At 68.2% G+C, this 57,671-nt stretch carries 52 protein-coding genes and 2 tRNA genes (1 of these 54 running past the window's edge); 33 read left to right on the top strand and 21 right to left on the bottom strand.

The window, feature by feature from the left end; translation table 11 throughout:
• Window positions 1–848, top strand: partial view of an MATE family efflux transporter gene (locus AB0F38_RS29690; RefSeq protein ID WP_361899911.1) — the 3' portion only. Its footprint begins 490 nt before the window's first position; only the last 848 of its 1,338 coding nucleotides appear in the window; its start codon lies off the left edge, out of view; the stop codon is at window positions 846–848.
• 115 nt (window positions 849–963) lie between these two features.
• Here the strand turns inward: AB0F38_RS29690 and rplI are convergent, their stop codons facing one another.
• From rplI to rpsF, 4 genes are all read right to left on the bottom strand, one after another.
• A complete protein-coding gene (gene rplI, locus AB0F38_RS29685; RefSeq protein WP_056793144.1) occupies window positions 964–1,410 on the bottom strand; it encodes a 50S ribosomal protein L9 in 447 nt (148 codons plus the stop codon).
• Between the two features lie 18 nt (window positions 1,411–1,428).
• On the bottom strand, window positions 1,429–1,665 hold the full coding sequence (rpsR, locus tag AB0F38_RS29680) for a 30S ribosomal protein S18 (protein WP_003967857.1): 237 nt from the start codon (window positions 1,663–1,665) through the stop codon (window positions 1,429–1,431).
• Between the two features lie 43 nt (window positions 1,666–1,708).
• The gene (locus AB0F38_RS29675; RefSeq protein ID WP_361899908.1) at window positions 1,709–2,335 is read right to left on the bottom strand and encodes a single-stranded DNA-binding protein; all 627 of its coding nucleotides are present in this window, start codon (window positions 2,333–2,335) and stop codon (window positions 1,709–1,711) included.
• Between the two features lie 71 nt (window positions 2,336–2,406).
• A complete protein-coding gene (rpsF, locus tag AB0F38_RS29670) occupies window positions 2,407–2,697 on the bottom strand; it encodes a 30S ribosomal protein S6 (protein ID WP_031090355.1) in 291 nt (96 codons plus the stop codon).
• Window positions 2,698–2,982: 285 nt separating this feature from the next.
• Here rpsF and AB0F38_RS29665 point away from each other — a divergent pair, with 285 nt between their 5' ends.
• From AB0F38_RS29665 to AB0F38_RS29655, 3 genes are all read left to right on the top strand, one after another.
• The gene (locus AB0F38_RS29665; protein ID WP_361899905.1) at window positions 2,983–3,303 is read left to right on the top strand and encodes a hypothetical protein; all 321 of its coding nucleotides are present in this window, start codon (window positions 2,983–2,985) and stop codon (window positions 3,301–3,303) included.
• Between the two features lie 127 nt (window positions 3,304–3,430).
• A complete protein-coding gene (locus AB0F38_RS29660) occupies window positions 3,431–4,549 on the top strand; it encodes a peptidoglycan bridge formation glycyltransferase FemA/FemB family protein (protein WP_361899902.1) in 1,119 nt (372 codons plus the stop codon).
• A gap of 78 nt (window positions 4,550–4,627) precedes the next feature.
• Entirely contained in the window at window positions 4,628–5,659 is a 1,032-nt protein-coding gene (locus AB0F38_RS29655) for an alanine racemase (protein WP_361899899.1), read from the top strand.
• On the opposite strand, the gene AB0F38_RS29650 is transcribed toward AB0F38_RS29655, so the two are convergent.
• Both AB0F38_RS29650 and AB0F38_RS29645 read right to left on the bottom strand, forming a co-directional pair.
• On the bottom strand, window positions 5,656–7,173 hold the full coding sequence (locus AB0F38_RS29650) for a glycosyltransferase 87 family protein (RefSeq protein WP_361899896.1): 1,518 nt from the start codon (window positions 7,171–7,173) through the stop codon (window positions 5,656–5,658). The two genes, AB0F38_RS29655 and AB0F38_RS29650, sit on opposite strands and share 4 nt — an antisense overlap.
• A 145-nt stretch (window positions 7,174–7,318) precedes the next feature.
• A complete protein-coding gene (locus AB0F38_RS29645; protein WP_361899893.1) occupies window positions 7,319–9,991 on the bottom strand; it encodes a transglycosylase domain-containing protein in 2,673 nt (890 codons plus the stop codon).
• A gap of 387 nt (window positions 9,992–10,378) precedes the next feature.
• On the opposite strand from AB0F38_RS29645, the gene AB0F38_RS29640 reads away from it, so the two are divergent.
• The 3 genes from AB0F38_RS29640 to AB0F38_RS29630 all read left to right on the top strand — a co-directional run bounded on the left by AB0F38_RS29640 (window position 10,379) and on the right by AB0F38_RS29630 (window position 13,613).
• Window positions 10,379–11,059 carry a helix-turn-helix transcriptional regulator gene (locus AB0F38_RS29640; protein ID WP_361899890.1) on the top strand — a complete coding sequence of 227 codons (681 nt, stop codon included), beginning with the start codon at window positions 10,379–10,381 and terminating at the stop codon, window positions 11,057–11,059.
• A gap of 62 nt (window positions 11,060–11,121) precedes the next feature.
• On the top strand, window positions 11,122–12,204 hold the full coding sequence (locus AB0F38_RS29635; protein WP_361899887.1) for an inositol-3-phosphate synthase: 1,083 nt from the start codon (window positions 11,122–11,124) through the stop codon (window positions 12,202–12,204).
• A 119-nt stretch (window positions 12,205–12,323) separates the two neighbouring features.
• The gene (locus AB0F38_RS29630) at window positions 12,324–13,613 is read left to right on the top strand and encodes an MFS transporter (protein WP_361899884.1); all 1,290 of its coding nucleotides are present in this window, start codon (window positions 12,324–12,326) and stop codon (window positions 13,611–13,613) included.
• A 102-nt stretch (window positions 13,614–13,715) separates the two neighbouring features.
• Here AB0F38_RS29630 and AB0F38_RS29625 read toward each other — a convergent pair whose 3' ends face one another.
• Window positions 13,716–15,158 (bottom strand): CCA tRNA nucleotidyltransferase, encoded by a 1,443-nt coding sequence (locus AB0F38_RS29625; RefSeq protein WP_361899881.1) that lies wholly within the window; start codon window positions 15,156–15,158, stop codon window positions 13,716–13,718.
• A 180-nt stretch (window positions 15,159–15,338) separates the two neighbouring features.
• Here AB0F38_RS29625 and AB0F38_RS29620 point away from each other — a divergent pair, with 180 nt between their 5' ends.
• The 7 genes from AB0F38_RS29620 to trxA all read left to right on the top strand — a co-directional run bounded on the left by AB0F38_RS29620 (window position 15,339) and on the right by trxA (window position 24,801).
• Window positions 15,339–17,651, top strand: a complete 2,313-nt coding sequence (locus AB0F38_RS29620; RefSeq protein WP_361899878.1) for a DUF6049 family protein — start codon at window positions 15,339–15,341, stop codon at window positions 17,649–17,651.
• A gap of 49 nt (window positions 17,652–17,700) precedes the next feature.
• Window positions 17,701–19,860, top strand: coding sequence for a murein biosynthesis integral membrane protein MurJ (gene murJ, locus AB0F38_RS29615; protein ID WP_361899875.1), 2,160 nt, complete (start codon window positions 17,701–17,703; stop codon window positions 19,858–19,860).
• A 133-nt stretch (window positions 19,861–19,993) separates the two neighbouring features.
• Window positions 19,994–21,685, top strand: a complete 1,692-nt coding sequence (locus AB0F38_RS29610; protein WP_361899872.1) for a protein kinase family protein — start codon at window positions 19,994–19,996, stop codon at window positions 21,683–21,685.
• Window positions 21,686–21,710: 25 nt separating this feature from the next.
• A complete protein-coding gene (gene sigM / locus AB0F38_RS29605; RefSeq protein ID WP_361899869.1) occupies window positions 21,711–22,415 on the top strand; it encodes an RNA polymerase sigma factor SigM in 705 nt (234 codons plus the stop codon).
• Window positions 22,412–23,326, top strand: a complete 915-nt coding sequence (locus tag AB0F38_RS29600; protein ID WP_361899866.1) for a hypothetical protein — start codon at window positions 22,412–22,414, stop codon at window positions 23,324–23,326. The genes sigM and AB0F38_RS29600 overlap by 4 nt, the downstream gene beginning before the upstream one ends.
• A 126-nt stretch (window positions 23,327–23,452) precedes the next feature.
• The gene (gene trxB / locus AB0F38_RS29595; protein ID WP_361899863.1) at window positions 23,453–24,424 is read left to right on the top strand and encodes a thioredoxin-disulfide reductase; all 972 of its coding nucleotides are present in this window, start codon (window positions 23,453–23,455) and stop codon (window positions 24,422–24,424) included.
• Window positions 24,425–24,468: 44 nt separating this feature from the next.
• A complete protein-coding gene (trxA, locus tag AB0F38_RS29590) occupies window positions 24,469–24,801 on the top strand; it encodes a thioredoxin (RefSeq protein ID WP_361899860.1) in 333 nt (110 codons plus the stop codon).
• Between the two features lie 93 nt (window positions 24,802–24,894).
• Here trxA and AB0F38_RS29585 read toward each other — a convergent pair whose 3' ends face one another.
• From AB0F38_RS29585 to rpmH, 9 genes are all read right to left on the bottom strand, one after another.
• Window positions 24,895–25,512, bottom strand: coding sequence for a GNAT family N-acetyltransferase (locus AB0F38_RS29585; protein ID WP_361899857.1), 618 nt, complete (start codon window positions 25,510–25,512; stop codon window positions 24,895–24,897).
• A 306-nt stretch (window positions 25,513–25,818) separates the two neighbouring features.
• Window positions 25,819–26,910, bottom strand: a complete 1,092-nt coding sequence (locus AB0F38_RS29580) for a ParB/RepB/Spo0J family partition protein (RefSeq protein ID WP_361899854.1) — start codon at window positions 26,908–26,910, stop codon at window positions 25,819–25,821.
• Window positions 26,907–27,983 carry a ParA family protein gene (locus tag AB0F38_RS29575; RefSeq protein ID WP_361899920.1) on the bottom strand — a complete coding sequence of 359 codons (1,077 nt, stop codon included), beginning with the start codon at window positions 27,981–27,983 and terminating at the stop codon, window positions 26,907–26,909. Before AB0F38_RS29575 ends, AB0F38_RS29580 begins: the two co-directional genes overlap by 4 nt.
• 293 nt (window positions 27,984–28,276) lie before the next feature.
• Window positions 28,277–28,993, bottom strand: a complete 717-nt coding sequence (gene rsmG, locus AB0F38_RS29570; protein ID WP_361899852.1) for a 16S rRNA (guanine(527)-N(7))-methyltransferase RsmG — start codon at window positions 28,991–28,993, stop codon at window positions 28,277–28,279.
• Between the two features lie 109 nt (window positions 28,994–29,102).
• The gene (locus tag AB0F38_RS29565) at window positions 29,103–29,612 is read right to left on the bottom strand and encodes a R3H domain-containing nucleic acid-binding protein (protein WP_361899849.1); all 510 of its coding nucleotides are present in this window, start codon (window positions 29,610–29,612) and stop codon (window positions 29,103–29,105) included.
• 14 nt (window positions 29,613–29,626) lie between these two features.
• On the bottom strand, window positions 29,627–30,892 hold the full coding sequence (gene yidC / locus AB0F38_RS29560) for a membrane protein insertase YidC (protein WP_361899846.1): 1,266 nt from the start codon (window positions 30,890–30,892) through the stop codon (window positions 29,627–29,629).
• Window positions 30,893–30,895: 3 nt separating this feature from the next.
• Complete coding sequence (yidD, locus tag AB0F38_RS29555; RefSeq protein ID WP_361899842.1) at window positions 30,896–31,255, bottom strand: membrane protein insertion efficiency factor YidD; 360 nt, start codon at window positions 31,253–31,255, stop codon at window positions 30,896–30,898.
• Window positions 31,252–31,623 (bottom strand): ribonuclease P protein component, encoded by a 372-nt coding sequence (gene rnpA / locus AB0F38_RS29550; protein ID WP_361899839.1) that lies wholly within the window; start codon window positions 31,621–31,623, stop codon window positions 31,252–31,254. Before rnpA ends, yidD begins: the two co-directional genes overlap by 4 nt.
• Window positions 31,624–31,642: 19 nt before the next feature.
• Window positions 31,643–31,780, bottom strand: a complete 138-nt coding sequence (gene rpmH, locus AB0F38_RS29545) for a 50S ribosomal protein L34 (RefSeq protein ID WP_003967884.1) — start codon at window positions 31,778–31,780, stop codon at window positions 31,643–31,645.
• 380 nt (window positions 31,781–32,160) lie between these two features.
• Between rpmH and dnaA the strand changes: the two genes are divergently transcribed.
• From dnaA to AB0F38_RS29500, 9 genes are all read left to right on the top strand, one after another.
• A complete protein-coding gene (gene dnaA, locus AB0F38_RS29540) occupies window positions 32,161–33,939 on the top strand; it encodes a chromosomal replication initiator protein DnaA (protein WP_361899835.1) in 1,779 nt (592 codons plus the stop codon).
• A 984-nt stretch (window positions 33,940–34,923) separates the two neighbouring features.
• Complete coding sequence (dnaN, locus tag AB0F38_RS29535) at window positions 34,924–36,054, top strand: DNA polymerase III subunit beta (RefSeq protein ID WP_361899917.1); 1,131 nt, start codon at window positions 34,924–34,926, stop codon at window positions 36,052–36,054.
• Window positions 36,055–36,185: 131 nt separating this feature from the next.
• Window positions 36,186–37,064 (top strand): phosphogluconate dehydrogenase (NAD(+)-dependent, decarboxylating), encoded by an 879-nt coding sequence (gene gnd, locus AB0F38_RS29530; RefSeq protein WP_361899832.1) that lies wholly within the window; start codon window positions 36,186–36,188, stop codon window positions 37,062–37,064.
• A 35-nt stretch (window positions 37,065–37,099) separates the two neighbouring features.
• Window positions 37,100–38,230: a DNA replication/repair protein RecF gene (gene recF / locus AB0F38_RS29525; RefSeq protein WP_361899829.1), complete on the top strand. Its 1,131-nt coding sequence runs from the start codon at window positions 37,100–37,102 to the stop codon at window positions 38,228–38,230.
• 35 nt (window positions 38,231–38,265) lie between these two features.
• Window positions 38,266–38,796, top strand: coding sequence for a DciA family protein (locus AB0F38_RS29520; protein ID WP_361899914.1), 531 nt, complete (start codon window positions 38,266–38,268; stop codon window positions 38,794–38,796).
• Between the two features lie 403 nt (window positions 38,797–39,199).
• A complete protein-coding gene (gene gyrB, locus AB0F38_RS29515; RefSeq protein WP_361899826.1) occupies window positions 39,200–41,269 on the top strand; it encodes a DNA topoisomerase (ATP-hydrolyzing) subunit B in 2,070 nt (689 codons plus the stop codon).
• 46 nt (window positions 41,270–41,315) lie between these two features.
• The gene (gene gyrA / locus AB0F38_RS29510; protein WP_361899823.1) at window positions 41,316–43,943 is read left to right on the top strand and encodes a DNA gyrase subunit A; all 2,628 of its coding nucleotides are present in this window, start codon (window positions 41,316–41,318) and stop codon (window positions 43,941–43,943) included.
• 93 nt (window positions 43,944–44,036) lie between these two features.
• On the top strand, window positions 44,037–44,633 hold the full coding sequence (locus AB0F38_RS29505; protein ID WP_361899820.1) for a DUF3566 domain-containing protein: 597 nt from the start codon (window positions 44,037–44,039) through the stop codon (window positions 44,631–44,633).
• 70 nt (window positions 44,634–44,703) lie between these two features.
• Window positions 44,704–44,780 (top strand) — tRNA-Ile (locus AB0F38_RS29500).
• A 273-nt stretch (window positions 44,781–45,053) separates the two neighbouring features.
• Here the strand turns inward: AB0F38_RS29500 and AB0F38_RS29495 are convergent.
• The gene (locus tag AB0F38_RS29495; protein WP_361899817.1) at window positions 45,054–45,413 is read right to left on the bottom strand and encodes a DUF6344 domain-containing protein; all 360 of its coding nucleotides are present in this window, start codon (window positions 45,411–45,413) and stop codon (window positions 45,054–45,056) included.
• Between the two features lie 281 nt (window positions 45,414–45,694).
• Between AB0F38_RS29495 and AB0F38_RS29490 the strand changes: the two genes are divergently transcribed.
• Both AB0F38_RS29490 and AB0F38_RS29485 read left to right on the top strand, forming a co-directional pair.
• Window positions 45,695–45,829 (top strand): DLW-39 family protein, encoded by a 135-nt coding sequence (locus AB0F38_RS29490; protein WP_003958712.1) that lies wholly within the window; start codon window positions 45,695–45,697, stop codon window positions 45,827–45,829.
• Window positions 45,830–46,511: 682 nt separating this feature from the next.
• The gene (locus AB0F38_RS29485) at window positions 46,512–47,846 is read left to right on the top strand and encodes a hypothetical protein (RefSeq protein ID WP_361899814.1); all 1,335 of its coding nucleotides are present in this window, start codon (window positions 46,512–46,514) and stop codon (window positions 47,844–47,846) included.
• A 22-nt stretch (window positions 47,847–47,868) separates the two neighbouring features.
• On the opposite strand, the gene AB0F38_RS29480 is transcribed toward AB0F38_RS29485, so the two are convergent.
• Together AB0F38_RS29480 and AB0F38_RS29475 are read right to left on the bottom strand one after the other, a co-directional pair.
• Complete coding sequence (locus tag AB0F38_RS29480) at window positions 47,869–49,185, bottom strand: serine/threonine-protein kinase (RefSeq protein WP_361899812.1); 1,317 nt, start codon at window positions 49,183–49,185, stop codon at window positions 47,869–47,871.
• Window positions 49,186–49,288: 103 nt separating this feature from the next.
• Window positions 49,289–49,837, bottom strand: coding sequence for a DNA-binding protein (locus AB0F38_RS29475; protein WP_361899809.1), 549 nt, complete (start codon window positions 49,835–49,837; stop codon window positions 49,289–49,291).
• 172 nt (window positions 49,838–50,009) lie between these two features.
• On the opposite strand from AB0F38_RS29475, the gene AB0F38_RS29470 reads away from it, so the two are divergent.
• Window positions 50,010–50,082, top strand: a tRNA-Ala gene (locus AB0F38_RS29470).
• A gap of 205 nt (window positions 50,083–50,287) precedes the next feature.
• Here AB0F38_RS29470 and AB0F38_RS29465 read toward each other — a convergent pair.
• Window positions 50,288–51,013 carry a DUF5324 family protein gene (locus AB0F38_RS29465; protein ID WP_361899806.1) on the bottom strand — a complete coding sequence of 242 codons (726 nt, stop codon included), beginning with the start codon at window positions 51,011–51,013 and terminating at the stop codon, window positions 50,288–50,290.
• Window positions 51,014–51,362: 349 nt separating this feature from the next.
• Between AB0F38_RS29465 and AB0F38_RS29460 the strand changes: the two genes are divergently transcribed.
• Window positions 51,363–51,890 carry a peptidylprolyl isomerase gene (locus AB0F38_RS29460; RefSeq protein WP_361899803.1) on the top strand — a complete coding sequence of 176 codons (528 nt, stop codon included), beginning with the start codon at window positions 51,363–51,365 and terminating at the stop codon, window positions 51,888–51,890.
• A 177-nt stretch (window positions 51,891–52,067) separates the two neighbouring features.
• Window positions 52,068–52,973 (top strand): rhomboid family intramembrane serine protease, encoded by a 906-nt coding sequence (locus tag AB0F38_RS29455; RefSeq protein WP_361899800.1) that lies wholly within the window; start codon window positions 52,068–52,070, stop codon window positions 52,971–52,973.
• A 254-nt stretch (window positions 52,974–53,227) separates the two neighbouring features.
• On the opposite strand, the gene crgA is transcribed toward AB0F38_RS29455, so the two are convergent.
• Window positions 53,228–53,482, bottom strand: a complete 255-nt coding sequence (crgA, locus tag AB0F38_RS29450; RefSeq protein WP_056793179.1) for a cell division protein CrgA — start codon at window positions 53,480–53,482, stop codon at window positions 53,228–53,230.
• A gap of 136 nt (window positions 53,483–53,618) precedes the next feature.
• On the opposite strand from crgA, the gene AB0F38_RS29445 reads away from it, so the two are divergent.
• The 5 genes from AB0F38_RS29445 to AB0F38_RS29425 all read left to right on the top strand — a co-directional run bounded on the left by AB0F38_RS29445 (window position 53,619) and on the right by AB0F38_RS29425 (window position 57,461).
• Window positions 53,619–54,386, top strand: coding sequence for a DUF881 domain-containing protein (locus AB0F38_RS29445; protein WP_361899796.1), 768 nt, complete (start codon window positions 53,619–53,621; stop codon window positions 54,384–54,386).
• Between the two features lie 162 nt (window positions 54,387–54,548).
• The gene (locus AB0F38_RS29440) at window positions 54,549–54,737 is read left to right on the top strand and encodes a hypothetical protein (RefSeq protein WP_361899793.1); all 189 of its coding nucleotides are present in this window, start codon (window positions 54,549–54,551) and stop codon (window positions 54,735–54,737) included.
• Window positions 54,734–55,372: an aminodeoxychorismate/anthranilate synthase component II gene (locus AB0F38_RS29435; RefSeq protein WP_361899790.1), complete on the top strand. Its 639-nt coding sequence runs from the start codon at window positions 54,734–54,736 to the stop codon at window positions 55,370–55,372. The genes AB0F38_RS29440 and AB0F38_RS29435 overlap by 4 nt, the downstream gene beginning before the upstream one ends.
• Complete coding sequence (locus AB0F38_RS29430; RefSeq protein WP_361899786.1) at window positions 55,369–56,706, top strand: class E sortase; 1,338 nt, start codon at window positions 55,369–55,371, stop codon at window positions 56,704–56,706. Before AB0F38_RS29435 ends, AB0F38_RS29430 begins: the two co-directional genes overlap by 4 nt.
• Window positions 56,707–56,732: 26 nt before the next feature.
• Window positions 56,733–57,461, top strand: coding sequence for a class E sortase (locus tag AB0F38_RS29425; protein ID WP_361899784.1), 729 nt, complete (start codon window positions 56,733–56,735; stop codon window positions 57,459–57,461).
• The last annotated feature ends 210 nt before the right edge of the window (window positions 57,462–57,671 follow it).

Here is a 57,671-nt window from a genome sequence, read left to right as displayed (position 1 = left end):
ACACCCGGACACCCCTCTACGTCGCCGTCGGCGGATTCACCGCCAACGGCGCTCTCAACATCGGGCTCGTGTACGGAGCCGGCCTGGGCATCGCCGGATCCGCCTGGGGAACAGTGATCGCCCAGGCCGGCATGGCGCTCGCCTACCTGATCGTCGTCGTGCGCGGTGCCCGCAGACACGGGGCGTCGCTGCGTCCCGACAGCGCAGGCATCAGAGCCAGTGCCCAGGCAGGCGTCCCCCTGCTGGTCCGTACGCTCTCGCTGCGTTCGGTCCTGATGATCGCCACCGCGGTCGCCGCCAGGCTCGGCGACACCGACATCGCCGCACACCAGATCCTCCTGTCCCTCTGGAGCCTCACGGCCTTCGCTCTCGATGCCATCGCGATCGCGGGACAGGCCATCATCGGCCGCTATTTGGGGGCGAATGACATCAAGGGCGCCCGCGAGGCCTGCCGCCGGATGGTCCAGTGGGGCATCGCCTCCGGAGTGGTACTCGGCGTACTGATCGTGCTGACACGACCACTGTTCATCCCACTGTTCACCGGTGATCCGTCCGTGCAGGACACGATGCTGCCGGCCCTGCTCGTCGTGGCGCTCTCCCAGCCGATCGCCGGCGTGGTCTTCGTGCTCGACGGCGTACTCATGGGCGCGGGCGACGGACGCTACCTGGCCTGGGCCATGCTCGTGACCCTGGCCGTGTTCGCCCCCGTCGCTCTCCTCGTCCCCACTCTCGGAGGAGGCCTTACCGCTCTGTGGTGGGCGATGACGCTCATGATGGCGGTCCGGCTGGTGACGCTCTGGCTGCGTACCCGCTCGGGCCGGTGGATCGTCACGGGCGCCACTCGCTGAACGAACCGCCGACACCGACACCTGACGGTTTCACGTGAAACCGTCAGGTCGTGGAACGACGAAGGGCCGCACCGTGACGGTGCGGCCCTTCATCCGGCTCTGGTGAGCTCCGCCCTTAGGCGGCAACGACCTCGATACCGAGCTTCGCGGCAACCTCGGGGTGCAGGCGCACGGAAACCTGGTAGCCGCCGAGCGTCTTGATCGGCGTACCGAGCTCGACGCGTCGCTTGTCGACGTCCGGACCACCGGCGGCCTTGATCGCCGAAGCGATGTCGGCAGGGGTGACGGAGCCGAAGAGACGGCCGGCGTCGCCGGAGCGAACAGCCAGACGAACCTTCACGGCCTCGAGCTTGGCCTTGATCTCGTTGGCCTGCTCGATCGTCGCGATCTCGTGGATCTTGCGGGCGCGGCGGATCTGCGCCACGTCCTTCTCGCCACCCTTGGTCCAGCGGATGGCGAAGCCACGCGGAACCAGGTAGTTACGGGCGTACCCGTCCTTGACGTCCACGACGTCACCGGCAGCACCGAGGCCAGTGACCTCGTGGGTGAGGATGATCTTCATGATTCGGTCACCCTTCCCTTATCGCGCGGTGGACGTGTAGGGCAGCAGCGCCATCTCACGGCTGTTCTTGACTGCCGTGGCGACGTCACGCTGGTGCTGCGTGCAGTTGCCGGTGACGCGGCGGGCACGGATCTTGCCGCGGTCGGAAATGAACTTCCGCAGCATGTTCGTGTCCTTGTAGTCCACGTACTGGGTCTTGTCCTTGCAGAATGCGCAGACCTTCTTCTTAGGCTTGCGCACAGGCGGCTTCGCCATGGTGTTTCTCCTGTGTGATCAAGAAGTGGGGGTACGAGCTGCCCTAGAAGGGAGGCTCGTCCGAGTAGCCGCCGCCGGAACCGCCCGAGCCACCGGAGCCACCGGAGCTTCCGCCCCAGCCACCCCCGCCGCCCTGCTGGCCCCCGCCCTGCTGACCGCCCGCAGGCGCGCCGGTGGCCCACGGGTCGTCGGCGGGAGCACCGCCGCCGCCCTGCTGACCGCCGCTACCGGGACCGCCGCCCCAGTTGCCGCCGCCCTGCTGGCCACCGCCGTATCCACCCTGGCCACCGCCCTGGCCACCGCGACCTGTGGTCTTGGTGACCTTGGCCGTGGCGCTCTTGAGACTGGGGCCGACTTCCTCGACGTCCAGCTCGTAGACCGTGCGCTTGACGCCCTCACGGTCCTCGTAGGACCGCTGCTTCAGCCGGCCCTGCACGACGACGCGCATGCCTCGCTGGAGCGACTCCGCGACGTTCTCCGCCGCCTGACGCCAGACCGAACAGGTGAGGAACAGGCCTTCGCCATCCTTCCACTCGTTGGTCTGCCGGTCGAAGATGCGGGGGGTGGACGCGACACGGAACTTCGCGACCGCCGCACCGGACGGGGTGAAGCGCAGCTCGGGGTCGTCGACGAGATTGCCGACGACCGTGATGACGGTCTCGCCTGCCATGGGTGAACCTCTCGGCGGGGATTGCTTCTGGCTGCTTGCTACTCGAACCCGATGACCGCTGAGCTAGATGCTCAGTGGATCTCGGGGCGGAGGACCTTGGTCCGGAGGACCGACTCGTTCAGGTTCATCTGTCGGTCGAGCTCCTTGACGACCGCAGGCTCGGCCTGCAGGTCGATGACCGAGTAGATGCCCTCAGGCTTCTTCTTGATCTCGTAAGAGAGACGACGACGGCCCCAGGTGTCGACCTTCTCGACCTTTCCGTTGCCCTCACGGACGACGGAGAGGAAGTTCTCGATCAACGGGGAGACTGCTCGCTCCTCGAGATCGGGGTCGAGGATGACCATCACCTCGTAGTGACGCATGTGGAACCCACCTCCTTTGGACTCAGCGGCCACGGTCGTTCCGTGGCAGGAGGGTCGTGATGCGTAGGCATCAGTGTCTCCGAGTAAAACAGCCGCCACTGACAACGCCCGCCTTCGATGATCGAGGGGGGCCGCAGTGCTGGCTCAGGGCAGACACCGGTGCAGACCGTACAGACTACCCGCAGACAGGCTTCCGGTTGAAATCCGGTGCCGGGGAGACGCAATCTGTACACATCGGATGTGAGCGGCGTTACAGTGCGCCGCCTCCCGGCCAGGAGGTTCTCCATGGCACAGACAATGCGCCCCCGCCCCCGTCCCGCAGTCTCCCTCTTCGCCACGGACGGCAGGCCCCATCCGCTCCAGGACGCGCTGGTGGCCGTGACCCTGGTGCTCGGGGCCCTGGCCTTCGTCACGGCGATGTTCCACCACCTGCACCTGATCAGCTCCTGGGCCGGGCTGGTCGGGATCCTGACGGGCGCCTACGGGCAGTACGTGTCGGTCACCACCCGTGAGCGCTTCCCCCTCATCCTGGGGCTGGGCGCGTCCGCGATCGGTTTCTTCCTGGGCATGGCCCACGGCGGCCTCTTCGGCGGCGTGATCAGCTGAGGCGCCCCGCGGAAACCTGACCGGGTCGCCCAGGGCCCAGACGGGGCGCTCCTCGGTCACAGTAGGCTTCGGCGCGAGAGCCGGAGCCCCTGACCGATGGGGACACACCTGCCGAGGAGCGCCCCGCATGAGCCTGACCCTGAGGACCATCAGCCGAGAGCAGCATCTGGCTTACATCCAGAACCTGCCCTCGGCCAGTCACTGCCAGGTCCCGGCGTGGGCTGATGTGAAGACCGAATGGCGTTCGGAGAACCTGGGATGGTTCGACAGGAACGGCGAAATGGTCGGCGCCGGTCTGGTGCTGTACCGCCAGCTGCCCAAGATCAAGCGCTACCTCGCCTATCTCCCCGAGGGCCCGGTCATCAACTGGTACGCCCCGAATCTCGACGACTGGCTCCAGCCGATGCTCGCGCACCTGAAGCAGCAGGGTGCCTTCTCGGTGAAGATGGGCCCGCCCGTGGTCATCCGCCGCTGGGACTCGGCGGCCATCAAGTCGGGTATCCAGGACCCCGACGTGAAGCGGCTGCGCGACGTCGAGGCCACCCACATCGAGCCGCGCGCCTTCGAGGTGGCGGACCGGCTCCGGAAGATGGGCTGGCAGCAGGGCGAGGACGGCGGCGCCGGATTCGGTGACGTACAGCCGCGTTACGTCTTCCAGGTCCCGCTGGCCAACCGCTCGCTGGAGGACGTGCTCAAGGGCTTCAACCAGCTCTGGCGGCGCAACATCAAGAAGGCCGACAAGGCCGGCGTCGAGGTGGTCCAGGGCGGCTACGAGGACCTGGCCGAATGGCAGCGGCTCTACGAGATCACCGCGGTGCGCGACCACTTCCGGCCTCGTCCGCTCTCGTACTTCCAGCGCATGTGGACGGTTCTCAACTCCGAGGACCCCAACCGCATGCGGCTGTACTTCGCCCGGCACAACGGCGTGAACCTCTCCGCGGCCACGATGCTGGTGGTCGGCGGACACGTCTGGTACTCCTACGGCGCATCCGACAACATCGGGCGCGAGGTCCGGCCGTCGAACGCGATGCAGTGGCGCATGCTGCGCGACTCCTACGCGATGGGTGCGACCGTCTACGACCTGCGCGGCATCAGCGATTCGCTGGACGAGACCGATCACCTCTTCGGCCTGATCCAGTTCAAGGTCGGCACCGGCGGCGAGGCCGTCGAGTACGTGGGCGAGTGGGACTTCCCCCTCAACAAACTGCTGCACAAGGCGCTCGATATGTACATGTCGCGCCGCTGAACACCGGCTGGTCCACGTCGACCGGCTCCGCACCCCCTCCGATTCCACCGCAGCCACCAGAAAGGTTCCGGGCCGGCCATGGCGCTCTCCCTCTACGTCGACACCGCGCGCTGGCGGGCGCACCAGAAGTCCGTGATCGACCAGTTCCCCGGTCTCGTGCCCGTCTGCAAGGGCAACGGGTACGGCTTCGGCCACGAGCGGCTGGCCGATGAGGCGATCCGTTTCGGGTCCGACACGCTGGCGGTCGGGACCACGTACGAGGCCGCCCGCATCAAGGACTGGTTCAGCGGCGACCTGCTCGTCCTCACCCCCTTCCGCCGGGGCGAGGAGCCGGTGCCGCTGCCCGACCGCGTCATCCGTTCCGTCTCCTCCGTGGACGGTGTGCACGCCCTGGTGGGCGCGCGGGTCGTCATCGAGTGCATGAGCTCGATGAAGCGCCACGGGGTGAAGGAGGAGGAGCTGGGGCAGCTGCACGCGGCCATCGAGGACGTGCGCCTCGAAGGCTTCGCCCTGCACCTGCCCCTGGACCGCACGGACGGCTCGGACGCGGTCGAGGAGGTCATCGCCTGGATGGACCGTCTGCGCGCGGCCCGGCTGCCCCTGCACACGATGTTCGTCAGCCATCTCCGGGCCGAGGAACTGGCGCGGCTGCAGCAGCAGTTCCCGCAGACCCGCTTTCGCGCACGCATCGGCACGCGGCTCTGGCTCGGTGACCACGAGGCCACCGAGTACCGCGGCGCCGTGCTCGACGTGACGCCGGTCGTCAAGGGGGACCGGTTCGGCTACCGCCAGCAGAAGGCCGCCTCCGACGGCTGGCTGGTGGTGGTCGCCGGTGGTACGTCCCACGGTGTCGGACTGGAGGCTCCGAAGGCCCTGCACGGTGTGATGCCGCGCGCCAAGGGGGTCGCACGCGCGGGGCTGGCCACGGTCAACCGCAATCTCTCGCCGTTCGTCTGGTCGGGAAAGCAGCGCTGGTTCGCCGAGCCGCCGCACATGCAGGTGTCGATCCTGTTCGTGCCGTCGGACGCGCAGGAGCCGAAGGTCGGCGACGAGCTGGTGGCCCATCTGCGCCACACGACCACCCAGTTCGACCGCCTCGTGGATCGCTAGGCCCCGGACACTTCTCGGTCGGAGTGCGCCCCGCCCGCCGTGCCCCACTCCACCCGCGGTCCTCGGACCGCGGGTGCCGTGTTCCCGGTGTGATGCGCCTGCCCGATCACGACGGTGTCCGGCGCCCCGTCGAGCACGCCGCCCGACGGGTCGTCCGACCCGTCTCGGCGTACAGGGTCACGGTCCGGCAGCAGGATGTCCCTGACGACCACGGCGCACAGGTACAGCGTTCCGAGCAGGTGCAGGGCGATCGCGACCTGATAGCCCTCCTGCGGCAGCCCCTGGTGCTTGTCACCGCTCGTCGTGTACGCGAGGTACTGCCAGATCCCCAGGAAGTACATGACCTCGCAGGCCTGCCACACGAGGAAGTCCCGCCAGCGAGGCCTGGCAAGCGCGGCCAGCGGGATCAGCCAGAGCACGTACTGCGGTGAGTAGACCTTGTTCGTCAGGATGAAGGCGGCCACCACCAGGAAGGCGAGCTGCGCGAAGCGCGGCCGGTGCCGGGCGGTCAGCGCCAGCCCGGCGATCCCCGCGCACATCACGATCATCAGCAGCACGGACGCCGTGTTGACGGTGCCCACGTCGATGGGCTTCCCGGTGCGCTGGGTGATGATCAGCCAGAACGAGCCGTAGTCGATCTGCCGCTCCTGGCTGAAGGTGTAGAACTTCTTCCACCCCTCGGGGGCGTACAGCATGACCGGGAGGTTCACCAGTAGCCAGGCGGCCGCGGTGCCCAGCAGCGCCGTGCCGTACTCCCGCCATTTTCCGGCCCGCCAGCACAGCACGAGCAGCGGCCCGAGGAGCAGCACGGGGTAGAGCTTGGCAGCCGTGGCCAGGCCGATGAGGATGCCGAAGGCGAGAGCCCGTCCGCGGGACCACATGAGCATCGCGGCGGCCGTCAGGGCCACGGCGAGCAGGTCCCAGTTGATCGTCGCCGTGAGCGCGAGCGCCGGGGCGAGGGCGACCAGCAGGGCGTCCCACGGACGGCGCCGGTGGGTCCGGGCGACGCACACCGCGATGACCACGGCACAGATCATCAGCATGCCCGCGTTGACCATCCAGTACATCTGCTCGCGCTGCTGCATCGGGTCGGTGCCGGGCGTCAGCGTCAGCCAGGACGCGATCTGCATGAACAGACCCGTCAGGACGGGGTACTCGAGGTACGCCATGTCCCCGCTGAGCCGGTCGACGTACGGCACGAGCCCGTCGGCGAAGCCGCGGCCGAGGTAGAGGTGCGGGATGTCGGAGTAGCACGCATGCGTGTACTGCGAGCTCGTGCCCCGGAACCACGCCCAGTCGTAGCAGGGGATCTTCTGCACCATGCCGAGTGCGAACATCCCGATCGCCACGAGTGCGATGACGCGCACCGGTGTGAGCGGCCCTGATCCGAGCCGTGCCCAGCGGCCCGCCGGCCCGCCGATCAGCTCGCTGCCGGCCGCGGCGATCTCGTCCTCCTGCGTAGGCCGTACGACGGGCCGCTCCTGGTGCACGCTCGTGTCCTCTGCGCTTGGCATGCCGCACATCCTGCCGTACGGCGCCGTCTGCGGGGCGTGGGCCGCGTACGGGACACAGGAAGGGCCGCCGCACCCGGGCAGGTGCGACGGCCCTCCTCATACGTGTCCGGCGGGCTCCTGACGGGGCTCCCGGAGGGTGGCGCCGCTACCCGCCGCCTCCGAAGAGTCCTCCGCTCCCGTTCCCGTTCCCGTTGCCGTTCGTCCCACCGGTCGATCCGTCCGTCGTTCCGTCGGTGGTTCCGGTGTCCGTCCCGCCGTCGGTGCCCCCGGTGGTGGTCCCTCCGTCGGTGGTCCCCGCGTCGGTCCCTCCGTTGTCGGCACCGGTGTTGGTCCCGCCGTTGCTCTGGCACTCCCAGTCGAACGCCCCGCATGTGTCGCTGGGCGAGGGGGACGGGGAGGACGGGCTGGGCGACGGGGTGGTGGGCGCCTCGCTGGACTCGGACGGCTCCGGCGTCGGGCTCGGGGTGGGCGTGGGGCTGGGTGTACCGACGATCTCGCCGAACGGCTCCGGCTCCGGGAAGTTCACGACCTTCTCGCCCTTCATGGCGACGGTCATGTAGTCGTGCCAGATCTGCGCGGGGAACGAGGCACCGTGAATCTGCTTCTCACCGCCGGTGCCGTACATCTCCAGGAACTCACGGTTCTTCTTCGTCTCGTCGTCGTCCAGCCGGAACATGCTGACCGCGGTCGACAGCTGCGGGGTGTACCCGACGAACCAGGCGGACTTGTTGCCGTCCGTCGTACCCGTCTTGCCCGCCGCGTCCCGCCCTTCGAGCTGGGCGGGCGTGCCCGTCCCTTTCTCGACGACGTTCTTCAGCACGTCGGTGACGTTGTCCGCGATGACGCTCTCCATCGCCGTCTTGGTGACCGTCTCGTGCTTGTAGACGACGCTGCCCTTCTTCTTGACCTCGGTCACCGAGAAGGGGTCGCGCTGCTTGCCGCTGGTCGCGAAGGTGGCGTACGAGCCGGCCATCCGGATGGCGCTGGGCGAGGACGTGCCGATGGAGTACGACGGAACGTTCGAGTCCGCCATGTAGATGTCGTCACGCAGCCCGGAGGCGAGCGCGACCTCCTTCACCTTGTCCGTGCCGACGTCCATGCCGAGCTGCACGAAGGGGGAGTTGGCCGACTCCTGCATCGCGTACCGCAGGTCGATGTCGCCGTAGGAGTGGTCTCCGTCGTTGGTCTGGAGCCACGGGTTGTTGTCCTCGTCGGTCCAGACCGCGCCGTTGTACTTCTTGATCTTCAGCTTGTTGTCGCCGTCGTACACGCTCTCCGGCGACACCGGGGTGCGCTGCGACTTGTCCTGGTCCGGGCCGAGCTTCGGGTCGCGCTTCCCGTACTGCATTCCGGCTGCCAGCACGAAGGGCTTGAACGTCGAGCCGACCTGGGCACCCGTCGCGTCCGCGTTGTTGGTGTAGTGCTTCGTCGCGTCCTGACCGCCGTAGGTGGCGACGATGGCACCCGTCCTGGTGTCCACCGAGGCGCCGCCGAACTCGACGTGCGAGTCCAGATCGGGACGCTTCTCCGGGTCGATCTTGCTCTTGAGCACCTTCGAGATCGACGCCTCGAGCTGCTTGACCTTGTCCTCGTCGAAGGTCGTGTGGATCTCGTAGCCGCCCTGGGCGAGCTGCCGCTCGGTGGTGCCGTCCTTGGTGTGCGCCAGGAAGTAGTCCGTCGCGAGGTCCACCAGGTAACCGGTCTGGCCACCCAGCTTGGCTTCCTTCTTCGGCTGGTCCGGCATGGGGAAGTCCTTGTACGTGGCCCGCTCGGCGGCACTCAGCCGGTTGTCCTTGACCATCTCGTCGAGGATCGTCTTCCAGCGGAACTTGGCCCGCGCCAGGTTCTTCTCCGGGGTGGCCCCGACCGGGTCCACCTCCTCGGCGCCTGCGGGGTCGTAGTAGCTCGCGCCCTTGAGCAGGCTCGTCAGGAAGGCGCACTGGCTCGCGTTCAGTTCCGAGGCGTCGATCCCGTAGTACGTACGGGCGGCGGCCTGGAGGCCCGAAGCGCCGCGTCCGTAGTACGAGATGTTGAGGTAGCCCTCCATGACCTTCTCCTTGCTCACGGTCTTACCGACCTTGAGCGTGATGAAGAGCTCCTTGAACTTCCGGCTGATGGTCTGGTCCTGGGTCAGCATCGAGTTCTTCACGTACTGCTGGGTGATGGTCGACCCGCCCTGGGTGTCACCCCCCTTCGCCATGTTGTAGAAGGCGCGGGCGATGCCCATGGGGTCGATGCCCTTGTCGGTCTCGAACGTCTTGTTCTCGGCCGAGATGACGGCGTCCCGCATGTCTTCCGGGATCTGCGCGTAGTTGATCCACTGCCGGTTGACGGAGCCGCCGGTGGCGACCATCTCCGATCCGTCGGCCCAGTAGTAGACGTTGTTCTGCGCCTTGGCGATGTCCTTCACCTCGGGCGGCACGACGAGCGCGTACGAGATGCCGGCCACGCCCATCAGGAGGCCGAGGAAGCCCAGGCACAGGCCGGAGACGAGCTTCCACGAGGGCACCCAGCGCCGTGCGCCGTCCTTGCCTGCCCGCGGGTAGTCGATGAGGCGCTTCTTGCCGGAACGGCTGTCCGCCGCGCGCCCCCGGCCTTCGCCGTCACCTCCGCGCCGTCTGCCGCCGCCCCGCTGGGCAGCGCGGCGGGCTTCGGCACGGCTGCTGTACGTCTCTTCCTCACCGTAGGCGCCGGAAGGTGATGATGAAGTTTCTCTGCGTGACGATTCTCGGCGTCCGGCGGGCTGCTGGGCGGCTCGTCTGGCCGCGGCACGCCCGCCACCTTGCGGTTGCGGCGTCTTGCGACGGTGCTCGCTCATCGAACGACTACTCCTCGGGCAGGCGAGAGCGCCTGGAAGCGGCAGTTGAGATCCGGTCCCCCCGAATGACGGACAAGCCCTGCGGAAGGCTCATCCGCAGTACATCCGGCAGTCCGCGATTACTGACGCCCGACGGCGTCTCACGGTTCCCGGTGGTCTGCATGCCGCACAGACTACGCACGGTCAAAAACCTCCTGGGACCGAACTTCACCCCAAATAACGCAAGTCGCTCCCTATGAATCGACGATGTGACGCCGCTCACGAATCCCCCTCTTGTCGAACATCACGTACCGATCTATCGTGCTGATGTATCGAGTCGATACATCAGCACGGCATAAGGTGGAGCCACGGGCTCCGCGGGAGCACCCGGCGAAGGAGGAGGCGAAGGTGAGCAGACGCTCCGGCATCCTCGAATTCGCCGTACTCGGCCTGCTCCGCGAGTCCCCGATGCACGGGTACGAGCTGCGCAAACGCCTCAACACTTCGTTGGGGATCTTCCGCGCCTTCAGCTACGGCACCCTCTACCCCTGCCTCAAGACGCTGGTGGCCAGCGGCTGGTTGATCGAGGAGCCGGGAAGCGTCCCGGCTCTGCCGCCCGCCACCTCCTCCCTCGCAGGGCGCCGCGCCAAGATCGTCTACCGGTTGACGGCGGAAGGTAAGAAGCACTTCGAGGAGCTGCTCTCGCACACCGGCCCCGACGCCTGGGAGGACGAGCATTTCGCCGCTCGCTTCGCCTTCTTCGGTCAGACGGAGCGCGACGTGCGGATGCGCGTCCTCGAAGGCCGGCGCAGCAGGCTGGAGGAGCGCCTCGAAAAGATGCGCGCCTCGCTGGCCCGCACCCGCGAACGACTCGACGACTACACGCTTGAGCTGCAGCGACACGGCATGGAGTCCGTGGAGCGCGAAGTGCGCTGGCTGAACGAGCTCATCGAGAGCGAGCGGTCGGGACGGGATCAGCGACGATCCTCGCCCGAGGGCTCCGCTCGGCACGACACATCAGGAGAGACGGGCGGCCTGCCCCGGCACCGGGACCACTCCCGGCCGGATCCGTCCGACGACACCAAGTGAGATCCCCGCAGAGCCGTGAGGCTTCACCGGGGCACACTGAGAAGACACAGGGAGCAATCGGCATGGGTTCGGTTCGCGTAGCCATCGTCGGCGTGGGCAACTGCGCCGCCTCGCTGGTGCAGGGCGTCGAGTACTACAAGGACGCCGATCCGGCCGGCAGGGTGCCCGGTCTGATGCACGTTCAGTTCGGCGAGTACCACGTGAGCGACGTCGAGTTCGTCGCCGCCTTCGACGTCGACGCGAAGAAGGTCGGCCTCGACCTCGCGGACGCCATCGGTGCCAGCGAGAACAACACGATCAAGATCGCCGACGTGCCGAACACCGGTGTGACCGTCCAGCGCGGCCACACCCACGACGGCCTGGGCAAGTACTACCGCGAGACGATCGAGGAGTCCTCCGAGGCCCCCGTCGACATCGTCCAGATCCTCAAGGACAAGCAGGTCGACGTCCTCGTCTGCTACCTGCCCGTCGGTTCCGAGGTGGCAGCGAAGTTCTACGCGCAGTGCGCCATCGACGCCAAGGTCGCGTTCGTCAACGCCCTCCCGGTGTTCATCGCCGGCACCAAGGAGTGGGCTGACAAGTTCACCGAGGCCGGCGTCCCGATCATCGGCGACGACATCAAGTCCCAGGTCGGCGCCACCATCACGCACCGCGTGATGGCGAAGCTCTTCGAGGACCGGGGAGTCATCCTGGACCGCACGATGCAGCTGAACGTCGGCGGCAACATGGACTTCAAGAACATGCTCGAGCGTGAGCGCCTGGAGTCCAAGAAGATCTCGAAGACGCAGGCCGTCACCTCGCAGATCCGTGACCGCGAACTCGGTGCGGACAACGTCCACATCGGCCCCTCGGACTACGTGGCCTGGCTGGACGACCGCAAGTGGGCGTACGTGCGCCTCGAGGGCCGCGCCTTCGGCGACGTTCCGCTGAACCTCGAGTACAAGCTCGAGGTGTGGGACTCCCCGAACTCCGCCGGTGTCATCATCGACGCCGTGCGCGCAGCGAAGATCGCCAAGGACCGCGGCATCGGCGGCCCGATCCTCTCGGCCTCCTCGTACTTCATGAAGTCCCCGCCGGTCCAGTACTTCGACGACGAGGCCCGCGAGAACGTCGAGAAGTTCATCAGCGGCGACGTCGAGCGCTGATCCGGCGCACGGCTCCCGTTCCACCAGGGTGAGGAGCGGCACCGCTCCGTCCCTTCCACACGTTGGGGGTCCCCGGGCAATCCGCCCGGGGACCCCCAACGTGTGTGACCCTTTCCCACATGCCTGTCGTGCGTGATCTGGGTGTACTCCTGCACTTTCGGAACTTCCGCCGCCTGCTCGCCGTCCGGCTCCTGTCCCAGTCGGCCGACGGCGTCTATCAGGTCGCGCTCGCCACCTACGTCGTCTTCTCACCGGAGAACCAGACCACTCCGGGCGCCATCGCGTCCGCCATGGCTGTGCTGCTGCTCCCGTACTCACTGATCGGCCCGTTCGCGGGCGTCCTGCTGGACCGCTGGCCGCGCCGCCAGGTCTTCCTGTACGGAAATCTGCTGCGGGCCGCGCTGGCCTGCTGCACGGCCCTGCTGCTCCTTGGGTCCGCGCCCGAGTGGCTGTTCTACGCCTCGGCCCTCTGCGTCACCGCGGTCAACCGATTCGTGCTGGCCGGGCTGTCCGCGGCACTCCCGCGCGTCGTCGACACCGACCGGCTCGTCATCGCCAACTCCCTCTCCCCGACGGCCGGCACGCTGGCCGCGACCGCGGGAGCGGGCCTCGCACTGGCCCTACGGCTCCTGACCGACGGCTCCGACACGGCCGTGGTCCTCCTGGGAGCGGTCCTCTACCTCCTGTCGGCCCTTACCTCCCTGGCCCTGCCCCGCGCGCTCCTCGGACCGGATCCGGGCCGGCACCACGTACGCGTACGGGAAGCACTGGCCGTTACGGCACAGGGGCTCGCCGCAGGGTTGCGCCATCTGGCCGAGCGGAAGGACGCGGCCCGCGCCCTGGCCGCCATGACCGTGATCCGCTTCTGCTACGGAGCGCTGACCGTGATGGTGCTGATGCTCTGCCGCTACGCCTGGTCCGACAGTGAGTCCGACGGTCTGGCCCTGCTCGGCCTCGCGCTCGGCGCCTCCGCCGCGGGGTACTTCGCCGCCGCCGTACTCACCCCCTGGACCGTCGGCCGGTTCGGCCGGTTCGGCTGGACGGCGGTGTGCGCCGGGTCGGCCGCACTCCTGGAACCGGCGCTGGGGCTGTCCTTCACGCCCGCCCCGATGCTGGCGGCGGCGTTCGTTCTCGGGCTCGTGACCCAGGGGGCGAAGATCGCGACGGACACCGAGGTGCAGACCTCGGTGGACGATTCCTTCCGCGGCAGGGTCTTCTCCCTCTACGACGTGCTCTTCAACGTCTCCTTCGTCGCCGCCGCGGCCATGTCCACCCTCGCGCTTCCCGCTGACGGCCGGTCCACCGTCCTGGTACTCACGGTGGCAGCGCTCTACGCCACCGTCTGCGTGGCCATGCTCCGCTGGACGCGCGCCGACAGAACGTCCCACCAGGCCCGCCCCACGGACTGAGGGTGCTGTTTCACGTGAAACAGCACCCCTCCCTCGCGTCACACCGCACCGGGCCGCGCCTCACGCCCCCATGTTTCACGTGAAACATGGGGCCGCTCCGGCCTACTCCTGCGCGGCCCACCACTCCTTGAGGGCCGCGACCGCGGCATCGTGGCCCATCGGCCCGCTCTCCAGCCGCAGCTCCAGCAGGAAGGAGTACGCCTTGCCGATCACGGGCCCGGGACCGATGCCCAGGATCTGCATGATCGCGTTCCCGTCCAGGTCCGGCCGGATCGCCTCCAGCTCTTCCTGCTCCTGCAGCTGCGCGATGCGCTCCTCAAGCCGGTCATAGGTCCGCGACAGAGCATTCGCCTTGCGCTTGTTCCGCGTCGTGCAGTCCGAACGCGTCAGCTTGTGGAGCCGGTCCAGCAAGGGCCCCGCATCACGCACGTACCGGCGCACGGCGGAGTCGGTCCACTCCCCGTCGCCATAGCCGTGGAAGCGCAGATGCAGCTCCACGAGCTTCGACACGTCCTTGACCATGTCGTTGGAGTACTTGAGGTCGGTCAGCCGCTTCTTGGTCATCTTGGCGCCCACCACCTCGTGGTGGTGGAACGAGACACGGCCGTCCGTCTCGAAACGACGCGTCCTCGGCTTGCCGATGTCATGGAGGAGGGCCGCCCACCGCAGCACGAGGTCCGGGCCGTCCTCCTCCAGATCGATGGCCTGCTCGAGGACCGTCAAGGAGTGCTCGTAGACGTCCTTGTGACGGTGATGCTCGTCACTCTCCAGCCGGAGCGAGGGAAGCTCGGGCAGCACCCGGTCCGCCAGGCCCGTGTCCACGAGCAGCCCGAGGCCCTTGCGGGGGTGCCCGGACACCAGCAGCTTGTTGAGCTCCTCACGGACCCGCTCGGCCGAGACGATGTCCATACGTCCCGCCATGTCCGTCATCGCCGTGACGACCTCGGGAGCAACCTCGAAGTCCAGCTGTGCGGCGAACCGAGCGGCACGCAGCATGCGCAGCGGATCGTCGGAGAAGGACGCCTCGGGCGTCCCCGGGGTGCGCAGTACGCGCTCCGCCAGGTCCTCGAGGCCGCCGTGGGGGTCGATGAACTCCTTCTGCGGCAGCGCGACAGCCATCGCGTTGACCGTGAAGTCACGGCGTACGAGGTCTTCCTCGATGGAGTCGCCGTAGGAGACCTCCGGCTTGCGCGAGGTCCTGTCGTACGCCTCCGACCGGTAGGTCGTGACCTCGATCTGGTAGCCGTCCTTCTGTGAACCGACGGTGCCGAAAGCGATGCCGACCTCCCACACCGAGTCCGCCCACGGACGGACGATCTTGAGTACGTCGTCCGGGCGGGCGTCGGTCGTGAAGTCCAGGTCGTTCCCGAGCCTGCCGAGCAACGCATCGCGGACCGACCCTCCGACCAGGGCGAGGCGGAATCCGGCCTCCTGGAATCGGCGGGCGAGGTCGTCGGCGACCGGGGACACCCGCAGCAGTTCAGTGACTGCGCGGTGCTGCACCTGACTCAGTGCACTGGGGCTGTCTTCGTTGGCGTTCGGCACAACAGAAAAGGGTACGTGCACCGGCCGTCCCGGGCGTCATCGTTTCCTGGGCCCCTGCGAGACTCTCCCGATCATGTGGCACGGTCCCCGGCACTCAGCCGCCGGGCGCATCGTTACCATGCGTGGACGCAGAGACCGGCGAGACCGGCACCAGCTGACGACGAAGAGGGACGGGTACGCGTGGCCGAGGCGGCAGACATTCAGGGGATGCACCCTTCCCCTGCCCGCCGGTGGCTCCGGCGGGCAGCCTCCTTGATCGTCGGGGCTCCCCTGATCGCCGGGGTGCTGGCCGGTCCGGCAGCCCCGTCGGCACAGGCGGACGGGGCGAAGAAGGCACCGACCGGCTCACGCACCGTCGATGTGTCCCTGAACACCCTCAGCCCCGGTGCACCGGTCAAGGGCGACACGCTCACCGTCTCCGGCACCCTGACCAACAAGGGCAAGAAGACGATCACCGACGCCGTGGTCGATCTCCGGGTCGGACCGACGCTGTCCAGCAGGTCGGCCATCGACGAGGCAGCCAGGCGCACCGGCTACTTCCCCGGCAGTGACCCCGCCAAGCTCGGCGGGAAGTACTCGCTGCAGGTGGCGAAGCTCCCTGCCGGGATAAGCCAGGACTTCTCCCTGGACGTTCCCGTGAACAAGCTGGGTCTGGACGGCGAGGGCGTCTACCAGTTGGGGGTCTCGCTCACGGGCCGGACCTCCGACGCCCTCTACGACCAGGTGCTCGGTATCCGGCGGACCTTCCTGCCCTGGCAGCCCGAGGACACCGACAGCAAGACCAAGCTGACCTTCCTCTGGCCGCTGATCGCGTCGGCCCACGTCACCGCCGAGACGGGATCCGACGAGCAGCAGACCCCCGTCTTCGCCAATGAGGACCTGGCCCGCGAGCTCGCGGCCGGCGGCCGGCTGGAACAGCTGGTGTCGCTGGGCAGCCGGCTCCCGGTGACCTGGGTGATCGACCCGGACCTGCTGGCGTCCGTCGACGCGATGACGAGGAACTACCGCGTCAAGGTCGGTGACACCACCGTCGCGGGGACGAACCAGGCCACCGCCAAGCAGTGGCTCGCCGCTCTGGAAACAGCGGTGAAGGACGGCAAGGTCGTGGCCCTGCCGTTCGCCGACCCCGATCTCGCTTCCATCGCCCACCGCGGCAAGAACGTCTCGGGCACGCTCAGCCATCTGCAGACGGCGACCGAAGTGGCGGGGACGACGGTGGAGACCGTCCTTCACGTGAAGCCGTCCACCGACTTCGCCTGGCCGGTGGACGGTGCCATCGACCCCTCGGTCGTCGATGTCGCCACGTCGGCCGGCGCGCACAAGGTGATCGCCCGCAGCGACAGCCTCGCCGAGAACGGCAGCCTCCCCTACACCCCGACGTCGGCACGGCCGATCGGTGGTGGCACCACCGCTGTGGTTTCCGACCACCGGCTCTCCACCGCGTTCAAGGGCGAACTGGCCGAGGCGGAGGACTCGACACTCGCCGTCCAGAAGTTCCTCGCCCATACGCTGGCGCTGACCGAGCAGGCCCCCGACAACGAACGCAGCATCGTCGTCGCCCCGCAGCGGACACCCACGGTCGCCCAGGCTCAGACCATGGCACGCGCCCTGCAGGCCCTCGACGGCGAACGTTGGACGCAGCCCATCGACCTGGTGGCAGCAGCCGAGGAGAAGCCCGACGCCGGGGCCACCACAAAGGTGCCGAAGGCCTCCCAGTACCCGAAGAAGCTGCGCGGCCAGGAACTGCCCACCCAGGCGTTCCAGGACATCAGGACGACGCAGAACTCACTCGACAGCTTCCAGATCATCCTGACCCAGCCCGACCGGGTGGTGACCCCGTTCGGGAACGCGATCAACCGCTCCATGTCGACGTCGTGGCGCGGTCGGCCGCCGGAGGCCCAGCAGTACCGCGACGCGGTCCGCACCTATCTCCAGAGCCTCACCAACGAGGTGCAGCTCATCACGAAGTCCGCTGTCACCCTGTCCGGCCGCAGTGCGACGATTCCCGTCACCGTGCAGAACAAGCTGGTCCAGGGTGTCGACAACCTCGTGCTGCGTCTGACGTCGGGCAACGCCACACGCCTCAAGCTCAACAACGGCGCCGCAGTGGCCGAACAACCGGTGAAGATCGCGGGCGGGCACAGTCAGTCCGTGAAGTTCGACGCATCGGCCAACGCCAACGGACAGGCCCAGGTCACCGCTCGTCTCTTCACCGAAGACGGAACACCGTACGGCGAGGAGATGACCTTCACGGTGAAGGTCTCCGAGGTCACACCTACGGTGCTCCTGGTGATCGCCGGAGGGCTGCTGCTGCTGGTCCTGGCCGGCATCAGGATGTACACCCACCGCAAGCGGTCCGTCGCGGGCGGCACGGTGGAGAACAACGGCGGCGAGCACGACGGCGGCGAACCCGAGCAGCCGAGTGACCCGGCACCGGACACCGGTCCGGAAAGCGGGAACCGTTCGGGACCGGGTGAGAAAGTGGACCGTTGAGCGATGTCTGTCGGGGCCGGTCGGCCGGGGACAATGAGGTGGGGTTTCGATGAACGCGCCGTACGACGGTGACCGCGGCCAGGGCGCGGGCGGAGCTGGTTCGTCCAGCGGTCCGCCCGTACCGCAGGGCGCAGGCCAGGACGGGGGAGAACCAGACCCGTACCTGCAGCACGCGTACGACCACGATCCGTACCGGTCGCAGGACCTCGCCGCACAGGATCCGGTAGCGGAAGCGCTCTACGACCGCGCATCCCACCCGCCTCCGCCCCCCGGCACCTACCAGGAGCCACAGGCGCTCTACCAACAGCCTCCCGCAGCACAGTACGCCCCCGACCCCCGCATCTGGGCCCAGACGCCGCCACCGGAGCCCGCAGGCCCCTCCCGGCACCTTCCCTACGGGGACAACGCGGCGACCACCCAGTACGTCGGGGTCGACGACCTGGTCACACGGGCTGCCGACGACCGCGAGGAACCGGACGCGTTCGCACACCTCTTCCGCGACCAGGAAGGCTCGGGACGGCCTCCCGGCCCTCCGGCCGAGCCCGTGGCGGCTCCTGCACCCGTGCCTCCGAAGTCCGGTGGCCGAGGCTCCGGGATACTGAAGTCCAGTGCCCTCATGGCGGCCGGCACCCTGGTGTCGAGGCTCACCGGCTTCGTCCGCAGCCTGGTGATCACCGCCGCGCTCGGTGCGGCCATGCTCGGCGACAGCTTCACCATCGCGTACACCCTGCCGACGATGATCTACATCCTCACCGTCGGCGGTGGGCTGAACTCCGTCTTCGTACCGCAGCTCGTCCGGTCCATGAAGGACGACGAGGACGGCGGGGAGGCGTACGCCAACCGTCTGCTGACCCTCGTCATGGTCGTGCTCGGCCTGATCGTCGCTCTGGCGGTCTTCGCCGCACCGCTGCTCATCCGCATGATGTCCCTGCCCATCGCGAACGAGCCGGCAGCCAACAGCGTCGCTGTCACGTTCGCCCGGTACTGCCTGCCGACCATCTTCTTCATGGGCATCCATGTGGTCATGGGCCAGATCCTCAACGCCCGAGGAAAGTTCGGCGCGATGATGTGGACCCCGGTCCTCAACAACATCGTGATGATCTTCACGTTCGGCCTGTTCATCTGGGTCTACGGCACGTCGGCCGATTCCCTGATGGGCGTCGAGACCATCCCGGCGGAGGGCGTCCGGCTGCTCGGCATCGGCACGCTGCTCGGTCTGATCGTCCAGGCCCTGGCCATGATCCCCTACCTCCGTGAGGCAGGGTTCCGCTTCCGTCCCCGCTTCGACTGGAAGGGGCACGGGCTCGGGAAAACGATCAAGCTCGCCAAGTGGACGGTTCTGTTCGTCCTGGCCAATCAGGCGGGCGTGCTCGTCGTCACCCAGCTCGCGACCTCGGCCGGAAAGCTCGCCGACAAGAACGGCGCGGGCTTTCTGGCCTACTCCAACGCGCAGCTGATCTGGGGCATGCCGCAGGCCATCATCACCGTCTCGGTCATGGCGGCCCTGCTGCCTCGCATCTCCCGCGCCGCCCATGACAACGACCCTGGGGCCGTCCGCGACGACATCTCGCAGGGCCTGCGCAACTCGGCCGTGGCTATCGTCCCGGTCGCCTTCACGTTCCTCGCGCTCGGCCTGCCGATGTGCACCCTGCTGTACGCCTCCAGCGGCACCGAGGCCGCACGGTCCATGGGCTTCATCCTGATGGCGTTCGGTCTCGGCCTCATCCCGTACTCCGTGCAGTACGTCGTGCTCCGCGGCTTCTACGCGTACGAGGACACCCGGACCCCCTTCTACAACACGGTGATCGTCGCGGCGGTCAACGCTGCGGCCTCCGCCCTCTGCTACGTGGTCCTCCCGGCCCAGTGGGCCGTGGTCGGCATGGCCGCTTCCTACGGACTGGCCTACGCGGTCGGTGTCGGCATCGCCTGGCGCCGGCTGAGCAACCGGCTCGGGGGCGATCTCGACGGCGCTCGCGTGGTGCGCACCTACGCCCGTCTGTGCCTGGCAGCGGTCCCCGCGGCCGCCATCGGCGGTGGCGTGGGATACGCCCTCCTGACGGCGCTCGGCGACGGAGCCGGCGGGTCCGTGGTGGCATTGGTCTGTGGAAGCGTCATCCTGCTCGGCGTCTTCTTCGTCGCTGCGCGGAAGATGCGGATCGAGGAGCTCAACGGCATGGTCGGCATGGTCCGCGGACGGCTCGGACGCTGAAGGCCCGCCGGCCCGCACAACCATCGCCGGACACCGCGTGTCGTGCATAGCGCCGGAGTGTGGGCACAATTGGCGTGACTGTGCAGAGCTGGCTGGCTGGCATCGCGCAACGGATGGGGAGGCAGGAACGACGGTGGCGGAACGTAGCACGGCTGCTGTCGACGTGGCCGACGACAGCGGGGACGAGCCGCTGGCCGCCAAGGCGGACGAGGCCACGACCGACGGCACGGCCCAAGCCCAGGACACCGAAGACGCACGCCCGGAGGGTGCTGACGCCGGACGCCCGGCCGCCGTACCGGCGGCGCCGGATCTCCACAGCGGCCACAAGCTGGCCAGGCGCTACCGCCTCGAGGAGTGCGTCACCCGTCTGGACGGATTCAGCAGCTGGCGCGCCGTCGACGAGAAGCTGCGCCGCGCGGTGGGTGTCCACCTGCTTCCCGCCGATCACCCGCGCGCCCGCTCGGTGCTGGCCGCCGCCCGCTCCTCGGCACTGCTCGGAGACCCGCGCTTCGTCCAGGTCCTGGACGCGGTGGAGGAGGACGACCTCGTCTACGTGGTCCACGAGTGGCTGCCGGACGCCACCGAGCTCACCGCCCTGCTGGCCGCGGGTCCGCTGGAGGCACACGACGCCTACCAGCTCGTGAGCCAGATCTCCCAGGCCATGGCCGCTGCCCACCGGGAAGGTCTGGCACATCTGCGTCTCACCCCCGGAGCCGTACTGCGCAGCTCGACCGGGCAATACCGGATCCGCGGTCTGGCGGTGAACGCGGCGCTGCGCGGCATCACCTCCGACCACCCGCTGCGCACGGACACCGAATCCATCGGCGCCCTCCTCTATGCGGCGCTCACCCGCCGCTGGCCGTACGAGAGCGACGCCTACGGGCTCTCCGGGCTTCCCAAGGACCTGGGACTGATCCCGCCGGACCAGGTACGCGCAGGGGTCCACCGAGGTCTGTCGGAGCTCGCCATGCGTGCGCTCGCCAACGACGGCGCCACCGCGTCGCGGCAGGAACAGCCGTGCACCACACCGGACGAACTGGCCAAGGCCGTCGCCGCCATGCCGCGCATCCTGCCTCCGGAGCCGGTTTTCACCGCTCCGCCCGAGTATCAGCGCACGACCTACCAGCAGGGCACCTACGGGCGCCCGTCGGCACGTCCCGTCTCCGCGGCGCAGCCTGTGCTGGTCACGCCGCCACCGCCGCTCCAGAGCCGCACCGGCAAGGCACTCAAGTGGGCCGTGTCCGCGCTGCTCATCGCCGCGCTGGGCCTCGGCAGCTGGCAGCTGGCGGAAACCGTCCTCGACCGGAGTAACGACTCCGGCGAGCCCGGCCCCACACAGACCGCCGACGAGGTCGACAAGAAGGCGGTCGCACCCGATCAGCCCGTCAGCATCGCCGACGCCCGGGACTACGACCCTCAGGGCACGGACGGCTCGGAAAAGCCCGCATCGATAAAGAACGCCTACGACGGGGACCCCAGCTCGTACTGGAACACCGACGGCTACTACACCGCCGCTTTCGGCAACCTCAAGGACGGAGTGGGAATCGTCTTCGACCTGGGCAAGGTCCAGGAGGTGGGCAACGTCGACGTGTCCTTCCTCGGCGGCAGCACCTCGGTCGAGCTGAGAACCGCCGAGGGCTCGTCCATTCCTCAGGGGCCCGACGGCTTCACCACGGTCACGCAGGGCTCCGGGACGAAAGTGTCCCTCAAGGCCGACAAGCCGGTGCGGGCACGGTACGTTCTGGTCTGGCTGACCGAGCTGCCGCTGAGCAGTGATGACGGTAGGTACCGAGGCAAGGTTTCGGACATCAAGATCACCAGCTGAGGGACCAAGGGGAGGGGGCTCACCGTTGGACGACACGAGATTCGCCGAGACCAGCGACCAGGATCTCCTGGCTCAGCACGTCGCAGGCGAACCGGACGCCTTCGGTGAGCTCGTGCGGCGACACCGTGACCGGCTCTGGGCCGTGGCCCTCCGTACACTGGGCGACCGCGAGGAAGCGGCCGACGCGGTGCAGGACGCTCTCGTCTCCGCCTTCCGCGCCGCCCACACCTTCCGCGGCCAGTCCGCCGTCACCACCTGGCTGCACCGGATCACCGTCAACGCCTGCCTCGACCGCGCCCGCAAGGCGGCCTCACGCAAAACCGCACCGGTCGACGACGCGGAGCGCCTCGATCAGCTTCTGGAGCCGCACGAATCCGCCGAGGCTCCCGCCGAGCGGCAGGATCTGCACCGCGAACTCCTGGCGGCCATGGCCACGCTCCCCGCCGAGCAACGGGCCGCGCTGGTCCTCGTGGACATGCAGGCCTACCCCGTCGCGGAAGCTGCCCGCATCCTCGACGTACCGACCGGCACCGTGAAGAGCCGCTGCGCACGGGGCCGGGCCAGACTGCTTCCCCTGCTCACTCATCTGCGCAGCAACAGAGGGGACAGCGAGGACGGCCTCATGGCAAGGAACCGGACGCAGGGGGCATCCGTCCCACCGGTATCAGGACCAAGGGATGCAGGGGAAAGCGATCCTGCTGCTGTGAAGGGTGGAGGAGGCCGCGCATGACATCCACAGCCGACACGGCTCAGCACCCGGACGCCTCAGAGATCTCCGACCTCACCGAAGGCCTTCTCTCTCCATCCAGGACGGCCGACCTCCACCACCACATCAGCGCGTGCGCACAGTGCGGCGAACTTCACTCCTCGCTGGAAGAGATCCGCTCACTGCTCGGAACCCTGCCTGCTGACGAGCGGATGCCTCAGAGCGTCGCCGACCGGATCGACGCGGCGCTCGCGGCCGAATCACTCGCGGCACGGGTCGCCACGGGTCCTGTTTCACGTGAAACACACGACCAGCCTCTGGAAAGCCCTGCCGTGGCTCGTCCCGCAGGCCACCCTCGAGGCGCCACGGGACCCGGCCGACGTAGCGCACGGCGTCGGCGCCGGACGGTGATCCTGGGTTCCGCCTTCGGCGCGGCGCTGGTCGGCATGAGCGTGTTGCTGCTGCAGTCGGTCCAGGAGTCCCAGCATTCGACCAAGAGTGTGTACGACCACGGTGTGAGTGCCGCCGAGGACAGCACGCGGGATTTCTCGGAGGACACGCTCGAAGGCCGGGTCCATACCCTCCTGAGCAAGACGGCAGCCCCCGAACCCCCTGGCTCGGACGTGACGAAGCCGTCCATGGACACCAAGTCGTCTCCGCAGAACATGCCGCCCGAGGCCGCTTCGCCCCGCACCCCCCTGCGCACGCCCGTCGTGGATGTACCACCGTGCATCCAGGAGGGCACGGGCCGGAACGCGCCCGCCCTGGCCGTGGAGGAAGGCAGCTACCGAGGCACCGCCGCTTTCCTTGTCGTGCTGCCCCACCCGACCGACTCGAGCCGCGTCCAGGCGTATGTCGTCGACGCCGCGTGCGCGGAGACCACCCCTGCGGCAAAGGGACAGCTGCTGCTCACCCACTCCTACACCCGTCCCTGAAGACCCTGCCGGGAGCCGGTGCGGTTCTTCGGGAATGCATGCCCCGTAGGATCCGTTGGGTGGGGTGAGAGTCGTGGAACAGACCCCCGTAGGCAGTAGGCAGTCTTCAGAGACGAGGAAGAACCCGTGAGCGAAGTCCGTAATGTGATCATCATCGGCTCCGGGCCGGCCGGTTACACCGCCGCCCTGTACACCGCTCGCGCGTCACTGAAGCCGCTGGTGTTCGAGGGCGCCGTCACCGCCGGCGGTGCACTGATGAACACTACCGACGTGGAGAACTTCCCGGGCTTCCAGAACGGAATCATGGGCCCCGAGCTCATGGACAACATGCGCGCCCAGGCAGAGCGCTTCGGCGCAGAGCTCGTCCCCGACGACGTGATCTCCGTGGACCTCACCGGTGACATCAAGACCGTCACGGACACCGCGGGCACCGTGCACCGCGCCAAGGCCGTCATCGTCACCACGGGGTCGCAGCACCGCAAGCTGGGCCTGCCCAACGAGGACGCGCTCTCCGGACGCGGTGTCTCCTGGTGTGCCACCTGCGACGGCTTCTTCTTCAAGGACCAGGACATCGCCGTCATCGGCGGCGGGGACACGGCCATGGAAGAGGCCACCTTCCTTTCCCGGTTCGCCAAGTCCGTCACGATCGTCCACCGCCGTGACACCCTGCGCGCCTCCAAGGCGATGCAGGATCGCGCCTTCGCCGACCCGAAGATCAAGTTCGCCTGGGACAGCGAGGTCGCAGCGATCCACGGCGATCAGAAGCTCGCGAGCCTGACCCTGCGGAACACCAAGAACGGTGAGACGTCCGAGCTCGCGGTGACCGGCCTCTTCATCGCCGTAGGCCACGACCCCCGCACCGAACTGTTCAAGGGCCAGCTCAACCTCGACGACGAGGGCTACCTCAAGGTCGAGGCTCCCTCGACGCGCACCAACCTGAAGGGTGTCTTCGGCGCCGGCGACGTCGTCGACCACACCTATCGACAGGCCATCACCGCTTCCGGTACCGGCTGTTCCGCAGCCCTCGACGCCGAGCGCTTCCTCGCTGCCCTCGCGGACGAGACGCTCGCCGAGCCGGAGAAGACCCCCGCGGTCTGACGCTTTCCCTCACCCCACACCCCCGCGAAATTAAGGAGGTCGCCGTGGCCGGCGCCCTGAAGAACGTGACCGACGACTCCTTCGACGAGGATGTCCTGAAGAACGAGAAGCCCGTACTCGTGGACTTCTGGGCTGCCTGGTGCGGCCCGTGCCGCCAGATCGCCCCCTCCCTGGAGGCCATCGCCGCTGAGCACGGCGACCAGATCGAGATCGTGAAGCTCAACATCGACGAGAACCCGGCCACTGCGGCGAAGTACGGCGTGATGTCCATCCCCACACTCAACGTGTACCAGGGCGGCGAGGTCGCCAAGACCATCGTCGGCGCCAAGCCGAAGGCCGCTATTCTCCGCGACCTCGAACCCTTCATCAGCGAGTAGCAGAGCGGCTCACGCCGTTTCACGTGAAACGGGCTCGCCCTTCGGGGCGGGCCCGTTCCGCGTCCGCACACCCCGGACCGCATGCGGGCGGGCTCACAGAGGCCGCAGTGCCGGCTCCTTCTGCACGACGCCCAGCAGCCTGTCCAACGCCAGCTCGACGTCTTCCTTCCAGGAGAGCGTGGTACGCAGCTCCAGCCTGAGCCGGGGGTACGTGGGGTGGGGACGCACTGTCTTGAAGCCGACCGCGAGAAGGTGATCCGCGGGGAGGACACACGCCGGCTCCTTCCATCGAGCGTCACCGAAGGCCTCGATCGCCTTGAAGCCCCGCCGCAACAAGTCCTTGGCAACCGTCTGCACGATCACTCGGCCCAGCCCCTGCCCCCGGAACTGCGGCAGGATCAGCGCGGTCATCAGCTGCACGGCATCGGGGGAGACAGGGCTGGTGGGAAACGCCATGGCCCGAGGAACATACGCGGGCGGCGCATAGAGAACGAAGCCGGCCACGACGTCATCCACATAGACGACCCGCCCGCAGGAACCCCATTCCAGCAGCACCCCGGATATCCAGGCTTCCTTCTCCAGCCCAGGTCTGCCTGCCTTTACCGCAGCTTCTCCGCTGACCGGATCAAGTTCCCAGAAGACGCACGACCGGCAACGCCTGGGGAGATCCGAAAGGTTGTCCAGTGTGAGCGGTACAAGCCGTCGCCCCATGAAGGCGATTCCTCGCTTCCTGCGCCCGCCGCATCACGTGCGGCTGCCAGCGCACTCCGTTCGCGGAACAGGCTGCCGACGAACCCCCCGACAGCACCAAGCCCCAAACCGACTGTCACCAGGTGGCTGCGATTCAGTGATCGCACGGCCCCCGCCTCCTCTGAGGTGGATCACGGTGGTGGATACGCCATACCAGAACGCATCGTATCCACCCAGACCTGATGCGGACACCGAGAGAGAGCAAAGGGCGGGCCGTGTCCCGGGATCTTCACCGGTTCACAGCCCGCCCCGCACCCTCGTGCACGTTCAGCCTTCGTCGTCCTCGGTCTGCTCCTCCGCGACGCTCCGCTCCAGCACGCGTCCCTCACCCGGGGCGAGGCTGCCGAGGATCCGGTCCAGATCCTCCATCGAGGCGAACTCGACGACGATCTTCCCCTTCTTCTGCCCGAGGTCCACCTTCACCCGCGTCTCGAAACGATCAGAGAGCCGGGAGGCCAGATCGGTCAGTGCCGGCGAGACCCGCCCACCCGCGCGGGGTCCTCTCGGCTTCGCGGAACTCGTGGGCTCGGAGCCCAGAAGGCTCACGATCTCCTCGACCGCGCGCACGGACAGCCCTTCGGCCACGATGCGGAGGGCCAGCCGGTCCTGCTCGTCGGAGTCCTCCACCGACAACAGGGCTCGCGCATGACCGGCCGAGAGAACCCCCGCGGCGACCCTGAGCTGCACCGGCGGGGAGAGCCGCAACAGGCGCAGCGTGTTCGACACCTGAGGACGGGACCGCCCGATCCGGTCCGCCAACTGGTCATGCGTGCACTTGAAGTCCTTCAGCAGCTGGTCGTACGCTGCTGCCTCCTCCAGGGGATTCAGCTGGGCACGGTGGAGGTTCTCCAGGAGCGCGTCCAGGAGCAGCTTGTCGTCATCGGTGGCCCGGACGATCGCCGGGATGCGGTCCAGCCCAGCCTCACCGCAGGCCCTCCAGCGACGCTCACCCATGATGAGCTCATAGCGGTCGTCAGCAACCTTGCGCACCACGACAGGCTGGAGAAGACCGACCTCGTTGATCGAGGTGACCAGCTCGGCAAGAGCGTCCTCGTCGAACACCTCACGAGGCTGCCGGGGGTTCGGCGTGATCGAATCGAGGGGAAGCTCCGCAAAGTACGCACCAACAGGATCGGCCGTCTCCGCGACGGACTCCGACCCGGTGACCGGGGAGCTCGGCTCCGGGACCATCGGGCCGGACGGAAGCGCTGCGACCTTCGCGGCGGCCACGCCACGCTCGGCGGTCAGCACGGGGGACCCACCGGTGCCCACCCCGGAAGCCGATACCTGCTTCTCCTGCGGAGCTGCGGGAATCAGTGCACCGAGCCCACGCCCCAGTCCTCTTCGACGCTCGCTCACTGCATGCCCTCCGCATTGTTCTGCCGGTTGTTCTGAACGCCCGTGTGGGCCTGTTGCGCCTCGTAATGCATACCTACGCCTCGCAGGGCGATCTCCCGGGCGGCTTCGAGGTAGGACAGTGATCCGCTGGAACCCGGATCGTAGGTCAGCACGGTCTGCCCGTAGCTCGGCGCCTCGGAAATGCGCACCGACCGCGGAATGCTCGTGCGCAGGACCTCCTTGGAGAAGTGGCTGCGCACTTCCTCCGCCACCTGCGAGGCGAGCCGGGTCCTGCCGTCGTACATGGTGAGAAGGATCGTCGACACATGAAGGCCCGGGTTGAGGTGGCCCCGGACGAGATCGACGTTGCGCAGCAGCTGACCGAGACCCTCCAGCGCGTAGTACTCGCACTGAATCGGAATGAGCACCTCGGCGCCGGCCACCATCGCGTTGACCGTCAGCAGACCGAGCGACGGCGGGCAGTCGATGAGGATGTAGTCCAGCGGCTGCTCATACGCCTGGATCGCCCGCTGCAGCCGGCTCTCCCGTGCCACCAGCGACACCAGCTCGATCTCCGCTCCGGCGAGATCGATGGTGGCCGGGGCACAGAAGAGACCTTCGACGTCCGGAACGGGCTGAACCACGTCGGAGAGCGGCATGCTCTCCACCAGGACGTCATAGATGGAGGGAACTTCCGCGTGATGGTCGATTCCCAGAGCCGTGGAGGCATTGCCCTGCGGATCCAGGTCCACCACCAGGACGCGTGCGCCATGCAGGGCGAGCGAAGCGGCAAGGTTGACCGTCGAGGTCGTCTTCCCCACTCCGCCCTTCTGGTTGGCCACCACGATGACGCGTGTCCGGTCAGGTCGAGGCAGCCCCTCGCCGGCGCGGCCAAGGGCCTCGACCGCCAGCTGGGCCGCACGACCGATGGGTGTGTCGTCCATCGGAGGCGGTGTTTCACGTGAAACACCGTCCCCCGCAGACTCGGTACGGGGACCGGGGACCGGGTCGGTCATCGGTCCCGCGATCTCGGCGTCGGACCGCAAGGATTCACTCTCCTCGACTTCAGGCTCGCAATGAACAGAGCCTGCCATGCTTTTGGGGTCGCGAACCAGCGAGGCCGACTGTTCTGTGGATGAATCCACTTCTGTGGACAACGCGGCAACCCTTACGGGCTTGCGGTCGCGCGGCGCGGCAGCCGCACGACCGCGGTCGATGATTCCCTGCAGCAGAGAGCGACGTTTCACGTGAAACACGATGCCTGTGCAGCACAGCGGCAGGGTCTCGACACTCCGCAGACGAAACATATCGCCGCTTTTCTGGAGCATCCCAAAGGAAAGGCCTACCCGCGGAGAAACTGACCGAAAGAGAATCCGCCCTCAAGGCCTCAGCGACGCCGCCGCGTCCGGCTGACCCTCGCGGCCTTGGCCCGCTTTGCGGCGAACCTCACACCTCCCGGGCTTTCACCGACCACGACGCGCACCACGGTTGCCGCCGGGTCGACGAGGCCCTCACCGACATGCAGGACCTCGGTCTCCACCACACCCAGCTTGCTCAGCGCGGCACGCGCCCCCTGAATCTCCTCCTCGGCGGTGCCGCCCTTGAGCGCCAGCATCTCTCCGTACGGACGCAACAGGGGCACCCCCCAGCCCGCGAGCCGGTCGAGCGGAGCCACGGCGCGAGCCGTCACGACATGGACGGGCTGGAGCGTCCCGAGTACCTCCTCGGCCCGGCCGCGGACGACCGTCACGTGATCCAGGCCCAGCAGCTCGACGACTTCCTGAAGGAAGTTCGTCCGGCGCAGCAGCGGCTCGAGCAGGGTGATCTTGAGATCAGGGCGCACCAGCGCCAGAGGGATACCGGGAAGCCCCGCCCCCGACCCCACATCGCACACCGTGACGCCCTCGGGCACCACTTCGGAGAGCACGGCGCAGTTCAACAGGTGGCGCTCCCAGAGACGCGGCACCTCGCGGGGACCGATCAGGCCTCGCTTGACCCCCGCGTCCGCGAGCAGCTCCGCGTACCGGACAGCTTCTGGGAAGAACTCACCGAATACTGCCTGCGCCTCTTCGGGCGCTTGAGGGAGCTCTGCTGCCTCCGTCACGGGGACCGTCCTTCCATACCGCACTGGCGCACTGTGGGTGGCTGACTATCAGGCTGACAAAGATCGGCCCCGTCTGCGAACAGACGGGGCCGACAGTACAAGGGTTCGGTCAGGCCGGGAGAACGACGACGAACCGCTGGGGCTCCTCGCCCTCGGACTCGCTGCGCAGACCCGCTGCCGCGACCGCGTCGTGCACGACCTTGCGCTCGAACGGCGTCATCGGCTCCAGCTTCACCGGTTCGCCCGAGCTCTTGACCTCGTCCGCGGCCTTGGCACCCAGCGCGGCGAGGACCTCGCGCTTCTTGGCGCGGAAGCCGCCGATGTCCAGCATCAGGCGGCTGCGGTCACCGGTCTCCCGGTGGACCGCAAGGCGGGTCAGCTCCTGGAGGGCCTCCAGCACCTCACCGTCGCGACCCACAAGCTTCTGCAGTTCACGCGCCGATTCGCTGATGATCGAAACCGCTGCCCGGTCCGCCTCCACATCCATATCGATGTCGCCGTCGAGGTCGGCGATGTCGAGCAGACCTTCGAGGTAGTCGGCCGCGATCTCCCCCTCCTGCTCGAGGCGGGTCAGGGTGTCGCTGCCCTCAGCGGCCGTGGTGGTGGTGCCTTCCGTCACGGATGGACTCCTTCTTACTTCTTGGACGGGTGCTTGGGCCGCTGCGGGCCCTTGCGCTGTCCGGACTTGGCTTGGCGTGAGGAGCCGGACGCGGTACTGCCCGCCGGCTTCGACTTGTCGTCCTGCGATACGGAGTGCTTCTCCAGCGAGGTCTTGGCTCCGGACCCGGCCGGACCGGAATCCTTGTCCGCCGCCGGATGCGTGGCAGCCGTGTGACGCTTCGCCTTCGTCTGGCGCTTGGGCTGCTGCCTCTTCGGTGCGGCCCCGCCCTCGGCTTCGGTAACGGCAGCCTCGCTCTTCGCGACCGTCCCGTCCTCCTGGGCGGCCAGACCGAGCTTGGACAGCCCATTGATGAACTTGCGCTCGATGTCGTTGCGGTCGGGGCCCTTGGCGACGATCCGCTTGACCGTGTTCCGCCGCGTCCTGCCGCGCACCTGGCCGTGGGAAGTGACGCTCTTCAGCACACGTCCCAGGTACTGGTCCTGCGCCTTACTGCCCGGTGTCGGGTTCTGGTTGATCACGTACATCTGCTGACCCATGGTCCAGACGTTGGTGGTCAGCCAGTACACAAGGACACCGACGGGGAAGTTGATACCCATGACGGCGAAGATCAGCGGGAAGATGTACATCAGCATCTTCTGCTGCTGCATGTACGGGGTCTTCACGGTCAGGTCGACGTTCTTCGTCATCAGCTGGCGCTGGGTGAAGAACTGCGACGCGGACATCAGCACGATCATGATCGCGGTGACGACACGGACATCGGTCAGCGAGGCGCCGAGCGCCGCGACCTTCTCTTCGCTGTCCATGAACTTCGCGGCCAGCGGCGCCCCGAAGATGTGTGCCTGACGTGCGCTGTCCAGCAGCGGCTGGTCGATGACGCCGATCGTCTTGCCCGAGGCGATGGACGACAGCACGTGGTACAGGGCGAAGAAGAACGGGGACTGCGCCAGGATGGGAAGGCACGAGGAGAGCGGGTTGGTACCCGTCTCCTTGTACAGCTTCATCATCTCTTCGGACTGACGCTGCTTGTCGTTCTTGTAGCGCTCCTGGATCGCCTTCATCTTCGGCTGGAGCACCTGCATGTTCCGGGTCGACTTGATCTGCTTGACGAACAGCGGGATCAGACAGATCCGGATCAGGACCACCAGGGACACGATGGACAGGCCCCAGGCCCAGCCCGTGTCATCGCCGAAGAGCGCTCCGTACAGCTTGTGGAACTGGACGATGACCCACGAGACAGGTGTGGTGATAAAGCTGAACAGACTGGCAATCGTGTCCACTAATCAGGCTCCTTGAGCTTTGGGCGAGGTCTCTGTGGCCGGGCTCAGAGGTTCGGAGACCGACCCCCCGGAAGGCACAGCGGCGGCTGAGTCCCCGCCCTTGCCGCCACGCACACAGCTGCGCAGCAGTTCGTGCCAACGCGGACGTTTGCGTGGCGGTACGTGATCCACGCCGCCGGGTGACCACGGATTGCACCGCAGGATGCGCCAAGCGGTCAGCGCCGTTCCCTTGATGGCACCGTGCCGGTCGATCGCCGTATATCCGTAGTGGGAACACGACGGGTAGTAACGGCAGACAGGCCCGAGAAGTGGGCTGATCGTCCACTGGTACAGCTTGATCAGAGCCAGCAGCGGGTACTTCATCGCGCGCCCCCTCCCAGCAGCCGCTCCAGGGCGGCATCCAGGTCTCGGGCCAGCTGTGCATGGTCGGCGTCGCCCGATCCGGGCAGCGCTCGTACGACAACAAGGCTACCGGGGGGCAGCTGAGCCAGCCGGTCACGGACCAGATGGCGAAGCCTGCGCTTCACCGCGGTGCGGACGACCGCTCCGCCCACTGCTTTGCTGACAACGAAACCCGCACGTGACGGGGGAGCACTCTCCCCCGTCACGTGCGGGTCCGTTACACCGCTGCGTAGATGGACGACCAGTAGCGGACGTCCGGCTCGACGTCCTCGTCGTACCGCGGTCGCGAAGTCCTCGCGCCGCCTCAGCCGATTCTCGGTAGGCAGCACGTCATGGACCTGTAAGCGATCAGGCGGACAGGCTGCTGCGGCCCTTGCCACGGCGGTTCGCGAGAATCGCACGGCCGGCACGGGTACGCATACGCAGCCGGAAGCCGTGGGTCTTGGCGCGACGACGGTTGTTCGGCTGGAAGGTGCGCTTGCTCACTCGGGGGCTCCAGAAATGATCGTGTGTTGGCGGGACATCGCCTGGCTGTCACCGTGCGCCCACGAGGAACTCGCGTAAACGCCTTAGTGCACCGCTTCACAATCACAGATCGTGATCTTTGCCCATCGGAGGCAGGCGGCAGCAGCCATCGACAACTCGACCTGGTCACGGTACGCGCGGCTGCGCCATTCGGTCAAACCGGCTGCGTGCCACCCCATGCTGTACACAGCCTGTGGACAACAACTTGAACCGCGCGGGTCGGCCTGACTACCGTGGCTGAACTCCGGTTCTTTTCCTTCCCACCTGCCGGGCCTCACCCGACCCGACCCATCCCGTCCCGAGAAGCACACATTCGTGGGACATGCGAGAGAGCGTGCCTTGTGGCTGACGTACCTGCCGATCTTGCCGCAGTGTGGCCACGAGTGCTGGAACAACTCCTCGGAGAGGGCCAGCAGGGCATCGAGCCGAAGGACAAGCAGTGGATCGAGCGCTGCCAGCCGCTGGCACTCGTCGCCGACACCGCACTGCTGGCCGTCCCCAACGAGTGGGGCAAGCGTGTCCTGGAGGGCCGGCTCGCGCCGCTCATCAGCGAGACGCTCACCCGTGAGTGCGGCCGCCCGATCCGGATCGCGATCACGGTCGACGACTCCGCGGCCGAGCCGCCCACCCCGCCCGCACCCCCCATGCACCAGCCCCACCAGGCTCAGCAGTCCCACCGCTACCAGGGACCGCAGCGCGACGAGGCCCCGCACCACGACGCCTACGACGGATACGGTCACCGGCCCTCCGACGACGGCATGCCGACGGCTCGTCCCGCCTACCCGGACTACCAGCAGCAGCGCCCCGAGCCCGGTGCCTGGCCCCGTGCGCAGGAGGACCTGTCCTGGCAGCCGCGGCACGGCGGGTACCAGGACCGCGACCCCTACGCGAGCCCACGGCCCCAGCAGCACGACTACCGGCCGCAGCAGCCCGAGCACCAGGGCTACGAACAGCAGCGTGACGGGCGCGACCGCCACGACCTGCAGGACCAGCAGCTCCAGCACCGGCAGGGCGGTCCCGGCACCGGCCGTGCCGGCGGCGGGCCGATGGGTGCGCCGTCGCCCTCGGCGCCCGGCCCCGGCGAGCCGCATGCCCGGCTGAATCCGAAGTACCTCTTCGACACCTTCGTCATCGGCGCGTCCAACCGCTTCGCGCACGCCGCGGCCGTCGCCGTCGCCGAGGCACCCGCGAAGGCGTACAACCCCCTGTTCATCTACGGGGAGTCCGGGCTCGGCAAGACCCACCTGCTCCATGCCATCGGGCACTACGCGCGCAGCCTCTACCCGGGCACCCGGGTCCGGTACGTGAGCTCCGAGGAGTTCACCAACGAGTTCATCAACTCGATCCGGGACGGCAAGGGCGACACCTTCCGCAAGCGGTACCGCGACGTGGACATCCTCCTGGTCGACGACATCCAGTTCCTGGCGAGCAAGGAGTCGACACAGGAGGAGTTCTTCCACACCTTCAATACGCTCCACAACGCCAACAAGCAGATCGTGCTGTCCTCCGACCGGCCGCCGAAGCAGCTGGTGACTCTGGAGGACCGGCTTCGGAACCGGTTCGAGTGGGGCCTCACCACCGACGTGCAGCCACCCGAGCTGGAGACGCGTATCGCGATCCTCCGCAAGAAGGCCGTGCAGGAGCAGCTCAACGCCCCGCCGGAGGTGCTCGAGTTCATCGCCTCCCGGATCTCGCGCAACATCCGCGAGCTCGAGGGCGCGCTCATCCGCGTCACCGCCTTCGCCAGCCTGAACCGGCAGCCCGTGGACCTCGGGCTGACCGAGATCGTGCTCAAGGACCTGATCCCGGGCGGAGAGGACTCCGCCCCCGAGATCACGGCGCCGGCCATCATGGCGGCGACCGCCGACTACTTCGGGCTGACGGTCGAGGATCTCTGCGGATCCTCGCGCAGCCGCGTCCTGGTGACGGCACGCCAGATCGCCATGTACCTGTGCCGCGAGCTGACGGATCTCTCCCTGCCCAAGATCGGCGCGCAGTTCGGCGGGCGCGACCATACGACGGTGATGCACGCCGACCGGAAGATCCGTGCGCTCATGGCGGAGCGGCGCTCCATCTACAACCAGGTCACCGAGCTCACCAACCGCATCAAGAACGGCTGACGGGCCGGAACGGCCGAACCCCGCGCGGCGCACCTCAGGCGCCTCCGAGGACTTCCACGAGTCCTCGGAGGCGCCTTCTGCTTCCCCCGGCGTCCCTGGGAGCGCCGTCCGGCCTCCTCGAATCGAGGCCGTCCACGGGCCTCCAGGACGTCCGGGCGGCCTCCGCGGGCTCCCTCCGGGCACAGGCGGCCCGTCATGAGGCACGGCGGCTGTTCGAATACCGGCCTCGACAGGTCCCTTCTCCACAGATGGGCGAGGAATCGGGCGTCCACAGCCTGGGGACCCAGAAGTTGTCCAGATTGCATCCACAGGCACGGCTGCCGATACTCCATCAGGCCAGGTCACATGCCTGGGGATTTGTGGTCAACAACAATCCACAGCCTGTGGACAAATATTTGGTCCACAGGGGTCCGTCGGCGTTGTCCACCGGCGGCCCACAGGATGGACCGGGTTGTCCCCAGCTTTTCCCTGGTTCCCCACAGGACTGTCCACTGTTCGGCAACCCAACACCCGCTTTCACTGTCGAGAGTGAAAGGCGTCACACCAGGACACTTGATTGAGCTGTGGGGAACCTGGGTAAAGCTGGGGACAGCCCTGGGGAGAAGTAACCCCCGCCTGTGCATCGGGTGTGCAGAACTTTCGTGTGTCCACAGAAGCGCCTGGTTGTCCACCGGTGTCACCCACAGGGTCGGTGGATAAAAAACGGCTGCTGACCTGCACAGATGACGTTATCCACGGTTTCCACAGGGCCTACTACTACTACCACTCAGAGTTAGCCAGGAATCCGCTTCGAAGTGGGGCCTGTGCACAACTTGAGTGGCGAGCTCCGCGGACCGCTTGGCACGACTTGACCCCGAGCAGCAACGAGTGTCGGTGCCGTACGTCAGACTGGACCCCGGCGGCCTCCCAGCTCTTCGGCAGGGAGACCCCGACCAGACGACGAAGGCCGGCAGGGCGAGCGAGCAACAGCAGGAGGCGGTTCCGGTGAAGATCCGGGTGGAGCGCGATGTACTGGCGGAGGCGGTGGCCTGGGTGGCCCGCAGCCTCCCGGCCCGTCCGCCGGCGCCCGTTCTTGCGGGGCTTCTGCTGAAGGCCGAGGACGGCGCCCTCAGCTTCTCGAGCTTCGACTACGAGGTCTCGGCCAAGGTCTCGGTGGACGCCGAGGTCGAGGAGGACGGCACGGTGCTGGTCTCCGGCCGGCTGCTCGCCGACATCTGCCGCGCCCTTCCCAACCGCCCGGTGGAGATTTCCACGGACGGTGTACGGGCCACGGTGGTCTGCGGTTCCTCGCGGTTCACCCTCCACACCCTGCCCGTGGAGGAGTACCCGGCGCTGCCGCAGATGCCCACCGCGACGGGCACCGTCCCCGGTGAGGTCTTCGCCTCCGCCGCCGCCCAGGTCGCCATCGCGGCCGGCCGCGACGACACGCTGCCCGTCCTGACGGGTGTCCGGATCGAGATCGAGGGCGACACGGTCACCCTCGCCTCCACCGACCGCTACCGCTTCGCGGTCCGTGAGTTCCGGTGGAAGCCGGAGAACCCGGACGCCTCGGCCGTGGCCCTGGTGCCCGCCAAGACGCTCCTGGACACCGCCAAGGCGCTGACCAGCGGTGACACGGTGACCCTCGCGCTGTCGGGAGCCGGTGCCGGTGAGGGGCTGATCGGTTTCGAGGGTGCGGGCCGCCGTACGACGACGCGTCTGCTCGAGGGCGACCTGCCGAAGTACCGCACGCTCTTCCCCACCGAGTTCAACTCGGTGGCGGTCATCGAGACCGCCCCCTTCGTCGAGGCCGTCAAGCGTGTGGCCCTGGTCGCCGAGCGGAACACCCCGGTGCGGCTCAGCTTCGAGCAGGGTGTGCTGATCCTGGAGGCCGGTTCCAGCGACGACGCACAGGCTGTGGAGCGCGTCGACGCGGTGCTGGACGGCGACGACATCTCGATCGCCTTCAACCCGACCTTCCTGCTGGACGGGCTCAGCGCGATCGACTCCCCGGTCGCCCAGCTCTCCTTCACGACGTCCACCAAGCCGGCCCTCCTCAGTGGCCGTCCCGCGGTCGACGCCGAGGCGGACGACGCGTACAAGTACCTGATCATGCCGGTCCGGCTCTCGGGCTGATCCGGCGGTCGCTTCCTTTCACGGCAGTTCCGGCGGGCTCGCTCAGTGCCGAGCAGGCCCGCCGCGCTGTCCCCTGCCGGGCGTAGGCTCGGTCCTGGGTACGAATCGGCACAACGCTTAAGGAATCTCTGATGGAGCTCGGTCTCGTCGGCCTCGGCAAGATGGGCGGCAACATGCGTGAGCGCATCCGCCGCGCAGGCCACACCGTCATCGGTTACGACCGCAACCCGGACCTCGCGGATGTCCACAGCCTCGAAGAGCTTGTGGGCAAGCTCAAGGGTCCGCGCGTCGTGTGGGTGATGGTTCCGGCGGGCGCCGCGACCCAGTCCACCATCGACGAGCTGGCCGAGCTGCTCTCCCCGGGCGACATCGTCGTCGACGGTGGGAACTCCCGCTGGACGGACGACGAGAAGCACGCCGTCGAGCTGGGCATCAAGGGCATCGGTTTCGTCGACTGCGGTGTCTCCGGTGGTGTCTGGGGCCTGGAGAACGGCTACGCCCTGATGTACGGCGGCGCCCCCGAGAACGTCGCGAAGGTCCAGCCGGTCTTCGACGCGCTGAAGCCCGAAGGTGACTTCGGTTCCGTCCACGCGGGCAAGGTCGGTGCCGGCCACTTCGCGAAGATGGTCCACAACGGCATCGAGTACGCCATGATGCAGGCCTACGCCGAGGGCTGGGAGCTGCTGGAGAAGGTCGACTCCGTCACGGACGTGCGCGAGGTCTTCCGTTCCTGGCAGGAGGGCACGGTCATCCGTTCCTGGCTGCTCGACCTGGCGGTCAACGCGCTGGACGACGACGAGCACCTCGACAAGCTGCGCGGCTTCGCCGCGGACTCCGGCGAGGGCCGGTGGACGGTCGAGGCCGCCATCGACAACGCGGTTCCGCTGCCGGCGATCACCGCGTCCCTGTTCGCGCGCTTCGCCTCGCGTCAGGACGACTCCCCGCAGATGAAGATGATCGCCGCACTGCGCAACCAGTTCGGCGGCCACGCGGTCGAGAACAAGAAGTAAGTCGGAGCACCACGAAGTCGGGAAGGTCGGCGAACATGCACGTCACGCATCTCTCGCTGGCCGACTTCCGCTCGTACGCCCGGGTCGAGGTCCCTCTCGAGCCGGGCGTCACCGCGTTCGTGGGCGCCAACGGCCAGGGCAAGACCAATCTGGTCGAGGCGGTCGGCTATCTCGCGACGCTCGGCAGCCATCGGGTGTCGTCCGACGCCCCGCTGGTGCGGATGGGCGCCGAGCGTGCCGTCCTGCGGGCCGCGGTCACGCAGGGCGAACGGTCCCAGCTGATCGAGCTGGAGCTCAACCCGGGCCGTGCCAACCGGGCCCGTATCAACAGGTCCTCGCACGTCAGACCGCGTGACGTCCTGGGGATCGTACGGACGGTGCTGTTCGCCCCCGAGGACCTGGCCCTGGTGAAGGGCGACCCGGGTGAGCGCAGGCGCTTCCTGGACGAGCTGATCACGGCGCGTTCGCCGCGGATGGCGGGTGTCCGATCCGACTACGAACGGGTGCTGAAGCAACGCAACACCCTGCTCAAGTCCGCGGCGATGGCACGTCGGCACGGCGGCCGGTCGATGGACCTGTCCACACTGGATGTGTGGGACCAGCATCTGGGCCGCGTGGGCGCGGAGCTGCTCGCACAGCGGCTGGACCTGGTCGCGACGCTGCAGCCGCTGGCGGACAAGGCGTACGCGGACGTCGCTCCCGGCGGTGGCCCGGTCACGCTGGAGTACCGCAGCTCGGTGGGCGGGGACGTGGAGCCCGCGCGCACCCGCGAGGAGCTGTACGAGCAGGTGATGGCGGCGCTCGCCGGGGCACGCAAGCAGGAGATCGAGCGGGGCGTGACGCTGGTCGGCCCGCACCGTGACGATCTGGTGCTCGGGCTGCGCGGAATGCCGGCCAAGGGATACGCGAGCCACGGCGAGTCCTGGTCGTACGCGTTGGCGCTGCGGCTGGCCTCGTACGATCTGCTGCGCTCCGAGGGCAACGAGCCGGTGCTCGTGCTGGACGACGTGTTCGCCGAGCTTGACGCGCGCCGCCGTGAACGGCTGGCGGAGCTGGTGGCGCCGGGCGAGCAGGTGCTGGTGACGGCCGCGGTGGACGACGACGTCCCGGGGGTGCTGGCGGGCGCACGCTACGCCGTGTCCGCGGGGGCGGTGGAGCTGCTGTGAGCGCTCCGGGAGAGGGCCTCGAGCCGGCGGACCCGGTGACCGGAGCGGCGAAGCTTCCCGAGGCGTCGGGCGTCGACCTCGCGCGGGTGGCACTGCGTGCGGCGAAGGAGCAGGCCCGGGCGCGGGGCGCCGCGGTCCAGCAGAAGAATCAGGCCAGGCGGGGGGGCGGTCTGCGGTCCGGGGCGCGGTCCGACGGGCGTGATCCGTTGCCCCTGGGGTCGGCGATCAACCGGCTGATCACCGAGCGCGGCTGGGAGACCCCGGCGGCGGTGGGCGGCGTGATGGGCCGGTGGCCGCAGATCGTCGGGGACGATCTGGCCAAGCACTGTGTGCCGCTGCGGTACGACGAGGATCCGGCCGAGCGGGTCCTGACGGTGCAGTGCGATTCGACGGCGTGGGCGACGCAGCTGCGGCTGCTGGCGCCGCAGCTGGTGGCCCGGCTGAACACCGACCTGGGGCACGGCACGGTGCGCATGATCAAGGTGCTGGGTCCGGGAGGTCCGCAGCGCAGGTTCGGTCCGCTGCGGTCCCCCGGGAGCAGGGGTCCCGGCGACACCTACGGCTGAGCAGGCCTTTTGCCGTTCCGCGACCGCGTGGGCGTTCAGCCCCCGGGGTGTACCGGATGTGCTCCACGTCCCTCTCTGTCCCGTTTCGGGGCCGCACCGGCGCTGCCTGTGTGCAGGGGTATGTGGCGTTTCGTTCCGGACCATGGGGGTGAGGCGTCCCTCACCGTAGCGGGAGGTTGACAGGCCGAAGCGCTCAATGCCCTCGTGAGCCTCTCAGAGCCCCATCCTGAATATGGGGAGTCGTCAGCCGCTCATTCAGGGCGGCACATGCGGACTCAGGTACCGGCAAACACCCATTCATGTCGGCGCTACCGGTAGACTGATGGACAATCCCGCTTCCGTGCGGGAGTCGTCGATACAAGCCGAACGACGCAGCCGCTCCCGCCTGTCCGGAGAACGGCCTGTGCTGTGCCAGAAAGGGCGCTTCGTGGCCGATTCCGGCAACCCCAACGAGAACAACCCGTCCGCAGCCGGTGAGCACGGCGCGGTCACCGCCTCGTACGACGCCAGCGCCATCACGGTCCTCGAGGGCCTGGACGCGGTCCGCAAGCGACCCGGTATGTACATCGGTTCCACCGGTGAGCGCGGCCTCCACCACCTCGTGCAAGAGGTTGTCGACAACTCGGTCGACGAGGCGATGGCCGGTCACGCGGACACCATCGATGTCACGATCCTCGCCGACGGCGGGGTGCGCGTGGTCGACAACGGCCGTGGCATCCCGGTCGACATCGTGCCGTCCGAAGGCAAGCCGGCCGTCGAGGTCGTCCTGACGGTCCTGCACGCCGGCGGCAAGTTCGGCGGGGGCGGCTACGCCGTCTCCGGCGGTCTGCACGGTGTCGGTGTGTCCGTCGTCAACGCCCTCTCCACCCGGGTGTCCGTCGAGGTCAGGCGGGACGGCTACCGCTGGACCCAGGACTACAAGCTCGGTGTCCCGACCGCACCGCTGGCCCGTCACGAGGCCACCGACGAGTCCGGTACGACCGTCACCTTCTGGGCCGACGCGGACATCTTCGAGACCACCGAGTACTCCTTCGAGACCCTTTCGCGCCGCTTCCAGGAGATGGCGTTCCTCAACAAGGGCCTCACCCTCAAGCTCACGGACGAGCGCGAGTCGGCGAAGGCGACGGCGGGCGCGGACAGCGCCGAGGTGGTCGAGGTTCCCGACGAGGAGCCGACCCGGACGGTCACGTACCACTACGAGGACGGCATCGTCGACTTCGTGAAGTACCTGAACTCCCGTAAGGGCGACGTCATTCACCGGTCGGTGATCGACATCGAGGCCGAGGACAAGGAGCGACTCCTCTCGGCCGAGATCGCGATGCAGTGGAACACGCAGTACACGGAGGGGGTCTACTCCTTCGCCAACGCGATCCACACGCACGAGGGCGGTACGCACGAGGAGGGCTTCCGTGCGGCGCTGACCTCCCTGGTCAACCGGTACGCGCGCGACAAGAAGCTGCTGCGCGAGAAGGACGACAACCTCACGGGCGAGGACGTCCGCGAGGGCCTGACGGCGATCATCTCGGTGAAGCTGGGCGAGCCGCAGTTCGAGGGCCAGACGAAGACCAAGCTGGGCAACACGGAGGCCAAGACCTTCGTGCAGAAGGTCGTCCACGAGCAGCTCACGGACTGGTTCGACCGCAATCCCAACGAGGCCGCCGACATCATCCGCAAGGGCATCGCGGCTTCCACGGCGCGTGTGGCGGCCCGCAAGGCGCGTGACCTGACCCGGCGCAAGGGGCTGCTGGAGAGCGCCTCGCTGCCCGGCAAGCTGAGCGACTGCCAGTCGAACGACCCCACCAAGTGCGAGATCTTCATCGTCGAGGGTGACTCCGCCGGTGGTTCGGCGAAGTCCGGCCGCAACCCGATGTACCAGGCGATCCTGCCCATCCGAGGCAAGATCCTGAACGTCGAGAAGGCCAGGATCGACAAGATCCTGCAGAACACCGAGGTGCAGGCGCTGATCTCGGCCTTCGGTACCGGGGTCCACGAGGACTTCGACATCGAGAAGCTCCGCTATCACAAGATCATTCTGATGGCGGACGCCGATGTCGACGGCCAGCACATCAACACGCTGCTGCTGACGTTCCTGTTCCGGTTCATGCGGCCGCTGGTCGAGTCCGGACACGTGTACCTCTCCCGCCCGCCGCTCTACAAGATCAAGTGGGGCCGGGACGACTTCGAGTACGCGTACTCCGACCGGGAGCGCGACGCCCTGGTGGAGCTCGGCAAGCAGAACGGCAAGCGGATCAAGGAAGACTCGATCCAGCGCTTCAAGGGTCTCGGCGAGATGAACGCCGAGGAGCTGCGCATCACGACCATGGACGTCGACCACCGTGTGCTCGGCCAGGTCACGCTGGACGACGCGGCGCAGGCCGACGACCTGTTCTCGGTGCTGATGGGTGAGGACGTCGAGGCGCGGCGCTCGTTCATCCAGCGCAACGCCAAGGACGTCCGCTTCCTCGACATCTGAGTCGGCCGTACAAGCAAGCCGCAGCTCGAAAGGACTTTGACCAGCAATGGCCGACGAGATCACCCCTGTGACACCTGAAGAGGAGCCCGCCGCCGCGGGTGTGGGCATGCGTGTCGAGCCCGTGGGGCTCGAGACGGAGATGCAGCGCTCCTACCTCGACTACGCGATGTCCGTCATCGTGTCGCGTGCCCTGCCCGACGTGCGGGACGGCCTGAAGCCCGTCCACCGCCGGGTGCTGTACGCGATGTACGACGGCGGCTACCGGCCCGAGAAGGGCTTCTACAAGTGCGCCCGTGTCGTCGGTGACGTCATGGGTACGTACCACCCGCACGGCGACTCCTCGATCTACGACGCGCTCGTGCGACTGGCGCAGCACTGGTCGATGCGCATGCCGCTGGTGGACTCCAACGGCAACTTCGGTTCCCCGGGCAACGACCCGGCCGCCGCGATGCGGTACACCGAGTGCAAGATGATGCCGCTGTCCATGGAGATGGTCCGGGACATCGACGAGGAGACCGTCGATTTCAAGGACAACTACGACGGCCGCAACCAGGAGCCGGTGGTTCTCCCGGCGCGCTTCCCGAACCTGCTGATCAATGGTTCGGCGGGCATCGCGGTCGGGATGGCCACGAACATCCCGCCGCACAACCTGCGCGAGGTCGCGGCCGGTGCGCAGTGGTACCTGGAGCACCCGGAGGCTTCGCACGAGGAGCTCCTGGACGCGCTGCTCGAACGCATCAAGGGCCCGGACTTCCCGACGGGCGCGCTCGTCGTGGGCCGTAAGGGCATCGAGGACGCGTACCGCACCGGTCGTGGCTCCATCACGATGCGCGCGGTCGTGGCGGTCGAGGAGATCCAGGGCCGGCAGTGCCTGGTGGTCACTGAGCTTCCGTACCAGACCAACCCCGACAACCTCGCGCAGAAGATCGCCGACCTGGTGAAGGACGGCAAGGTCGGCGGCATCGCGGACGTCCGTGACGAGACGTCCTCGCGCACCGGCCAGCGTCTGGTGGTCGTGCTGAAGCGTGACGCGGTCGCCAAGGTCGTCCTGAACAACCTGTACAAGCACACCGATCTGCAGACGAACTTCGGCGCGAACATGCTGGCGCTCGTCGACGGGGTGCCGCGCACGCTCTCGATCGACGCGTTCATCCGGCACTGGGTGACGCACCAGATCGAGGTCATCGTCCGGCGCACGAAGTTCCGGCTGCGCAAGGCCGAGGAGCGGGCGCACATTCTGCGGGGCCTGCTCAAGGCGCTGGACGCGATCGACGAGGTCATCGCGCTCATCCGTCGCAGCAACACCGTGGAGATCGCGCGTGAGGGCCTGATGGGCCTTCTGGAGATCGACGAGATCCAGGCGAACGCGATCCTGGAGATGCAGCTGCGCCGGCTGGCCGCGCTGGAGCACCAGAAGATCACCGCCGAGCACGACGAGCTCCAGGCGAAGATCAACGAGTACAACGCGATCCTGGTGTCGCCCGAGCGGCAGCGGCAGATCGTCAGCGAGGAGCTGGCGGCGATCGTCGAGAAGTTCGGCGACGACCGGCGTTCCAAGCTGGTGCCCTTCGACGGTGACATGTCCATCGAGGACCTCATCGCCGAGGAGGACATCGTCGTCACGATTTCCCGCGGCGGCTATGTGAAGCGCACGAAGACGGACGACTACCGCTCGCAGAAGCGTGGCGGCAAGGGCGTGCGCGGGACGAAGCTCAGGGAAGACGACATCGTCGACCACTTCTTCGTGTCGACGACGCACCACTGGCTGTTGTTCTTCACGAACAAGGGCCGGGTGTACCGGGCGAAGGCCTACGAGCTGCCGGACGCCGGCCGGGACGCGCGCGGTCAGCACGTCGCGAACCTGCTGGCCTTCCAGCCGGACGAACAGATCGCGCAGATCCTGGCGATCCGTGACTACGAGGCGGCGCCCTATCTGATCCTGGCCACCAAGGGCGGTCTGGTGAAGAAGACATCGCTCAAGGACTACGACTCGCCGCGTTCCGGGGGTGTCATCGCGATCAACCTCCGGGAGACGGAGAGCGGCGCGGACGACGAGCTCATCGGTGCGGAGCTGGTGTCGGCGGAGGACGACCTGCTGCTCATCAGCAGGAAGGCCCAGTCGATCAGGTTCACTGCGACGGACGACGCGCTGCGCCCGATGGGCCGTGCCACTTCGGGTGTGAAGGGCATGAGCTTCCGCGAGGGCGACGAGCTGCTCTCGATGAATGTTGTCCGTCCCGGTACGTTCGTGTTCACTGCCACCGACGGCGGGTACGCGAAGCGGACCGTTGTCGACGAGTACCGCGTCCAGGGTCGTGGCGGTCTGGGTATCAAGGCCGCGAAGATCGTGGAGGACCGGGGATCGCTCGTCGGCGCGCTGGTGGTGGAGGAGACGGACGAGATCCTCGCCATCACGCTCGGCGGCGGCGTGATTCGTACGCGAGTCAATGAAGTCAGGGAGACGGGCCGTGACACCATGGGCGTCCAACTGATCAATCTGGGCAAGCGCGATGCCGTCGTCGGCATTGCGCGCAACGCCGAGGCCGGTCGCGAGGCCGAAGAGGTCGACGGGACCGACGAGGCCGAAGGCAACACGGTCGAGGCCCATGCCGAGAACGTGGTCGAGGGCACAGTCGAGGGCACGGAGCCTTCGGCCGGGGAGCACGAGGAGTAAAGCGTGAGTGGAGCCACGGGCGCCGGTTCGGCCGCTTCCGGAGCTGGAGCGAACGGTGCCCGTGGCCCTGCCACGGACTCCCAAGGGGGCACTGTGACAGACACTCGGGGACCTCAGCCCCAGTACGAGGGGTACGCGACCGGGCCGTTGCCCGGTGAGCGTGAGCCCGCAACGGGCCAGGCGGGGCCCTACCACCCGCCTCAGGCGTACCCGTCCCCCGCGGGCGGTACGCGGGGTGGCGGCACGGAGGGCGGAGCACAGGGCATGGGCGGCGTACAGGCGACCCGGCTGCCCCGGACGGGGGCTCGGACCACTCCGCGCACCCGTAAGGCGCGGCTGCGGGTGGCGAAGGCCGATCCGTGGTCGGTGATGAAGGTCAGCTTCCTGCTGTCCATCGCACTCGGCATCTGCACGGTGGTGGCATCCGCGGTCCTGTGGATGGTGATGGACGCGATGGGCGTCTTCGACACCGTGGGCGGCACGATCAGCGAGGCCACCGGCTCGAACGAGAGCAACGGCTTCGATCTGCAGTCGTTCCTGTCGCTGCCGCGCGTCCTCATCTTCACCTCGGTCATCGCGGTGGTCGATGTGGTGCTGGCCACCGCGCTGGCCACGCTGGGCGCGTTCATCTACAACTTGTCGGCCGGCTTCGTGGGCGGCGTCGAGCTCACTCTGGCCGAGGACGAGTAGGACGCCGGGTATCGATTTTGGGACTGGCCCCGACGTGCGCTAATCTTCAGAAGTCAGCGCACAGCGCGGCGGGGCTATAGCTCAGTTGGTTAGAGCGCATCCCTGATAAGGATGAGGCCACAGGTTCAAATCCTGTTAGCCCCACCAGCACGAAGGCCCCCAGTCTTTACGGACTGGGGGCCTTCGGCATGTACGGGGGGGTTCTGTGTGCCGGCCGCGTGCGTGGGGCTCTTCGGTTCGTACGGAGGCCGGAGCCGTCGGGCTCCCGTCGTGCCCCCGCCTTTGCCGCCGTTCCCCGGTGTGTGCCCGGTACCCGCCCCTGAGGGCGTTTCAGTGGCGGTACGGGGGCATGGAGAAGGCCCCTGCCGGTGTGAGCCGGACCAGGGGCCCTGTGTGTCGGCTGAGGCGTTCTCAGGGCGCTCAGGGCGGCAGTGGGGACGAGTCCCCGGCCGGTGTGCCGCCGTGGGTGGAGCGGGTGCTGTTCGTGGCGTGCGAGGCGTCGGTCGTGTCGGCGGACAGTTGCCGGGTGGCCGGTGAGGAGCCGTGTGCCTCGGCGCGGATGCGCTGCTTCATCGTGGGTGGCAGCGCCCTGTCACGCGGAAGGGTCCATCGCACCGACGGAGTGGTCGCGGTTGCCGCGGTCGCACCCGTGTGCTCCTGGCTCGTGCTCGCCGGCTCCGCGGCCGTGGCCTGGGCGGTGGCGAGGCCCAGCGACGCCAGAAGTGCGAAGAAGGCGGTGATGAAGGCGGTCCAGATGCCCTTGACCTTGAAGGCGCTCATGGCCCCTCACTTTCGGGTGGTCCTGTTTGCTTACCTTTCCGATGATGTGGAGATGACCGCCGGATTCCGGGACCGACGCCCCCGCTGCGCCGATCTTCCGATGAACACCACTCGTATGGTTCAACCGGCCCGGACGAGCTGTTCCGGGGGTGGGCGGCGCCTCCCGCGAGGGCCCGATCGAGGCGCCGGTGAGGTCCCGGGGAGGTCACCGAACGGTATCGGTCGGTGTGTATAGTCGGGCGGCAGAAGTCCCTTACGTCAAGGAAAGACGAGGTCGCGCGGTGAAGAAGCTTCTCCTGGTCGCACTGGCCGCCATCGGCGGGCTCCTCGTGTACCGCCAGATCCAGGCGGATCGCGCCGAGCAGGATCTGTGGACGGAGGCGACCGACTCCGTGCCCGCAGGTTCGGGTGTGTGAGACGGAACAGTCTGTTATGAGCCCCGGTCGCTGAGCGGCCGGGGCTTCTCGCTGTCCGGGCCGGGTCCCTGCTGCGGGACCATGACGGCCGTGCCCGTTAATTCGCCTCAGCAAATCATTGAGTTGCGTAAGCAAAGAATCTGGAGTCGTGGGCCGAGCGGGCCTCCGTGAGGTCACGGCCGAGTGGGGGGAGCCGTCGCCGTACGGGGCGACAGGGCGCGTGCGGACGGCACCGCGACGCACCGGACGCCGCTGTCCTCGCCGGGCGGGCGCGGAGGCCGGCGCAACTCTCCACAGCCGGATGACGGTTGATGGGCGACCGGATCGAAGGATGGGTCACCGCGGCCCGGTCGACGCCATCCGTCCCGGGCGGTACCTGGACACCGCCGGGCCTGGTGAGAAGCGGTACCACGCCCTGGACCTCGGCGCCGGTCCGCCGGAGGCCTCTCGGCGACCGCGGTCCCGCAGTGCGGAGCGCCGGTACGGGAGAGGGAAAGGGACGGTGCGAAGCGGGGCAATAGCCGTGATCCGGCTGTGGCCGCAGACAGCAGTGCTACGGGCGGGGCAGGATGGACCGGCATCGCGACCGCTGCCGGAGCGGGCGCAGTGGCCGCATGATCGCGGGGCTCGTGTCCGTACGCAGCCGCCGCGGGGCCGGCACGCAGACGACGAGGGGAAGCGCGTGGACAGGCAGCGCAACAGGGGCCGGGTGACGCTGGCGTCGCTCGCGGCGATGTGCGCGGTGGCGGTGCTGCCGGGACAGGCGCATGCGGCCGGCGGCCCCGGGTCCTACACCTTCGACCCCGTGGCGACGGTGGTCCCGGGCGCGGAGACGAACGCCGACGCGTCCGAGCTGAAGCCCGGAGCGGTCTACAAGAGCTCCATCAAGGCGGACGAGAAGCTCTACTACCGCCTGGAGCTCGACGACAGGACCAATGCGTACGTGTCCGCGGTGGTCGTGCCGAGGACGGCCGGACAGGTCGCCTACGGGGACGGCATCACGATCAGCATCAGGGATCTCGACGACTCCCGGTGCAGCTCCGAGGACGCGATCTTCGAGGCCGCGGAGTTCCCGCGCCCGATCGCCGCCTACGCGCACCGCACCGTGGAGAAGGACAGCACCACGTGCAGCGCGGCCGGCACCTACAACGTGCTGATCGAGCGGGAGAGCAAGGCCACATCGGCTTCGGACGCGTGGGACCTGGAGCTGCGGTTCGAGACGGAACCGTCGCTCAAGGACGGTGACACACCTCCGACCGAGGCGCCGGAGAACTGGCCCTCCTCCTCGCCGACTCCGCCCTCCGGCAAGCAGAAGCGGACCGGTGGCAGCGGTTACTACGACGCCACCAGCCTGGAGTCCGGCGAGTGGGTGGACACCGTCGCACCCGGACAGACCCGCTTCTACCGGGTTCCGGTGGACTGGGACCAGCAGATCTTCGCGACGGCCGCGCTCAGCAACAACAACAAGTCGACGGAGTTCCTCGGCAACGCCCTGGCGGTGTCGCTGGACAACCCGGCGCACGGCCATGTCGACGACGCGACGCTGTCGTACGCCGGCAAGCCGACCTCCGTATCCCTGGATCCGCTGCCGCCGGTGGCGTACGAGAACCGCTACGACTCGGCCTCGGCCGTCAGCGCCATGCGCTTCGCCGGCTGGTACTACCTGTCGGTGACGCTGAGCCCGGAGGTCGCGGAGCACTACGGGGACACGCCCATCGGGCTGACCCTCAAGGTCAACGTGCTCAACGACGCCGGGCCGACGCCCTACCAGGGGGAGGCGGGCGTCTTCGGAGTCACCGACGACGACAGGGACATGGCCAGGAACGGACAGAGCGCGCCCGCGGCCGGCAAGAGCGACACGATGGAGATGGTGGCCGTGGCGGGGATCGGCACGGGTGCCGTGCTGGTCCTCGGACTCGGGGTGTGGACGCTGCTGGCCAGGCGCCGGCCCGTCCCCGCCGACGTGCCGCCGGGCGCGGGCGGTCAGCCGCCGTTCGGGCCGCCCCAGGCCTGGTAGCCCGCACGGCGGACCGCGCCGGTCAGGTCTGGGTCAGTGCCCAGATGCCGACCGCGAAGCAGACCAGAGCCACGAACAGCACCGGGATCGCCACCTTCGGGGGCGGTCCCGGGCGCGTTCGGTGGGACGCCTGCGCGGGCTCCGCACCGGCATGCGGAGCCCGCGGGTGCGGAGCCGTGTAGGCGCGGGTGGGTGCCGGTCCGTGCCGCACCGCTGCGGTGGGGGCCTGGGCGAGGTCCGGTGCGGCAGCGGAGAGGGGCGGGGCCGCGTGCGCCGGGGCGGGGGCGGGCGGGGTCTGCCGCAGCGGTGCGGACTGCGGGGGCGGAGCGATATGGAAGCTGCCCGTCTCCGACATCGAGGCCTGCGGCGTGTAGGGCTGCTGCCCGGCACCCTGGGGCTGCTGTGGCGCCTGGGGCATCTGTGTGCCACCAAGGGGCTGTACGGGCGCCCGCTGGGCCTGTACGGGGCCGTCGGGGCCGAATCCGGCGGGCAGGGGGCCGATCTGGTCGAAGACCTCCACCGACTCCTCGTCCGGACCGGGATCCGGCAGCATCTCTACGGCGGCCGTCAGGGCCTTGCGCGCACCCGTGGCCGTCCGGAAACGGGCTTGCGGGTCCGGCTGCAGCAGTCCCGCGAGCACCTGCCACAGCGGCTCCGGCACACCCTCGGGGGCACCCGGGGTGCCGTGCGCGACGAAGTGCGTGATGAGCGCCCGGGCGTCGGGCTTCCGGCCCCGCAGCAGATACAGCGCGACGAGACCGACGGCGAACAGGTCTGCGGGGAAGTCGGGTTCGGCCCCCATCATCTGCTCGGGAGCGAAGTAACCGGGCGTACCCACCACGTAGTTGGTCTCGGTCAGACGCGGCTCGCCCTTGCGCATCGAGATGCCGAAGTCGGAGAGCCGAAGGTGTGGCCGGCCCGTTCCGGTGGCCTCCATCAGGATGTTGGCCGGCTTGATGTCACGGTGCACGACGCCCTCGGCGTGCACCGTGGACAGCCCGGACAGCAGCTGGTCCAGCAGGAGGCAGACGAAACGCGGGGGCAGCGGTCCGTAGTCGCCGATGACATGGGCCAGCGATCCGCCGCTGACCAGGTCCATCGTGAACAGGACCTTGTCGTCGTCGGCCGCCCAGCTGGCGGGAGCGAGGACGTGCGGGTGCTCGATCCGCAGTGCCTGCTCGCGGACGAAGCGCAGCAGCGTGTGCGCATCGCTCTGCTGCAGGACCTTGGCCGCCACATACCTGCGGCGCCGGTGGTCCCAGGCACGCCAGACGGCGCCGACCCCACCCCGTCCGATCGGATCGATCAGCTCGTACCGACCGGCGAATACCTCACCCATTGCGCTGCGCCCGCTCCCCGTCTCCAGTTTCGGCTCGTGCCCCGGCCGTCGGGACACCTACTGCCGGGCTCCCGTCGGCAGGACTCCGGCAACCGGGACCGCTCTAGCTCTGGTGGCCTTCGTAGTGCGCGACCGCGTCCGCGGTGCGCCCCGCTCCGTACACCCTGAGGAACTCTGCCAGTTCGGGGTGGGTCGGGGCGAGGGAGTCCGCGGCGTCGATGATGTCGCCTGCGGCGGCGACCGAACGCAGCAGCGACTGGATCTCACGGACCACGCGCCGGACCGTGGGCGCCCCGCCGGTGGCGGACGTCTGGCCGGTGCCGGTCAGGACCGAACCGCCCTGGGACTTCTTGATCTCTTCCATCCGGTCGGTGGCCTCTCCCGCGCTGGCACTGCCGTCCGACACCTGTCCGGCGAGTTCCTGAAGGGCCTGGACGCGCTGGACGACCGCGGGATTGCCGATCTTGGCCCGCTGGCCGCTCATCAGCTGGGACAGCATGGGCGCGGACAGCCCGAGCACCGCCGCGAGCCGGGCCTGGTTCAGGCCGAGATCGTCGATCAGCCTGCGGAAGAGCGCCCCCAGCGGCTCCCCGTACCAGCTGCGCTGGAGCTCCCGGGCTCTAGCCGTCGCCTCTTGCTGCGCTGCGTCCATTGCGTCTCCCCTTCGCTGCGGCTTCGCTGCTGCGAACCTCGTCGTGCATCTTACGGAGAGCCGTTGCGGACCGGGAGTCCCAATCCTTTTGCAAGATTCAGGGGGGCACCCGGTACTCTGTTCTGCGACGGACGTCGAGGCACGGATGTATCCGGTGCTGTCGGCTTTTCCGGGGGCCTTAGCTCAGTTGGTAGAGCGCTGCCTTTGCAAGGCAGATGTCAGGAGTTCGAATCTCCTAGGCTCCACAGTCAAACGCCCCTGGCCTGCGTATCAGCAGGTCAGGGGCGTTTTCTTGTGCATGGGGCAGGTGGGGTCCGGGATCCGTTCCGAGGCCGGAGGCGACGGGGCGGGAGAGCTCGGCCGGTTCCGTGAGGGGGACGAGGAGGGCGCCGGAAGACGGTTGGGTCTCCCGGCGCCCCGGTCGTACGCCGTATCCGGTATGCCGTGCGCTCAGTGGCGCTCGTCGCGGTCGGTTTCCTCCGAGGTGCCCGTCCCGGCTTCGTCCTCGTCCTGCTTGACGCGGACCTCCGGGTCGAGCACGGTCGGGCCGCTGCCGTCGACCGAGGTCAGAGGAGCACGGTCGTCGGCCACCTCGGTGGGCGCCGGGGGCTCGACCAGCCAGTCGGGGTTGGCCTGCTTGTCCCACCACTTCCAGGCGGCGAACGCGGCTCCCGCCAGAGTGCCGAGGACGAATACCCCCTTGGCCAGGCGGCCGGCCCTGGCACGACGCTCGTGCTTCCTGACGAGCTTCTGGATCTCCTTGGCCGTCACCTGACCACGCAGCGCGGCCAGTGCGGCGGTGCTGCGGGCGGTGGCCTCCTCGGCCAGGGGCTGAGCCGCCGCCACCGCGTGTTCGACGCGCGGCACGGTGTAGTCGGCGGCGCTCCTGGCGGCCCGACGCGTGCGGACGGCGGCGCGCTGCGCCGCCTCGTCGACCTTGGGGGGCACATGGGTGCGTGCCTGTTCGATGCGGGGCGCGAGGTACGCGCCGTACTGGACTCGAGCCTGCGCGGCTGCCTTCGACACCTTGGGCGCGAGCAGTGCGCGAGCCTCCTGCGCGTAGTGCGCGGCCTGTTCCTTGGCCGTGTCGGCGTAGGGCGCCACCACTTCCGCGGCGTGCTGCGCGTTGTCCTTCGCCGAGTAGGTTGCGGCGCGCACGCTGTCGATGCGGGTCACGGGATCCTCCTCCTTGGTGGCGGGTAGGTACTCCGCCTATCCACCCAATTCGAAATCATGCCTGCTGAGGGATTGAGCGCCAGATGGGACGGGCATCCGGGTCACGAACGGCATTATCGGGGCAATGCGGTGCAAGGGGAGCGTGTCGACGACGATGCCACGGTTCGCGTCGGTGCGCGCCACGGCGCCGCGCACATGGCCGCATGTGTCCCGCAGGAAGTGTGGGAAAGGTGCGGGAAAGCGGTCAGCGAGGTGAGTGCCGTCCTCACCGGGGCGGTGACCGAGGGGCGGAGGGGGTGCTCCGTGCGAGGATCGGTGCTCGTCAGGGAAGACTCACGGAAGGCAGATCGTGGCCGAGCAGCTGTACGCCACCTTGAAGACCAGCCAGGGCGACATCGAGATCCGGCTTCTGCCGAACCACGCGCCCAAGACGGTCAGGAACTTCGTCGAGCTCGCCCAGGGTGAGCGTGAGTGGACCAACCCGGCAACCGGTGAGAAGTCCTCGGACAGGCTGTACGACGGCACTGTCTTCCACCGCGTCATCAGCGGCTTCATGATCCAGGGGGGCGACCCGCTGGGTAACGGTACGGGCGGCCCGGGGTACGAGTTCGGCGACGAGTTCCACCCGGACCTGGCCTTCACCAAGCCGTACCTGCTGGCCATGGCCAACGCGGGTCCGGGTACCAACGGCTCGCAGTTCTTCCTGACGGTGTCGCCCACGGCGTGGCTGACCGGTAAGCACACGATCTTCGGTGAGGTCGCGGACGAGGCGGGCAGGAAGGTTGTGGACACCATCGCGGCGACCGCGACCAACCCGCGTACGGACCGACCGCTGCAGGACGTGGTGATCGAGTCGGTCGTCATCGAGACCCGCTGACTCCCGCTCTTTCGGCACGGGGCTCCGACAGCACCCGCGCCGGTCGTCATCGGGCCCCGGCGCCGGCCTGAGTCCGGGAACCTACCGCCCTGTTCGTCCGTACTGTTACATAACGGGCGAGCGGGGCGGACGCAGGTGCGCCGCCTCCACGGACGAGGACCGAAGGGGCCGTGACCGATGGAGCAGCAGCCGCCGAAAGACCGGGACGGGTCCGCGGCCGCGGACGGTCCGGCCACGTGCTACAGGCATCCGGGCCGGGAGACGGGGATCCGCTGCGTCCGGTGCGAGCGGCCGATCTGCACCGACTGCATGATCGACGCCTCGGTCGGCTTCCAGTGCCCGGACTGCGTCCGGGAGGGTTCCGGTACGGGGCACCATCCGGCGGCGAGCCGGCCGCGCACCCTGGCGGGCGGCGCCGTGGCGGGCGATCCGAGGCTGGTCACCAAGATCCTGCTCGGGCTCAATCTCGCGGTGTTCGTCGCCGTCTCGGTGGCCGGGCGCCCGCTGATCGACGATCTGCTGCTGTTCGGCCGCGCCTATCCGGGGAATCAGCCGTCCGGCCTCGAAGGAGTGGCCGAGGGCCAGTGGTACCGGCTGCTGACGTCGGTGTTCCTGCACCAGGAGGTGTGGCACATCGCCTTCAACATGCTCGGTCTGTGGTGGCTCGGCGGGCCGCTGGAGGCCGCCCTGGGCCGGGTCCGCTATCTGCTGCTCTACGTGCTGTCGGGGCTCGCGGGCAGCGCCCTCACGTACTGGATCTCCGATCCGGCGCAGGGCTCGCTCGGCGCTTCCGGTGCCGTCTTCGGTCTGCTGGGAGCCACAGCGGTTCTGATGCGCCGGATGAACTACGACATGAGGCCGCTGATCGCGCTCCTCGTGGTGAACCTGATCTTCACCTTCAACCCGTGGGGCTCCATCGCCTGGCAGGCGCACATCGGCGGGCTGGTCGCGGGCACCCTGATCGCGATCGCGATGGTGCACGCGCCGCGCGAGCGCCGGAACCTCGTGCAGTACGGGACCTGTGCGCTCGTCCTGCTGGTGGTCGTGGTGGTCGTCCTCGCCAGGACCGCAGCCCTCACCTGAGCGGAATCCGGTGCTCCGGGGTCAGAGTTGTCCACAGAGGGTGCCGGATCTTGTGCATGGCGTGGGGAACAGTTGTGCCCCTTGTCGCTGAACTGGGTTTCTCCAGTCAGGACAAGGGGCGTACCGTCCGGCGATGCGAGAGTGTGCAGTCATACCGGCGTCAACTTCGACGGAAGTTATCCACAGATCGTCTGACCTTTTCCCCTGTCTGTGGATAACTTTGTGGGTAACTCAGGGCAGAGGTGTGCGCAGGGCTACTTCCACTGCGTGGAGACGCCGAAGCCGCCGGCGATGAATCCGAAGCCCACCACGATGTTCCAGTTACCCAGGGCATCGATCGGCAGATCGCCCTCGGTCACGTAGAAGACCACGATCCAGGCCAGACCGATGAGGAAGAGCGCCAGCATCACCGGCGCCACCCAACTTCGGTTGGTCAGCTTTATGTTGGTGGACTGCCTCTCCGGAGGAGGCGTGAAGTCTGCCTTCTTGCGGATACGTGACTTCGGCACGAGGGACTCTCCTGTCGATGCGCTGCGTGACCGCGCAGGGATCTGTGGCTGGCGCCGGGGCGCAAGGGGGAATGCTGCCTCCCCGGGGCGTCCGTTAGCGTAGTGCTTCCGTGGCGCCTAAGGAGATAAGGGTACGTTGAGCAATTCCGCCGACTCTCCCCAGCATCCGGCCAGGCGCGTGTCCCGGTGGCCGGTCCAGAGCCTCACCGCTGCTGTTTTCGCGCTGGCCGGACTCATTTTCGTCACCAGCGCCAACACTGCCAAGGGTACGGACATCCGTACCGACTCCTCCCTGCTGAAGCTCTCCGACCTCATCCAGCAGCGCAGCGAGAACAACGCGGAACTGGACGAATCGACCGCTTCCGTGCGAGCGGACATCGACGCGCTCGCCCGGCGTGACGACGGGAGCACCAGGGCGGAGGACGCCGAGCTCGACGCGCTGGAGAAGGCCGCGGGTACGACGGAACTCACCGGTGAGGCCGTCGGCGTCACCCTGAACGACGCCCCGCCGAATGCCACCGCGAACCCCGGCTACCCCGAACCGCAGCCCAATGACCTGGTCATCCACCAGCAGGATCTGCAGGCCGTCGTGAACGCCCTCTGGGAGGGCGGGGCCCGCGGGATCCAGGTGATGGACCAGCGGCTGATCTCGACGAGCGCGGTGCGCTGCGTCGGCAACACGCTGATCCTGCAGGGCCGCGTGTACTCACCGCCGTACAAGGTCACCGCTGTCGGCGACCAGGGCAAGCTCAAGCAGGCGCTCAAGGACTCCACGGCGATCCAGAACTACCAGCTGTACGTGAAGGCGTACGGGCTGGGCTGGAAGGTCGACGAGGACGACGAACTGACGCTTCCCGGCTACTCGGGCACGGTGGACCTCCATTACGCGGAGCCGGTCCAGTAGCCCTCCGGTCAGGCCTGCCCGTGCCGGAACCACGCTTCGGACCGCGGTTTTCCACAGTCGGCCCACGCGTGTGACCGACGGCGGGGCTGCGGCTTTCCACAGCTGACCCACGCCTGAGCCCCGGCCCTTTAGTCTGGTGCCGTACCGAATGGAGGCGACAGCATGTACGGCTGGATCTGGCGGCATCTGCCGGGCAACACATGGGTGCGGGGCATCGTCTCGCTGGTGCTCGTCCTGGCCGTTGTCTACGCGCTCTTCCAGTACGTCTTCCCCTGGGCGGAGCCGCTGCTCCCGTTCGGTGATGTGACGGTGGACGGCGAAGGCACCGACGGAGCGGAGGCCGGCCGGTGAGCGCACGCATTCTCGTCGTCGACAACTACGACAGCTTCGTCTTCAACCTGGTCCAGTACCTCTACCAGCTCGGCGCCGAGTGCGAAGTGGTGCGCAACGACGAGGTGACCACGGCACACGCCGAGGACGGGTTCGACGGGGTCCTGCTGTCGCCCGGGCCCGGCACGCCCGAGCAGGCCGGTGTCTGCATCGACATGGTGCACCACTGCGCGCGCATCGGTGTCCCCGTCTTCGGCGTCTGCCTGGGGATGCAGTCGATGGCCGTCGCGTACGGCGGTGTGGTGGACCGTGCGCCGGAGCTGCTGCACGGGAAGACCTCCCCCGTGCTGCACGAGGGCAAGGGCGTGTTCGCCGGTCTGCCGTCGCCGTTCACCGCGACGCGCTACCACTCGCTCGCAGCGGAACCGGCCACGGTCCCACCCGAGCTGGAGGTCACCGCCCGCACCGCCGACGGGATCATCATGGGGCTGCGCCACCGTGAACTGGCGGTCGAAGGCGTGCAGTTCCACCCGGAGTCGGTGCTCACGGAGCACGGCCACCTGATGCTCGCGAACTGGCTGGCCCAGTGCGGGTACACGGGGGCCGTCGCCAGGTCGGTGGGGCTCGCCCCGGTGGTGGGCAAGGCCGTGGCGTGACCGCACTCCGCCCCGAACCCGATGCCGGGCAGAACGGCCCGTACGCGCAGGGAGCGTACGGGGCGGACGGCCCGTTCGAGGCGGCGGTGGAGCAGCTCGCGGACCCGCTGAACGATCCCCTGCCGGGGCAGCACGCGTCGCCCTGGTTCCGGGTGGAGAACGCCCCGGCGGCCGGCCCGGCGCCCTCGGCGGCGCGGCAGGGGCCTGAGCGGCCCCAGGAGACCCCTGGAGAGTGGTACGAACCGGAGGGGTGCCAGAGGGACCGGTACGGGAACCAAGGGCTGGAACCGGCCTCTCAGCCGGTTTCTCCCCCGGCGACGGTCCTGGTGTCCGATCCGGTGTCCGGCTCCGCTGCCTCCGATCCCCGCGTCCAGGCTGCCCCTTCCCCGGTCGACGACACCGTCGCCCTGCGGACGGCGGACACACGACGCCTGTCGCAGCCCGGCGCTCCCGGGCTCTCCTCCGGTCCCGACCCCGTCGCCCCGGTGCCGGATGTCCCGACCGTCGCTCCGCCGACGGGCGGTCGGGCCGAGCGGCGACGAGCGGCCAAGGGCCGTGGGAAGCGGCGCGCCGAACCGCGGCGCACGACGGAGGCGGACACGGCGGAGCCCGCCGTCCCCATGTCGCGGCTGGAGGCCCGGCGCGCTGCCCGTGCGGCCAAGGACAGCCCGGCCGTCGTGGCCAGCCGGGTCATCGGCGAGGTGTTCATCACCTTCGGTGTGCTGATGCTGCTGTTCGTCACGTATCAGCTGTGGTGGACCAACGTCCGCGCCGACCGGATCGCCGGCCGGGAGACCCACAAGATCCAGGACGACTGGGCGAACGGCGAGCGCACACCGGGTGCCTTCGAGGCGGGCCAGGGCTTCGCCATCATGCACATCCCGAAGCTGGACGTGGTCGCGCCGATCGCCGAGGGCATCAACAAGGAGAAGGTCCTCGACCGCGGCATGATCGGCCACTACGCCGACGGCAAGCTGAAGACGGCCATGCCTTCGGCGAAGCAGGGGAACTTCGCGGTCGCGGGCCACCGCAACACCCACGGCGAACCGTTCCGCTACATCAACAAGCTGAAGCCCGGCGACCCGATCGTGGTCGAGACCCAGGACGCCTACTACACCTATGAGATGGCCGGCATCCTTCCGCAGACGTCGCCGTCCAACGTCTCGGTGATCAGTGCCGTGCCGGCGGGGTCCGGCTTCACCGGTCCGGGCAGGTACATCACGCTGACGACGTGTACGCCGGAATTCACGAGTACGTACCGAATGATCGTGTGGGGCAAGATGGTCGACGAACGGCCGCGCAGCGAGGGGAAGCCCGACGCGCTCATGGGCTGAACATCATCACGACAGGGACGGGTGCGGTGGCAGCGAGGACCGAGCACGAAGAGCGCGCCGCCGAGTCGGCGCCGCCGGTACGGCGCGGGAGCCGTCATCCCGTCGCGGCGGCCGTGAGCCTCTTCGGCGAGCTGCTGATCACCGTAGGCCTGGTGCTGGGCCTCTTCGTCGTCTACTCGCTGTGGTGGACCAATGTGCTCGCCGACCGCGAGGCCGAGAAGCAGGGCAACAGCGTCCGGGACCGCTGGGCGGGCGGTCCCGGTGCGCTGGACACGAAGAACGGCATCGGCTTCCTGCATGTGCCCGCGATGAGGAACGGCGAGGTGCTGGTCAAGAAGGGCACGGACCCCAAGACCCTCGACGACGGCATCGCCGGCTACTACACGGACCCCGTGAAATCGGCGCTGCCCTCCGACGAGCAGGGCAACTTCACGCTTGCCGCGCACCGGGACGGGCACGGCGCCAAGTTCCACCACATCGACAAGGTGAAGAAGGGTGACGCGGTCGTCTTCGAGACCAAGGACACCTGGTACGTCTACAAGGTCTACGCCCAGCTCCCGGAGACGTCCAAGTTCAACGTCGACGCGATCGCACCGGTGCCCAAGGAGTCGGGTGTGAAGAAGCCCGGCCGCTACATCACGCTGACCACGTGCACGCCGGTCTACACGTCGAAGTACCGCTACATCGTGTGGGGCGAGCTGGTCCGTACGGAGAAGGTCGACAGGGACCGCACGAAGCCCGCGGAGCTGCGCTGACTCTGCCGGGTCACGAGTCGCCCCGAGCCTTCCGGCGCCTACGACGCGGCGGTCCGGCCGCTGTTCCGGGTGCCGCATCCGGGCCTTTGGCAACGAGAGGGCCCCGGTCACCGTTGCTTGGGTTCAAGGGGTCGTTGCAACACCGCCTGGTTTTCAGGTGGTGAGTAGATCACGTAGACGCTCGGCTGGAGTACTCCAGCCGAGCGTCTT

This window comes from Streptomyces sp. NPDC025273, from assembly GCF_040638585.1.
GTDB classification, from domain to species: Bacteria; Actinomycetota; Actinomycetes; order Streptomycetales; family Streptomycetaceae; genus Streptomyces; species Streptomyces cinereorectus.
This window is presented reverse-complemented; position numbering and strand designations above follow the sequence as displayed.

Excerpts from the sequence above, each read along its gene's own strand:
- AB0F38_RS29495 (WP_361899817.1), bottom strand. The coding sequence starts at position 45,413 with ATGAGCGCCTTCAAGGTCAAGGGCATCTGGACCGCCTTCATCACCGCC.
- AB0F38_RS29630 (WP_361899884.1), top strand. The coding sequence starts at position 12,324 with ATGCCTGTCGTGCGTGATCTGGGTGTACTCCTGCACTTTCGGAACTTC.
- AB0F38_RS29675 (WP_361899908.1), bottom strand. The coding sequence starts at position 2,335 with ATGGCAGGCGAGACCGTCATCACGGTCGTCGGCAATCTCGTCGACGAC.
- AB0F38_RS29660 (WP_361899902.1), top strand. The coding sequence starts at position 3,431 with ATGAGCCTGACCCTGAGGACCATCAGCCGAGAGCAGCATCTGGCTTAC.
- AB0F38_RS29665 (WP_361899905.1), top strand. The coding sequence starts at position 2,983 with ATGGCACAGACAATGCGCCCCCGCCCCCGTCCCGCAGTCTCCCTCTTC.
- murJ (WP_361899875.1), top strand. The coding sequence starts at position 17,701 with ATGAACGCGCCGTACGACGGTGACCGCGGCCAGGGCGCGGGCGGAGCT.
- yidD (WP_361899842.1), bottom strand. The coding sequence starts at position 31,255 with ATGAAGTACCCGCTGCTGGCTCTGATCAAGCTGTACCAGTGGACGATC.
- AB0F38_RS29440 (WP_361899793.1), top strand. The coding sequence starts at position 54,549 with ATGTACGGCTGGATCTGGCGGCATCTGCCGGGCAACACATGGGTGCGG.
- AB0F38_RS29600 (WP_361899866.1), top strand. The coding sequence starts at position 22,412 with ATGACATCCACAGCCGACACGGCTCAGCACCCGGACGCCTCAGAGATC.
- rplI (WP_056793144.1), bottom strand. The coding sequence starts at position 1,410 with ATGAAGATCATCCTCACCCACGAGGTCACTGGCCTCGGTGCTGCCGGT.
- AB0F38_RS29575 (WP_361899920.1), bottom strand. The coding sequence starts at position 27,983 with ATGGCAGGCTCTGTTCATTGCGAGCCTGAAGTCGAGGAGAGTGAATCC.
- rpsF (WP_031090355.1), bottom strand. The coding sequence starts at position 2,697 with ATGCGTCACTACGAGGTGATGGTCATCCTCGACCCCGATCTCGAGGAG.
- gyrA (WP_361899823.1), top strand. The coding sequence starts at position 41,316 with ATGGCCGACGAGATCACCCCTGTGACACCTGAAGAGGAGCCCGCCGCC.
- AB0F38_RS29455 (WP_361899800.1), top strand. The coding sequence starts at position 52,068 with ATGGAGCAGCAGCCGCCGAAAGACCGGGACGGGTCCGCGGCCGCGGAC.
- AB0F38_RS29480 (WP_361899812.1), bottom strand. The coding sequence starts at position 49,185 with ATGGGTGAGGTATTCGCCGGTCGGTACGAGCTGATCGATCCGATCGGA.
- AB0F38_RS29650 (WP_361899896.1), bottom strand. The coding sequence starts at position 7,173 with ATGCCAAGCGCAGAGGACACGAGCGTGCACCAGGAGCGGCCCGTCGTA.
- AB0F38_RS29585 (WP_361899857.1), bottom strand. The coding sequence starts at position 25,512 with ATGGGGCGACGGCTTGTACCGCTCACACTGGACAACCTTTCGGATCTC.
- AB0F38_RS29635 (WP_361899887.1), top strand. The coding sequence starts at position 11,122 with ATGGGTTCGGTTCGCGTAGCCATCGTCGGCGTGGGCAACTGCGCCGCC.
- AB0F38_RS29475 (WP_361899809.1), bottom strand. The coding sequence starts at position 49,837 with ATGGACGCAGCGCAGCAAGAGGCGACGGCTAGAGCCCGGGAGCTCCAG.
- rpsR (WP_003967857.1), bottom strand. The coding sequence starts at position 1,665 with ATGGCGAAGCCGCCTGTGCGCAAGCCTAAGAAGAAGGTCTGCGCATTC.
- recF (WP_361899829.1), top strand. The coding sequence starts at position 37,100 with ATGCACGTCACGCATCTCTCGCTGGCCGACTTCCGCTCGTACGCCCGG.
- AB0F38_RS29645 (WP_361899893.1), bottom strand. The coding sequence starts at position 9,991 with ATGAGCGAGCACCGTCGCAAGACGCCGCAACCGCAAGGTGGCGGGCGT.
- AB0F38_RS29655 (WP_361899899.1), top strand. The coding sequence starts at position 4,628 with ATGGCGCTCTCCCTCTACGTCGACACCGCGCGCTGGCGGGCGCACCAG.
- gnd (WP_361899832.1), top strand. The coding sequence starts at position 36,186 with ATGGAGCTCGGTCTCGTCGGCCTCGGCAAGATGGGCGGCAACATGCGT.